This window comes from Geodermatophilus sp. SYSU D01106 (assembly GCF_054049995.1).
Genome location: NZ_JBJGYM010000009.1, coordinates 57,672 through 115,342, shown reverse-complemented (window position 1 = coordinate 115,342; position 57,671 = coordinate 57,672). Strand labels below are relative to the sequence as shown.

Sequence of the window (57,671 nt, the reverse complement as noted above, 5' to 3'; positions counted from 1 at the left end):
CGAAGAACGGCCCGGCGACCGGGTTGGCGCTGCCGAGGACGGCGGCGAGCTTGTCGGTCCACCCGGCGTACCAGACCCAGCGGTCGATGGCGGCGTCCACGACGGCCCGCGCCCGTCCCGAGGACACGCCCTCGCCGGCCGCCACCTCCTCGCAGAACTGCGCGTGCCGCCCCTCCATCACCTCGGCCACCCGGTAGAGCACCTGGCCGCGGTTGTAGGCGGTGGCGCGCGACCACTTCCCGAACGCGCCGCGGGCGGCGACGACGGCGTCGCGGGCGTCCTTGCGGGAGGCCCACGCGGCGTTGGCGAGGAACGCGCCCCGGGCGTCGGCCACCTCGTAGGTGCGGCCGGACTCCGAGCGGGGGAAGGCCCCGTTCACGTAGAGCTTGTAGGTCTTGCGGACGGCGAGCCGGTCCGACATCAGTGCGAGGCCCCCTTCAGGTAGGCGGCCAGCCCGTGCCGGCCGCCCTCCCGGCCGTAGCCGGACTGCTTGTAGCCGCCGAAGGGCGACGTCGGGTCGAACTGGTTGAAGGTGTTGGCCCACACCACGCCGGCGCGCAGCCGGTCGGCGATCGCCAGGATCCGCGAGCCCTTCTCCGTCCAGATGCCGGCCGAGAGCCCGTAGGTGGTGTTGTTGGCCTTGGCCACCGCCTCGTCGGGCGTGCGGAAGGTCATCACGCTGAGCACCGGCCCGAACACCTCGTCGCGGGCGATCCGGTGGGCGGGGGAGACGCCGGTGAACACCGTCGGCGGGAACCAGAAGCCGCGGTCGGGCAGGTCGCAGGCCGGCTGCCAGCGGTGCGCGCCCTCGGCCTCGCCGACGTCGGACAGCTCCCGGATGCGGGCGAGCTGCTCGGCGGAGTTGATCGCGCCGATGTCGGTGTTCTTGTCCAGCGGGTCGCCCACGCGCAGGGTGCCGATCCGCCGCTGCAGCGAGGCGATCACCTCGTCGTGCACCGACTCCTGCACCAGCAGGCGCGAGCCCGCGCAGCAGACGTGGCCCTGGTTGAAGAAGATGCCGCGCACGATGCCCTCGACGGCCTGGTCGATCGGGGCGTCGTCGAAGACGATGTTCGCCGCCTTGCCGCCGAGTTCCAGCGTGAGCACCTTGCGGGTGCCGGCGACGGCGCGGGCGATCGAGCGGCCCACCTCGGTGGAGCCGGTGAAGGCGACCTTGTCGACGTCGTCGTGCTCGACCACCGCGCGGCCGGTGTCGCCGGCGCCGGTGACGACGTTGACCACGCCCGGGGGCAGGTCGGCCTGGCGGCACACCTCGGCGAACAGCAGCGCCGTCAGCGGGGTGGTCTCCGCGGGCTTGAGGACGACGGTGTTGCCGGTGGCCAGCGCCGGCGCGACCTTCCACGCCAGCATCAGCAGCGGGAAGTTCCACGGGATGACCTGGCCGGCCACGCCGTGCGGGCGCGGGTCGGGGCCGAGACCCGCGTGGGCCAGCTTGTCGGCCCAGCCCGCGTGGTAGAAGAAGTGCGCCGCGGCCAGGGGCACGTCGACGTCGCGGGACTCCCGGATCGGCTTGCCGTTGTCCAGCGACTCCAGGACGGCGAACTCCCGCGCGCGCTCCTGCAGGATCCGCGCGATCCGGAACAGGTACTTGCCGCGGTCGGCGGGGCGCATCGGCCCCCACACGCGGGTGAACGCCCGGCGCGCGGCCCGCACGGCGCGGTCGACGTCGGCCTCGGTGCCCACCGCGACCTCGCTGAGCACCTCCTCGGTGGCCGGGTTGACGGTCTTCATCGCCTCGCCGGAGCCGTCGACGAACTCGCCGTCGACGAACAGGCCGTAGGAGGGCCGGACGTCGACGATCGAGCGCGACTCGGGTGCGGGGGCGTACTCGAACAGGGGGCCGGGCTGGGCGGGTGCAGTCATCAGTCGACGCTCACGTGGTCGGGGCCGGAGTAGTGGCCGGTGCGCAGCTTCTGCCGCTGCAGGAGCAGGTCGTTGAGGAGGCTGGAGGCGCCGAAGCGGAACCAGTCGGGGGACAGCCAGTCGGCGCCGACGGTCTCGTTGACCATCACCAGGTGCTTGACGGCGTCCTTGGTGGTGCGGATGCCGCCGGCGGGCTTGACGCCGACCTGGGTGCCGGTGGCGGCGCGGAAGTCGCGGACCGCCTCGAGCATCACCAGGCAGACCGGCAGCGTGGCCGCGGGCGAGATCTTGCCGGTGGAGGTCTTGATGAAGTCGCCGCCGGCGAGCATGGCCAGCCAGGAGGCACGGCGGGCGTTGTCGAGGGTGACCAGCTCGCCGGTCTCGAGGATGACCTTGAGGTGGGCGCTGCCGCACGCCTCCTTGACGGCGACGATCTCCTCGAACACCTCGAGGTAGCGGCCGGCCAGGAACGCGCCGCGGTCGATGACCATGTCGATCTCGTCGGCGCCGTTCGCCACGGCGTCGCGGACGTCGGCGAGCTTCACCTCCCGGCTGGCCCGCCCGCTCGGGAACGCCGTGGCCACGGCGGCGACGTGGATGCCCGTGCCGGCCAGCGCCTCCCGCGCGACGCCGGCGAGGTCGCCGTAGACGCAGACGGCGGCCACCGGCGGGGCGGTGGGGTCGGTCGGGTCGGGCCGGCGGGCCTTCGCGGCGAGGCTGCGCACCTTGCCGGGGGTGTCGGCGCCCTCGAGCGTGGTGAGGTCGACCATCGAGATGGCGGTGTCGATCGCCCACGCCTTGGCGGTGGTCTTGATCGAGCGGGTGCCGAGCGTGGCGGCGCGCTGCTCGGCGCCGACCTGGTCGACGCCGGGCAGCCCGTGCAGGAAGGCGCGGAGGGCGGCGTCGGACCGGGTCACGTCGTCGAGCGCCGCTCCGGACCCGGGGGTGGGCCGGGTCCCGGCCGCGAGCGTCCCGGGGTCGAGCACGTGGGTCATGCGCCCATCCTCCCAGTGCGGCGGGCCGCCCCGGGACCGCGGTTCCCCCGTGCGGGGAGGGGTCCCCGTTCCGCGCCGTCGCCCCCTGGGCGCGACCGTTACGGTGGCGCCCGTGCAGCTGACCGTCGTCGACCACCCGCTCGCCCGGGCCCGGCTCTCGCGCATGCGCGACGAGCGGACCGACAACGCCGCCTTCCGGGCGGCGCTGCGGGAGCTGACCCAGATGCTGGTCTACGAGGCCACCCGTGACCTCGAGGTGGCCGAGGAGCCGATCACCACCCCGGTCACCGAGACCACCGGCTACCGGCTGGCGTCCCCGCCGCTGATCGTGCCGGTGCTGCGCGCGGGCCTCGGGATGGCCGACACCGCGCACGGGATGCTGCCCGAGTCGCAGATGGGCTTCGTGGGCCTGGCCCGCAACGAGCAGACCTTCCAGCCCGAGGCCTACATGGCCTCGCTGCCGGAGACGCTGGTCGGCCGGCACGTGTTCGTCCTCGACCCGATGCTGGCCACCGGCGGCTCGCTGGTGCACTGCTGCACGCTGCTCACCGACCGCGGCGCCACCGAGATCACCGTGCTGTGCACGCTCGCCGCCCCGGCCGGCCTGGAGCGGCTGGAGCAGAGCGGGCTCCCGCTGCGGGTGTTCACCGCCAGCGTCGACGAGGGCCTCAACGACCAGGCCTACATCGTCCCGGGCCTCGGCGACGCCGGCGACCGCCAGTTCGGCGCCGTCTGACCATGCGGTTCGCCGTCCTGGGCACCGGTCACTGGGCCCGCACCGTCCACGCCGCCGCGATCGCGGCGCACCCCACCGCGGAGCTCGCCGGCATCTGGGGCCGCGACGCGGAGAAGGCCGCCGCCGTCGGCGCCGAGTTCGACGTCCCCGGCACCTCCGACCTCGCCGCGCTGCTCGAGCAGGTCGACGCCGTCGCCGTCGCCGTGCCCCCGGACGTCCAGGTGCCGCTGGCCGAGCAGGCCGCCGCCGCGGGCCGGCACCTGCTGCTGGAGAAGCCGATCGGGCTCACCACGGCCGACGCCGACCGGGTGGTGACCGCGGTCCGGTCCGCCGGCGTCGCCTCGGTCGTGTTCTTCACCTTCCGCTTCCAGGCCGCGACGACGACCTGGCTCGGGCAGGCCGCGCGCACCCGGCTCGCCGGCGGCGCCGCGTCGTGGCTGAGCGCCCTGGCCGGCAGCCCCTTCGACTCCGCCTGGCGCCGCGAGCACGGCGCGCTGTGGGACATCGGCCCGCACGCGCTGTCGCTGCTCGTGCCGGCGCTGGGGCCGGTGGCGTCGGTGCAGGCGGGCGCCGGCGCCGGGGACACGGTGCACCTGGTGCTGCAGCACGCGACGCCGGGCGTCGCCTCCACCGTCACGCTGTCGCACACCGTGGCGCCCCTGGCCACCGGCATCGAGTTCTGCGTGCACGGCGACGCCGGCCGGCTGGTGCTGCTGCCCGACACCGAGAGCGCCGTCGAGTCGCTGTCGGCGGCGGTCGACCAGCTGCAGGCCGCGGCGCTCACCGGCGGCGACCACCCGTGCGACGTCGGCTTCGGCCGCGACGTCGTCGTGGTGCTCGAGACCGCCGAGCGGGCACTCGCGTCGGGCTGCCGGGAGCTCGTCCCGACGTCCTGACCTGCGACCGGGACGACGCGGGCACCCCATCGGGGCGGTCCACCGCCCCATACTCCGCGGGGTGACGACGTCGGTGGCCGGTCCCGCCGGCCCGCGTGCCGGGCGGCGGGCGGTCGCCACGCCCGGCGGAGTGCTGACCGGGACGGTCCTCGTCCTGGTGGCGGTGCGCCTGGTCCTGGTGGTCCTGCTCCCGTACGACCGGGCCGTCGGGCTCCTCGACGACGACGCCTGGTACTACCTCGGCGTGGCCCGGCACGTGGCCGACGGTGACGGGTCCACCTTCTCCGGGCTCGACCCGACCAACGGCTACCACCCCCTGTGGTTGCTGGCGCTGGTGCCGGTGGCGGCGATCGCCGAGGGGCGGGGCCTGCTGATCGGGGTCACGCTGCTGTCCGCCGCGGTGGCGGTGGCGCTCGCCGTGCTGCTCGGGTCGCTGGCGGCCCGCCTGGCGCGACCCTGGACGGGCGTGGTCGCCGCGCTGCCGCTGCTGGTCACGGGTGCAGCCGGGCCGGCCTTCCTGTTCTCCGGGATGGAGACCGGTCTCCTGCTGCTCGGCCTGGTGGCGACGGCGGCGGTGCTGGTCCGTGGCGACGCATTGCGCGCCGCCGACCCGGGTGCGCGGACGGCGTGGACCCTCGGGGGGCTGGCAGCGGTCACCTGCCTGGCGCGGCTCGACGCCGTCCTGACGTTCCTCGTCCTCGGCGCCGTGCTGGTCGTGCGGTGGCGACGGCACCCGCGACGGGTCATGGCCTTCGCCGCACCGCCCGCGGTGGCGCTCGCCACCTACCTCGTCGTCAACGAGGCTCTGTTCGGCACCCCCACCCCGGTCTCGGGGCAGGCCAAGGCGCTGGGCGGCGACGGCCTCAACGTCGACGTGGTCGCACAGTTCCTCCGTTCACCGGTGGTGCTGGGCCAGCAGACCTGGCTGGGGATGCTCGCCTGTCTCGTCGTCCCGGCCGCCTTGCTGCTCGGGCGCCGGACCGATCTCGCGGCGCGAGCCGCCGCCGGTGCGGGTGCGACCGTGCTCGTCGGCGGGCTGCTGACCATCGCCTACTACGCGGTGTCGTCGTCGTGGCAGTTGTGGCCGTGGTACTTCTCCGCGGCACCGCTCGCGGTGGCCCTGGCGGCCCCCGCGCTGCTCTCGCAGCTCCCCGTGTCCGACCGGGGCGGGCGCTCGCTCGCGGCCGCCGCGCTGGTGGTGGCCGTTCTCGTCCCGCTGGCGACGGCCGCCCGGACGGCCGCCGGCAGCGTCGAGCGATCCGCCTCCGTCGAGGCAGGTCCCGGTCTGGCGTCGCAGGTCGACGCGCTCGAGCCCAGCGGTGCGCTCGCGATGGGTGACCGCGCCGGCAGCCTCGGCGCGCACCTGGCGCGTCCGATGGTGCACCTCGAGGGGCTGGTCGGGCCGCCGGAGTACCTGACGGCGCTGCAGGAGGGAACCGTGCCGGCCTTCCTCGCCGCCCGCGAGGTCACGCTTCACGCGCGCAGCGGACCGCCCGGTGAGGGGGAGCCCGCCGGGCCGGGGTGCACGCGGCTGGCCGAGCCGGCGCAGGGTGCCGGCCCCAAGGTCGACGCGGTGGTGTGCGACGCCGGCCTGCTCCTCACCGTGCCGCTGTCCGACGGCACCGTCTTCCGCGTCTGGCGGGCGCCGGCCTTCTCCTGAGCCCTTGCAGCGCGGGTGCAGCCGCTCCCAACCGCGGGCCAAGCGGCCACCGCCATCGTCTCCCTCGACGACAGGGAGCCCCGGGTACCGGGGCCGGACAGGGGAGACACCTCCATGAGCGAGTACGCCCACGGCTACGGCCACCAGACCACATACGGCAACGGCTACGGCGCCCGCCCGCCGGCGTACCAGGACCAGGGCAGCTGGTACGTCCGCCGGGGCCGGATCGACCGGCGCACCTACTGGCTGCACTACGCGCTGCCGCTGTGGGCGGCGAGCATTGCCGCGATCGTCGCGGACATCGCGCTCGGCCTGGCCTGGTACTCCACGAGCTACCAGTCCTACGGCTACGACTACTACAGCGCCGACGTCAGCTTCTCCGGCGGGCCGATCACGCTGCTGGTCTCGCTGGCGCTGTTCGCGCCGTCGATCAGCGCGGCGGTCACCCGGCTGCACGACACCGGCCGCTCCGGCTGGTTCCTGTTGTGGGGCCTGGTGCCGATCGCCGGCCCGATCGTGCTGTTCGTGGTGGTCGGCTGCCTGCCCGGCGAGCCGGGTGTCAACCAGTACGGCGGCGCCGGGGGCGCCCGCCCGGCGCGGCGGGAGCCCCTGCTCGCGAACTGGTGAAACCGGTTGACCCCGTCGGCCAGCCTGGAGAGGTGCGACTCACCTTCTCCCGGCTGGCCGACCGGCGTCCGGTGGAGACCGTCGTCGAGCGCGACGACGGCGTCGTGTTCGCCATGCGCGGTGCCGGCGGGGGCGCGGACCTGCCGCACGACCTGGTGCACGCGCTGGTGGAGACCGAGCTCGGGATGGCCGACGGGATCTGGGGCTGCGTGGCCGACGGCGTCGTCTGGGGCAGCATGCGGCACGTGAGCGGCCGCCAGCCGCCGCACGCGGCCGAGCGCTCGGCGCGGCTCAAGCGGGAGCGGGCCGCGGCGATCCAGCGGGCCGAGGGGGTGGCCGACCTGGTGGCCCGCAGCGCCCGCGGCGCGCAGGTGCTGCCCGGCGAGGCCGCGGGCCTGGGCCTGCCGCCGGACCGGCTCGCCGCCGCGGCGGACGCGCTGGCCGACGCCGGGAGGCGCTGGCGCGCGCTGCCGGTGGGGGAGACCTGGACGATGGACTGGCGCCCGCCGATCAGCAGCCGAGGGCGTCCGCCAGCTCCTTCAGCGAGCCGACCGAGAGGTCGGCGGCGGGGTCGGTGACCGGCGGCACCGGGTCGCCACCGAACTCGGCGGGCCGGTGCACGTACGCCGTGCGCAGGCCCCGCTCCCGGGCGGCCGCGAGGTCGTCGACGTGCGCGGCCACCAGGCACACCCGCGACGGCGGCAGCGCCAGGAACCGCGGCGCGGAGTCGTACACCTCCGGGTCGGGCTTGTAGCGGCCGACGACCTCCGCGCCGAGCACCGTGTCCCACGGCAGCCCGCCGTGCCGGGCGAGGTCCACCTGCAGCCGGACGCCGCCGTTGGACAGCGGCGCGAGCAGGTGCCGGCGGCGCAGCCGGGTGAGCCCGGGCACGGAGTCCGGCCACGGGTCGAGCCGGTGCCAGGCCAGCACGAGCTCGCCGGCGACGTCGTCGGCGACCGGGCCCACGCCCACCTCGGCGAGCGCGGCCGCCAGCGACTCCCGGTGCAGCGCGTCCAGCGGCACGAACGGCCGCCGGCCGGAGCGCACCTCCTCCATCGAGGGCTGGTAGCGCGCCCTCCAGGCGTCGGCGAAGGCCGCGGCGTCGACGTCCGGCCCGAGCAGCCGCGCCGCCTCGCGGGCGACGCCGGCGCGCCAGTCGACGACGGTGCCGAAGACGTCGAAGACCAGCGCGCCGGCGTCCACGGCTACAGCCCCAGCGCGTGCGCCATCTCGCCGCGCAGCTGGTCGAGCTCGTCCTCGCCGCGGCCGCGGGCGGCGATGATCCCGGCGTCGTCGTGCACCGGCACCACCGTCTCCAGGTAGGCCTTGAGCTTCGGCTCGGTGCCGCTGGGCCGCACGATCACGCGGACCCCGTCGCCGAGCAGCCGGACGGCGTCGACGGGCGGGTCCTCGGCCAGCAGGTCGGTCGCGGTGACCGGCCGGCCGAGCAGCCGCTGCGGCGGGTCGGCGCGCAGCCGCTCCATCGCGCCGGAGATGAGCGCGAGGTCCTCGACCCGCACCGACAGCTGGCCGGTGGCGAACAGCCCGTGCTCACGGGCCAGCTCGTCGAGCCGGTCGACCAGCGTGCGCCCGGTGGCCTTGAGCTCCGCGGCCAGCAGGGCGACGGCGAGGGCCGCGGAGATGCCGTCCTTGTCGCGGGCGACGTCGGGGGTGACCGCGTAGCCCAGCGCCTCCTCGTAGCCGAACACCAGCGGCTCGGCGTCGGTGCCCGCCCGGATGATCCACTTGAACCCGGTCGGCGTCTCGGCGGACCGGACGCCGTGCGCCTGCGCCAACGCGTGCATCAGCGAGCCGCTGACCAGCGAGGACGCGTACGTCCCCCGCACGCCGCGGCGCAGCAGCCAGTCGGCGAGCAGCGCCCCGACCTCGTCGCCGGTGAGCTGGCGGCCGTCGACCACCACCGAGCAGCGGTCGGCGTCGGGGTCCTCGGCGATGCCGACGGTGGCGCCCACGCGGGAGGACAGGTCCTGCAGCAGGTCGACCGCGCCGGGCTCCTCCGGGTTGGGGAAGGCGACGGTCGGGAACGCCGGGTCCGGCGCGTCCTGCTCGGGCACGCTCACCAGGGGCCCGAACCCGGCGGCGGCGAACACCGCGCGCGTGGTGGCCGCGCCGACGCCGTGCATCGCGGTGTAGGCCACCGTCACGCCCTGCCGCACGATCGCCGGCACCTGCGCCGGGTCGAGCGCCGACACCACCGCGGCCACGTAGCCGGCCTCCACCTCGTCGCCGAGGGTGGTCCAGCCGTCGGCGGTGGGCACCTCGCGGGCCGGCCCGACCGCGGCGATCGCGGCCTCGATCTCCCGGTCGGCCGGCGGCACGAGCTGGGCGCCGTCGGCGAGGTAGACCTTGTAGCCGTTGTCCTGCGGCGGGTTGTGGCTGGCGGTGACCATCACGCCGGCCACGCAGCCCAGGGAGCGGACCGCCGAGGACAGCACCGGGGTGGGCAGCGGCCGGGGCAGCACCGACACGGCGAACCCGGCGGCGGTGAGCACCGCGGCGGTGACCCGGGCGAACTCGTCGGAGCGGCGGCGCGCGTCGAAGCCGACGACGACGCCCCCGCCGGCGTGCCCGTGCGCGGTGAGCCAGGCGCCGAGCCCGGCGGCGGCCCGGGTGACGACGGCCGCGTTCATGCCGGCGGGCCCGGCGCGCAGCGGGCCGCGCAGCCCGGCGGTGCCGAAGGTCAGCGGCCCGGCGAAGCGGCGCTCGAGCTCGGCGGTGTCCCCGGCCGCGACCAGGGACTCGATCTCGGCGCGGTCGCCGTCGTGCGGGTCGGCGGCCGCCCAGGCCCGCGCCTGCTCGAGCAGGGTCACGGCAGCCGGCCGATGAGCTCGACGAGGGTCCGGCCCAGCCGGCCCGCGGCGGCCCGGCCGGCGGCGAGCACCTCGGCGTGGTCGAGCTTCTCGCCGGTGATGCCGGCCGCGGCGTTGGTGACCATCGACAGCCCGAGCACCTCCGCCCCGGCGGCGCGCGCGGCGATCGCCTCCAGCCCGGTGGACATGCCGACGAGGTCGGCGCCGAGCGTGCGCAGCATGCGGATCTCGGCCGGCGTCTCGTAGTGCGGGCCGGGCAGCTGGGCATACACGCCCTCGGTGAGCTCGGGGTCGATCTCGCGGGCCAGCGCGCGCAGGCGGGAGGAGTAGAGGTCGGTGAGGTCGACGAAGTCGGCGCCGACCAGCGGCGAGCGGGCGGTCAGGTTGAGGTGGTCGCTGATCAGCACGGCCTGGCCCACCCGGTGCTGCGGGTCCAGCCCGCCGGCGGCGTTGGTCAGCACGACGGTGCGCACACCGGCCGCGGCCGCGGTGCGCACGCCGTGCACGACGGGCTCGACGCCGCGGCCCTCGTAGAGGTGGGTGCGGCCGAGGAACAGCAGCACCCGCCGCTCGCCGGCGCGCACCGAACGCACCTCGCCGCCGTGGCCGACCGCCGTCGGCGCGGCGAAGCCGGGCAGGTCGCCGATGCGGACGGTGGCCGCCGGCTCGCCGAAGGCGTCGGCCGCCGGGGCCCAGCCCGAGCCCATGACGACGGCGACGTCGTGGCCGCCGCCCAGGGCGTCGGTCAGCGCGGTCGCGGCGGTGGCGGCCAGGGCCGCGGGGTCGGAGGTGCTCTCGCTCACCGGGCGACGCTAACCCAGCCCGCCGGGGCGGTCGCGGGCTCCGGGGCGGCGCACCCGCCCCATCCGTCCCGCGGAGGGCGTGTCGCCGACGGGCCGGGGGAGGCGTCCGCACCATGGCCGCGTGCAGACCTCGCAGATCGACGGCGTGCCGGTCTTCTCCGCCCCCGGGCCGCGGCGCACCACGCTCGTGCTGGTGTTCGGCGTCGGCGTCCAGGACGAGACCTACCAGACCCGGGAGCTCACCCACCTGGTCGAGCACCTGGTCATGGGGTCGCTGCCCAAGCGCAACATCCAGTGCAACGCGACGACGACGGTCGACACCACGTCCTTCTACGCGACCGGCCGTCCCGAGGCGGTCCGCGAGTTCGTCGAGGGCGTGTGCGCGGCGGTGTCGGACCTGTCGCTGCAGCGGGCCGACGCCGAGATCGGCGTGCTGCAGGCCGAGGACTGCTCGAGCTCCGGCGGCGGGCTGGTCGAGAGCCTGTGGGCGGCCCGGTACGGCCTGACCGGCCCGGGCGTCGCGTTCGCCGGCGGGCCCGGCCCGCAGTTCCTGCCCGACGAGGTGATCCGCGCGCACGCGGCGGCGTGGTTCGTCCGCGGCAACGCGGCCCTGGTCTGCCACGGCGAGCTGCCCGAGGGCCTGCGCCTGCCGCTGCCCGACCGGCCGGCCCCGCCGCACCGCCCCGCGCTGCCCCGCCACCAGGCCGCCCCCGCGTGGACCAAGTCGTGGACGCCGGGCGTCGGGCTGCAGCTGTCGGCCACCGGCCCCTGGGACCCGGCGCTGCGCGTGGCCGCCGACGTGCTGCGCGAGCGGGTGCAGGACGTCGCCCGCACCGAGCGCGGCCTGAGCTACTCCGCCGAGGTCGTGACCCACGACGTCGCCCCCGACCGCCGCGAGGTCGCCGTCGTCGTCGACGCCCGGGAGGGCCAGGAGGGCGCGGTCGCCGAGATCCTCTGGACGCAGTTCCAGGACCTCTGCCGCACCGGCCCGGGCGCGGCGGAGCTGGCGCACGCCCGCGAGGGCCTGGAGGAGGCACTCGACGCCGCGGACGAGGACGAGCTCGTCCGCTCCGACCTCATGGACGCCGCCGTCTCGGCCGTCACCGGCATCCCGGCGCTGCCGCTGGCCGCGTGGATGGAGGCGTGCACCGCGGTGACCGCGCCGGAGGCGCAGGCGGCGCTCGAGCGGGTGCGCCGCAGCGCGCTGCTGCAGGTGCCCGAGTGGTCGGACTTCGCCGGCCTGCCGGGTCTGCAGCGCTGGCTGATCTGCGGCCTGACCCGCGAGGCGGTGCCCGGCCGCACCATCCGGCCGTCGCTCGCCCAGCGGGTGCTCGGCCGCGCCGGCAACCGCGCGATCGTCCTGGGCGACCAGGGCATCGCCCACCGCGACCCCGACGGCGACGTGCACGCCATCGCCTGGTCGCAGGTGGAGAACGTCTTCCCGATCCTCGACGACGGCGGCGTCGTGGTCGTCGGCGGCAACATGTGCCTGGTGCCGGTGGAGAGGGCGGTCTTCGGGCAGCGCGCCGTCGACCAGGTCAGCGCGCGGCTCCGCGAGGTCGTGCACCCGCAGCGCTGGTCGGCGCCGCGGCCGGGGACCGTCGTCCCCGTCGCCTGACACCGGGCGGCCGGTCACCCGGGGCACGCCGGGCGGTCACCCGGCGGCCACCGGCGCGTCACCGGGGGCGGCTTGGGTCGGCGGGACCCCTCCGCCGGACCCCGAGGACCCCCGTGACGCGCTCGTCCCTCCGCCTGCTCCGCACCGCCGCCCCGCTGGCGCTGCTCGCCCTCGCCGCCACGGCCGCGCCGGCCGCCGCCGCGCCCGCCCGGCCCGCGCCGGTGTTCGCCGAGCTGGCCACCTTCGACGTCGCCGGCGAGGTGGCCGAGATCCTCTCGGTCACCCCCGACGGCCGCACCGTGCTCTACACCGACTCCGCGACCGGCCAGGTCGGCGTGGTCGACCTGAGCCGCCCCGAGCAGCCCCGCCAGGCCGGCGCCGTCGACGTCGGCGGGGAGCCCACCTCGGTGGCCGTCACCCGCGACGGCCGCTTCGCGCTCGCCGTCGTCGACGACACCGACGGTGCGTTCACCGCCCCGTCGGGCCGCCTCGTCGTCATCGACCTGCGCACCCTCGCCGTCGTCACCGAGCGGCCGCTCGGCGGCCAGCCGGACTCCATCGGGCTGAGCCCCGACGGCCGCTACGCCGCGATCGCGATCGAGAACCAGCGCGACGAGGAGCTCGAGGTCGGCGGCGTCGAGGGCGGGCTGCCGCAGCCGCCGGCCGGCTTCCTGTCGGTCGTGGAGCTGCAGGGCCAGCCGGCCCGCTGGACGGTCGACCGGGTGGAGCTCGCGGGCCTGCCCGGCCTGGCCTTCCCGGAGGACCCGGAGCCGGAGTACGTCGACGTCAGCCAGCGGGACGTGGCCGCGGTGACGCTGCAGGAGAACAACGCCGTCGCGCTGGTCGACCTGCGGCAGCGGCGGGTGGTCGGCTCCTTCTCGGCCGGCACGGTGTCGCAGCAGGCCGACACCGCCGACGACGGCACGGTCGCCTTCGACGACGCCTTCACCGCCCCGCGCGAGCCCGACGCCGTGCAGTGGACGCCGGACGGGAACCTGCTGACCGCCGACGAGGGCGACCTCGCCGCGGAGCCCAGCGGCGGCCGCGGCTGGACGGTGTTCTCGCCGTCGGGCGCGGTCGTGTCCTCGTCGGGCACCTCGGCCGAGCAGGCCCTGGCCGACGCCGGGCGGTACCCGGACGGGCGCAGCGACGACAAGGGCGCGGAGTTCGAGGGCGCGGAGGTGGCCGGCATCCGCGGCACGACGTACGCCTTCGTCGGCTCCGAGCGCGGCGACGCCGTCCTCGTGTACGACCTGGGCGACGAGCGCCGGCCGCGGCTGCTGCAGGTGCTGCCGACCGGCGACGCCCCCGAGGGCCTGCTCGCCGTGCCGAACCGGCAGCTGTTCCTCACCAGCAACGAGGACGACGGCACGATCTCGGTGTTCGGCCTGACCCGCTGACCCACCCGTCCCAGCCGTCCCCGGCCGCGTGTCGGCCGGGGACGGCGGGACGCCGGGCCCCGACGATGGCCGTGTGCAGCGGACGGTGGTCGACGGGGTGCCCGTGTTCAGCGCGGGCGGACGGGAGCGGACCACCGCCGCGCTGGTGTTCGGCGTGGGCCTGCGCGACGAGACCTTCGCGACCATCGAGGTCACCCACCTCGTCGAGCACCTGGCCATGGCCGCGCTGCCCCGCACGCACCTGCGCTGCAACGCCGTCACCGACGTCGACAGCACCTCGTTCTTCGCCACCGGCCGCCCCGAGGCGGTGCGGGCCTTCCTCGAGGCCGTGTGCCGGGCGCTGGCCGACCTGCCCACCGACCGGATCGCCGCCGAGGCCGGCGTGCTCCAGGCGGAGGGCTGCGGCTCGGCGTCCACGACGGTGAGCGCCCTGTGGGCCGCCCGTTACGGGCTGACCGGCCCCGGGCTCACCGTCTCCGCGGGGCCGGGGCCGGAGTACCTCGACGAGGACACCGTCCGCGCGCACGCCGCCCGCTGGTTCGTCCGCGGCAACGCCGCGCTGTGGTGCCACGGCCCGCTGCCGGCCGGGCTCCGGCTGCCGCTGCCCGAGGGGCCGCGTCCGGTGCGGCGCCTGCCTGCGCCCCGCCCGCAGGACGGGCCGGTGTGGACCCGCACCGACGTCCCCGGCGTCGGGCTGCTGCTGGCCACCGACCGGCCCGCCGACGCCGCGCTGGCGGTGGGCGTGCAGGTGGCGGGGGAGCGGCTGCGCGAGCGCGCGCGGCACGGCCGCGGCCTGTCCTACGCCGTCGACTCGCTCACCCTCGACCTCGCGCCCGACCGCCGGGAGGTCGCCCTCGTGGTCGACGCCCGCTCCGGCCGCGACGCCGAGGTCGCCGACCTGCTGTGGGCCACCTTCGCGGAGCTGTGCGCCGACGGCCCGTCCGACGCCGAGGTCGCGCACGCCGTCGCGGGGCTCGAGGCCGAGCTCGACGAGGAGGACGCCGCCGGCGCCGAGCTCGCCGACGCCGCCTACTGCGCCGCCACGGGGCTGCCGTTCCGCACGGCCGCGCAGACGCTCGCCACCTGGCGCGCGGTGACGCCGGCCGCCGTGCGGGAGGCGCTGCGCCGCGCCGAGCCGACCGCCGTCCTGGCCGTGCCCGACACCGTCGCCTGGGAGGGGCCGGCCGGGGTGCCCCGCCGGCCGCTGTGCGGGACGCTGCCGGAGCTGCCCATGGGCACCCTGTTCCGCCCGCCGTGGCGCCGGCGGCTGCTCGACCCGGCGGCGCGGGTGGCGCTGGTCCTCTCCGACGAGGGCCTGGCCCACCGCGACGCCGACGGCGACGTGCACGGGATCCCGTGGTCGCGGGTGGAGGCGCTGGTCCCCACCGCCGACGGCCGCGGCGTGACCGTGGTCGGCCGGGACCTGTGCTGCGTGCTCGTCCACCCCGACCTCTACGGCCGCCGCGCGCTCGCCGCCGTGGTCGAGCGGGTGCCCGCGGCGCTGCTGCGGCTGCCCGAGGCGGCGGGCGCGGAGCTGGTCCCCGTCCCGTAGCCCGCGCCGTTCGGGGGGTGGACGGGGCCGGTCGTCCCTATCCTCATCGCGTGCAGATCCCCTTCTCCTCCTCCGAGCGCGCCAGCCTGGGCGTCGAGTGGGAGCTGCAGCTCGTCGACCGCGGGACCCGCGAGCTCACCGCCGGCGCGAACGAGATCCTCGAGGAGCTCCGCCCCGACGGCGCCGAGGAGCACCCGAAGGCCAAGCACGAGCTGCTGCAGTCGACCGTCGAGGTCATCACCGGCGTCTGCACCACCGTGGAGGAGGCCGTCGCCGACCTCGCCGGCACCGTCGCCGAGGTCGCCGCGGCCGCCGACCGCCGCGGGCTGGGCCTGATGTGCGCCGGCACGCACCCGTTCACCGACTGGCAGACCCAGCTCATCTCGCCGAAGGAGCGCTACCTGCAGCTCGTCGAGCGGATGCAGTGGCTGGCCCGCCGGCTGCAGATCTTCGGCGTCCACGTGCACGTCGGCGTCCGCTCGCCGGACAAGGCGATGCCGATCGTCAACGCGCTCACCCAGTACGTGCCGCACTTCCTGGCGCTGTCGGCGTCCTCGCCGTTCTGGGTCGGCTGCGACACCGGCCTCGCCTCGGCGCGCAGCAAGGTGTTCGAGGGCATGCCCACCGCGGGGCTGCCCACCCAGCTGCCGGACTGGGCCGGCTTCGAGACCTACATGGAGACGCTCATCTCCACCGGGTCGATCGAGAGCGTCCGCGAGGTGTGGTGGGACATCCGCCCGCACCCCGGCTTCGGCACCGTGGAGCTGCGCATCTGCGACGGGCTGCCCACGCTCGAGGAGATCGGGGTGGTGGCGGCGCTGTCGCAGTGCCTGGTCGAGCAGTTCGACAGCCAGCTCGACCGCGGCTACACGCTGCCGACCCCGCCGAGCTGGGTGCTCCGGGAGAACAAGTGGCGGGCTGCCCGCTGGGGCCTGGACGCCGACGTCGTCGTCGACGAGAAGGGCACCGTGCGGCCGGTCCGGCAGGCGCTGCTCGACCTCGCCGAGGACCTCGAGCCGACCGCCCGCCGGCTGGGCTGCGAGGCCGAGCTCGCCGGCGTCGAGCGGGTGCTCGCGGTGGGCGCCTCCTACCAGCGGCAGCGGGCCGCGGCGCTCGCCGCCGACGGCGACCTGCGCGCCGTCGTCGACCTGCTGCTGGCCGAGCGCGAGAACGGGCTGCCCACCTCGGGCCCCGCCACCGACGGCCCCGCCACCGACGGCCCCGTCCCCGGCCCGGCGGCGTGCGCCGGCGGGCACGCCGCATGACCCGCGGACCCGAGGAGCTGGCCGCCGGACTCGACGCCTGGGTGGCCGGGCGCGCCGACTCGCTGGTCGGCGTCCGCCGCCACCTGCACATGCACCCCGAGCTCGCCTTCGCCGAGGTCGAGACGACGGCGTTCCTGGAGCAGCGGCTCACCGAGGCCGGCCTCGCCCCGCGGCGGCTGCCCACCGGCACTGGTCTCGTCGTCGAGGTCGGGTCGGGGCCGCCCACGGTGGTGCTGCGCGCCGACATCGACGCGCTGCCGCTGGCCGACCTCAAGGACGTGCCGTACGCCTCCACCCGCGAGGGCATGTGCCACGCCTGCGGGCACGACGTGCACACCACCGCCGTCCTCGGCGCGGCCCTGGCCCTGGCCGACCTCGACGACCTCCCCGGCACGGTGCGCTGCGTGTTCCAGCCCGCCGAGGAGACCGTGCCCGGCGGCGCGACGCACGTGGTCGCGGCCGGGGCGCTCGAGGGCGCCTCGCGGGCGTTCGCGCTGCACTGCGACCCCGCGATCCCCGTGGGCACGGTGGGCCTGCGGACCGGCTCAATCACGGCGGCCTGCGACCGGGTCGACGTCACCCTGACCGGCCCCGGCGGGCACACCGCCCGGCCGCAGCTGACCGTCGACCTCGTCGACGCGCTCGGCCGGCTGATCACCGACCTGCCCGGGCTGCTGTCCCGCCAGGTCGACCCGCGGGCCGGCTTCTCGCTGGTGTGGGGCGCGGTGAACGCCGGCGTCGCGGCCAACGCGATCCCGCAGCGCGGCACGCTGCGCGGCACCGTGCGGGTGCTCGACCGCGACGAGTGGAAGGGCGCCGAGGCGCTGCTGCGCCGCCTGGTCGAGCAGGTCGCCGCGCCCACCGGCGCGCAGGTCGACGTCGACTACGTGCCCGGGGTGCCGCCGGTGGTCAACGACCCCCGCGCGGTCGCGCTGCTGCGGGCCGCGGCGCTGCAGACCGTCGGCGCGGAGAACCTGCGCCAGTCGCCGCAGAGCATGGGCGGCGAGGACTTCGGCTGGTACGCCGACGTGCTGCCGATCGCCCTCGCCCGGCTCGGCACGCACGGCGGCGGGGCGCCGCTGGACCTGCACCGCGGCACCTTCGACGTCGACGAGCGGGCGATCGGGGTGGGCGTGCGGCTGCTCGTGCGCACCGCGCTGCAGGCCCTCACGGCCGACGCCGGCACGTCGGGCCCGTCGGCCGGGGCGCCGCCCGCGGCCCACCCCGCGCGTCCGCGGTCGGGGGAGCGCCGGTAGAACACTCCTCGACTGGGAGGAGTTCGACGATGAGCGCCACCGACACCGCGACGCCGGGCGAGGACGAGGTCCCCGCCGAGCACGCGGTCCCCGACGAGCTCTCCCTCGCCGGCGGCTTCGCCCCCGCCGACCGCGGCGCCTGGCGCGACCTGGTGGCCGGCGTCCTGCGCAAGGCCGGCCGCGAGGAGCTGCCCGACCCGGTCGAGGACGCGCTGCGCCGCACGGTGGCCACCGGCGTGCAGGTCGCGCCGCTCTACGACGCCGACGACGCCGGCGACCTCCCGACGGCGGTCGGCGTGCCCGGCCTGCCCCCGTTCGTCCGCGGCGCCCGCGCGGGGTCGCACCCGGACAGCGGGGTGCCCGCCGGCTGGGACGTCCGGCAGCGGCACGCGCACCCCGACGTCGCCACGACCCGCGAGGCCATCGCCGCCGACCTGGAGAACGGCGTCACCTCGCTGTGGCTGCAGCTCGGCGAGGGCGCGGTGCCCGTGGACGCCCTCGGCGACGCGCTCGCCGACGTCTACCTCGACCTCGCGCCGGTCGCCGTCTCCGGCGGGGCGCCGGCCGCCGAGGCGCTGCTGGCGCTGGTCGGCGACCGCACCGACCTCGCGCCCGGCGGCTCGCTCGGCCTCGACCCGCTCGGCGTGCACGCCGCCTCGGGGGAGGAGCAGGACCTCTCCGGCCTGGCCGCGCTCGCGCGCCGCGCGCCCGCCGGCTGGCGCACCGTCGTCGTCGACGCCACCGTCTTCGCCGACGCCGGGGCCACCGCGGTCGAGGAGCTCGGCTGCTCGCTGGCCGCGGGCGTCGCCTACCTGCGGGCGCTCACCGACGGCGGGCTGTCGGTCGACGAGGCGTTCGGCGCCCTGGAGTTCCGCTACTCCGCGTCGGCCGACCAGTTCACGACCATCGCCGCGCTGCGCGCCGCCCGCCGGCTGTGGGACCGGGTCGGCGAGGTGAGCGGCGCGTCGGAGGGTGCCCGGGCGCAGCGCCAGCACGCGGTGACGTCGTCGGTGATGACGACGCGGCGCGACCCGTGGGTGAACATGCTGCGCACCACGGTCGCCTGCTTCGCCGCGGGCGTGGGCGGCGCCGACGTCGTCACCGTGCAGCCCTTCGACGCCGCGCTCGGCCTGCCCGACGCGTTCTCCCGGCGGATCGCGCGCAACACCCAGAGCCTGCTGGTGGAGGAGGGGCACCTCGCGCGCGTGCTCGACCCGGCCGGCGGCTCCTGGTACGTCGAGTCGCTCACCGAGGACCTCGCGCAGGCCGCGTGGGCCTGGTTCACCGAGATCGAGCGGGCCGGTGGGCTGGCCGCGGCGCTGGACTCCGGTCTGGTGCGCGACCGGCTGGCCGCCGCCTGGGACGCCCGCGCGACGCGGCTGGCGACGCGCGCCGACGCGATCACCGGCGTCAGCGAGTTCCCCAACCTGGCGGAGGAGCTGCCCCGGCGGCAGCCCGCGGCCGACCTGCACCCCACCGGCGGGCTGCCCCGGGTGCGCGCGGCGCAGGAGTACGAGGAGCTGCGCGACCGCGCCGACGCCGCGCCGTCCCGCCCGAGGGTGTACCTGGCCACGCTCGGCCCGATCGCCCGGCACACCGCCCGGGCCACCTTCGCGGCCAACCTGTTCCAGGCCGGCGGCGTCGAGACCCCGGCGGCCGACGGCGCCTCGGGGCTGGCCGGGTCCGGGACGACCGTGGCCTGCATCTGCGGCACCGACGCCGACTACGCGGAGTCCGCCGCGGCGCTGGCCGCCGAGCTCCGGGCCGCCGGCGCGACGTCGGTCTGGCTGGCGGGGAAGCCCTCGCTCGCGGTGGACGGCGTCGACGGGTACGTGTACGCCGGGTGTGACGCGCTGGCCGCCCTGCGGACGGTCCACGAGCAGCTGGGAGTCACGGCATGAGCGGCATCCCCGACTTCGGCGGCGTCGAGCTGGGCCGCCCGGCGGCGCCGGCCGGCGCCGACGACTGGGCCAAGGCGTTCGAGGAGGCGACCGGGCGCGGCGTGGCGGAGGCGAGCTGGGAGACCCCCGAGGGCATCGCCGTCCCGCCGCTGGCCACCCCGGCCGACCTCGCCGGGCTGGACTTCCTCCGCACCTACCCCGGCCTGCCGCCCTACCTGCGCGGGCCCTACCCGACGATGTACACGACCCAGCCGTGGACGGTCCGCCAGTACGCGGGCTTCTCCACCGCGGCGGAGTCCAACGCGTTCTACCGCCGCAACCTCGCCGCCGGGCAGAAGGGCCTGTCGGTCGCGTTCGACCTGCCCACCCACCGGGGCTACGACTCCGACCACCCGCGCGTGGTCGGCGACGTCGGCATGGCCGGGGTGGCGATCGACTCGATCCTGGACATGCGGCAGCTGTTCGACGGCATCCCGCTGGACCGGATGAGCGTCTCGATGACGATGAACGGCGCCGTCCTGCCCGTCCTGGCGCTCTACGTCCTCGCCGCCGAGGAGCAGGGGGTGGCGCCGGACCAGCTCACGGGGACCATCCAGAACGACATCCTCAAGGAGTTCATGGTCCGCAACACCTACATCTACCCGCCGAAGCCGTCGATGCAGATCATCAGCGACATCTTCGCCTTCACGTCGGCGGAGATGCCCCGCTTCAACTCGATCTCCATCTCCGGCTACCACATCCAGGAGGCCGGGGCGACGGCCGACCTGGAGCTGGCCTACACCCTCGCCGACGGCGTCGAGTACCTGAGCGCCGGCAAGGCCGCGGGCCTGGACATCGACGCGTTCGCGCCGCGGTTGAGCTTCTTCTGGGCCATCGGCATGAACTTCTTCATGGAGGTCGCCAAGCTGCGCGCCGGGCGGCTGCTGTGGGCGCGGCTGGTGAAGGAGGCCGGCGCGCGGAAGGACAAGTCGCTGTCGCTGCGCACCCACTCGCAGACGTCGGGCTGGTCGCTGACCGCGCAGGACGTCTACAACAACGTCGTCCGCACCTGCCTGGAGGCGATGGCCGCCACCCAGGGGCACACGCAGTCGCTGCACACCAACGCCCTCGACGAGGCGCTGGCGCTGCCCACCGACTTCTCCGCGCGGATCGCCCGCAACACCCAGCTCCTGCTGCAGCAGGAGTCGGGGACGACGCGGGTCATCGACCCGTGGGGCGGCTCGGCGTACGTGGAGAAGCTGACCTACGACCTGGCCCGCCGCGCCTGGGCGCACATCCAGGAGGTCGCCGAGCACGGCGGCATGGCCCAGGCCATCGACGACGGCATCCCGAAGCTGCGCATCGAGGAGGCCGCCGCCCGCACGCAGGCGCGCATCGACTCCGGCCGGCAGCCGGTGATCGGCGTCAACAAGTACCGGGTCGAGGCCGACGAGGCGATCGAGGTGCTGCGCGTCGACAACGCCGACGTCCTGGCTCAGCAGAAGGCCAAGCTCGCGGAGCTGCGCGCCTCCCGGGACGACTCGGCGGTGGCCGACGCGCTGCGCCGGCTCACCGACGCCGCCCGCGCCGCCGCCGAGGGACGGCGGGGCCGCGACCTCGGCGACAACCTGCTCAAGCTGGCCGTCGACGCCGCGCGGGCCAAGGCGACGGTCGGGGAGATCTCCGACGCGCTCGAGGAGGTCCACGGGCGGCACGCCGGCCAGGTGCGCACCATCTCCGGTGTGTACCGCGACGAGGCCGGCAGCTCGGGCCCGGTGGAGGAGACCCGCCGGATGACCGGGGCGTTCGCCGACGCCGAGGGGCGCCGCCCCCGCATCCTGGTCGCCAAGATGGGCCAGGACGGCCACGACCGCGGGCAGAAGGTCATCGCCACCGCGTTCGCCGACCTCGGCTTCGACGTCGACGTCGGCCCGCTGTTCCAGACGCCGGAGGAGGTCGCGCGGCAGGCGGTCGAGGCCGACGTGCACGTCGTCGGCGTCTCGTCGCTGGCCGCCGGGCACCTGACGCTGGTGCCGGCGCTGCGCGACGCGCTGGCCGAGCTCGGGGCCGACGACGTCCTGGTCGTGGTCGGCGGGGTCATCCCGCCCGACGACGTCCCGCGGCTGCGTGAGATGGGCGCGGCCGCGGTGTTCCCGCCGGGCACGGTCATCGCCGAGGCGGCGCAGGAGCTGCTGCGGACGCTGTCGCAGCGACTCGGGCACGGCTGAGCGGACAGGGGAGTGAGCATCGCAGCGAGCGCCAGCGAGCGAGGAGCGGAGCGACCCGCGGGAGCGAACGACTAGTGGCGCCGGCACCCGACGTCCCCGCGCTGGTCGAGGGGGTGCTCGGCGGCGACCGCCGGTCGCTGGCGCGGGCGATCACGCTGGTCGAGTCACGCCGCGCCGACCACCGCGAGCGGGCGCAGGAGCTGCTGGTCGAGCTGCTGCCGCACGTGGGCAACGCGCGACGGGTGGGCATCTCCGGGGTGCCGGGGGTGGGGAAGTCGACGTTCATCGACCAGCTCGGCGTCGACCTCACCGCGGCCGGCTCGCGGGTGGCGGTGCTGGCGGTCGACCCGTCGTCGGCGCGGTCGGGCGGGTCGATCCTCGGCGACAAGACCCGCATGGCCCGCCTCGCCGTCGACCGCAACGCCTTCATCCGGCCCGCGCCGACCGCCGGGACGCTCGGCGGGGTCGCGCAGGCGACGCGGGAGTCGATGGTCGTCGTCGAGGCGGCCGGGTATGACGTCGTGCTGGTGGAGACCGTCGGCGTCGGGCAGTCCGAGGTCACCGTCGCGGAGATGGTCGACTCGTTCCTCTTCCTCACGCTGGCCCGCACCGGCGACCAGTTGCAGGGCATCAAGCGCGGCATCCTGGAGATCGCCGACGTCATCGCGGTGAACAAGGCCGACGGGCCCGCCGCCGGCGACGCCCGGAAGGCCGCCCGCGAGCTGGCCGGGGCGATCCGGATGCTGCGCGGGCACTCCGAGTGGGACGTGCCGGTGCTGACCTGCGCCGGGCTGACCGGCGAGGGGCTCGCCGAGGTGTGGGCGAAGCTGGTCGAGCACCAGGACCGCGCGAAGGCATCGGGTGCCTTCGACGAGCGGCGCCGGGCGCAGCAGGTGCGCTGGACCTGGCAGATGGTGCGCGACGGGCTGGAGCACCGGCTGCGCGCGCACCCGGCGGTGCGGGCGCAGGCGCCGGGGCTGGAGGAGGCGGTGCTGGCCGGCGAGCTCACCCCCGCACTGGCCGCACGCCGGCTCCTGGAGACCTTCCTCGGGGACGCCGGGGCCGCTGACTAGCCTCGCCGGGTGCGTTCTCCTGCCTCCCCGCTCCGTCCCCTGCTCGCCGCGACCGCCGGCGTCCTGCTGCTCGCCGGGTGCGGGTCCTCCGGAGCGGACATGCCCTCGGCCTCCCCGTCCGGCTCCTCGGCTGCCTCCTCGACCGCCGGGGAGGAGCCCGTGCTGGAGGGTGACACCTGCGCGCAGCTGCGGGAGGCGGGAGCGAACGGGGCGAGCTTCGGTCCGGTGCAGGCGGCCCTGCCGAAGGTGGACCTGATCGCCGCGATCGAGGAGAAGCTGACGCCGCTGCAGCAGTCCGACCCCGCGGCCGACGTCGCCGCCGAGTGGTCGACCGCGCAGAGCTACCTCGAGCAGTACCTGGCCGCGGCGCAGGCGGCACCGGACGGTGGCACGGTCACCGACGCGACGCTGTTCAACCCGGGCTCCGAGGTCACCGACGCGCAGGACGCGCTGACCGACTGGTGGTTCGCCACCTGCGCCTGAGCGCCCGGCCGCCCCTCCTCGCGATCATGGAGCGCGGGTGGCGACGCACCGCCGTCGGTCGGGATGTCGCCACCGCAGCTCCATGATCACGGCGGGTCCACAGGCCGGCCGCACTCCACAGACGGCGTACGGGACCCTCGGGTGTCGGGCCCGGGACCGAGCGTCCCGGCATGGACTTCGCGCTGTACCGGACCATCGCCCGCCAGGGCGGCGTCTTCACCACCGAGCAGGCCCGTGAGCGCCTCAGCGCCTGGGAGGTCCGGCGCCTGGTCGCCTCCGGGAGGTGGCGGCGGACCCGCTGGCGCGGTGTGCTGGCCGACGCCGAGCTGCCGGACTCCCTCGGGCAGCAGGTGCGCGCCGCGGCGCTCGCCGTCGGGCCCGACCTCGTCGCCTGCCACTCCACCGCGGCGGCGCTGTGGGGTTTCGACGTCCTCGGCGGCGACACGGTGCACTTCCTCGGCCCGCCGTCCGTGGCGAACCGGGCCCGGCCGGGCATCCGGGTGCACCCGTCGGTCCTCGGCACGGACGACGCCGAGCTGGTCGACGGCGTGTGGTGCACCCCGCCGCCGCGGACGGCGTGCGACGTCGTCCGCGGCACCGCGCCGATCGACGGGCTGGCCACGCTCGACGCCGCCCTGGCCACGAGGGAGTGCACCAGGTCGGAGCTCGCCGCTGAGGTCGAGCGGCAGCGCGGGCTCCGGGAGGTCGTCCGGTTGCGACGTCTGGCGCCACACGCGAACGGGCGGGCCGAGTCCCCGATGGAGTCGCGGATGCGCTGGCGGTTCATCGACGGCGGGCTGCCGGCCCCCGACGTCCAGGTGCGCGTCCTCGGCGACGGGCGCAGCTGGTACCTCGACACCGGCTGGCGCGAGCAACGGGTGGCGGCGGAGTTCGACGGCCACGAGGCGCACATGACGCCGGAGCAGCTGCGCGACGACCGGCGGCGGCACAACTGGCTCACCGAGCACCGGTGGACGCTGCTGCACGTCACCGCCGCCGACGTCTACCGAGACCACCGGCGGATGGTCGCCGAGGTGGCGCGGGCCCTGCGGCTGCCCACCCCGCGGTGATCATGGAGTCGCGGTGGGGACCCGCCGATCTCGGCCGGCGTGTCGGCACCCCAGCTCCATGATCGCGGGGGAGAACGCGCTCAGAACGCGGAGCGGCACTCCCGGGCGCGGAGCTCGGCGAGGTAGTCGGCCGGGGCGCCCGCGGCCTCGGCGGCGTCGGCGATCGCGCCCAGGTGCCGGGCCGAGGGCAGCCCGCCCTCGAAGGCGTCCAGCGCGTAGACGTAGGCGACGACGTCGCCGCCCAGGGTGTGCACCCGCAGGTTCAGCTTGCGGTAGAGGCCGCGGTCGGCGCCCTCCCACGCGTCGAGCTCGCGCTCGTCGGCGGGGGTGAGGTCGTAGAGCGCGACGAAGACGCCGGGCGCCTCGCGGTCCTCGGCGGGGACGAGGGTGGCCAGGGCGCCCTCCCAGCCGTACTCCTCGCCGCCGAAGGCCAGCCGCCAGCCGCGGATCCACCCGGTGCCGACGTGGGGGGAGGACGGGCAGCGGCGCAGCATCTGCTCGGGGTCCATGTTGGACCCGTACGCGGCATAGAGACCCATCGCCGCCCGAGCCTACGGGCGGTGTGGCCAGTCCGACCGGGGAGGCGGCCGACACGGACGGCCCCGGCTGGGAGGATGGGGTCGCACTGCCCGCTTCCGACGCAGGAGATCCCGCATGACCCGCATCGTCATCATCGGCGGCGGCCCGGCCGGCTACGAGGCCGCGCTGGTGGCCGCCTCGCTCGGCGCGCAGGTCACCGTCGTCGAACGCGACGGCCTCGGCGGGGCCAGCGTGCTCACCGACTGCGTGCCGTCGAAGACGCTGATCGCCGCCGCCGGCACGATGACGTCGGTCCGCGAGGCGTCGGTCCTGGGCCTGCGGGGCAGCGACCTGGCCACCGTCGGTCTCGACCTCGCCGCCGTCAACGCCCGCGTGAAGGGCCTGGCCGTCGCGCAGTCCGCCGACATCCACGCGCGCCTCGAGGGCGAGGGCGTGCGCCTGGTCTCCGGGCAGGGCCGGCTGGCCGACGAGGCCCGCGGCCTGATCGAGCACCGCGTCGAGGTCGTCGGCGCCGACGGCGCAGTGCGCGAGACCCTGGAGTGCGACGTCGTCCTCATCGCCACCGGCGCCGACCCGCGCGTGCTGCCCGGCAGCGAGCCCGACGGCGAGCGGATCCTCGACTGGCGCCAGCTCTACGACCTCCCCGAGCTGCCCGAGCACCTCGTCGTCGTCGGCTCCGGCGTCACCGGCGCGGAGTTCGCCTCGGGCTACCTCGAGGCGGGCGTGCCGGTCACCCTCGTCTCCTCCCGCGACCAGGTGCTGCCCGGCGAGGACGCCGACGCCGCCGACGTCATCGCCGAGGTGTTCGAGGCCCGCGGCGGGCAGATCGCCCGGCGCGGCCGGGCGGCGAGCGTCACCCGCACCGAGAAGGGCGTGCTCGTGGAGCTCACCGACGGGCGCACCGTCGAGGGCTCGCACGCGCTGATGACCGTCGGGACGGTGCCCAACACCGCCGGGGTCAACCTGGAGGCGTGCGGCGTCGAGCTGCGCGACTCCGGCCACGTCGTCGTCGACCGGGTGTCGCGCACCAACGTGCCCGGCATCTACGCCGCCGGCGACGTCACCGGCGTCTTCCAGCTCGCCAGCGTCGCGGCCATGCAGGGCCGCATCGCCATGTGGCACGCGCTCGGCGAGGCGGTGCAGCCGATCCGCCTCAAGACCGTGTCGGCCAACGTCTTCACCCACCCGGAGATCGCCACCGTCGGCGTCCAGGAGAAGACGCTGCCCGAGGGCCACGACCTCGACGTCGTGCGCCTGCCGCTGGCCACCAACGCGCGCGCCAAGATGAGCGACCTGCACGCCGGGTTCGTGAAGCTGTTCGCCCGCAAGGCCACCGGCGTCGTCGTCGGCGGCGTGGTCGTGTCGCCGGGCGCCAGCGAGCTGGTCCTGCCGATCGCGCTCGCCGTCACCAAGGGCCTGACCGTCAGCGACCTGGCGCAGACCTTCGCCATCTACCCGTCGCTGTCGGGCTCGATCACCGAGGCCGGCCGGAGGCTCATGGGGGCCGACGCGCTGGCGTGACCGGTGTGACGCCCGGGCCCCGTGGGGCGGGGCGTCCGGGACCGGTGTGACGGACGGGTCCCCGATGGTGCGGCTGGGACGCCGGACCGCCGATGCCGGGAGGGATGCACGCCTCCCGAGCACTGCGGACCCTGGCCCTCGCCGGCATGGCGGTCGCCGTCTGCGCCGGCCCCGCCGCCGTCGCGCGGGCCGATGCCGGGACCACCGTGGTCGGCGAGCTGGTGCAGGCCTGGCCGGAGACGTCGCTGGAGGGCCAGCACGCGGGGGAGTCGCACGAGCAGCCGCTGACCTTCGTCGAGGGCGCCGACGGCACCTCCGTCCGGATCCCGACCGAGGCCGCCGCGGGCCTTGACGTGGGCGCGACGGTCGAGGTGACCGTCGGCGGCACCACCGACGACGAGGCCGGCGAGTCCGGCTACGCGCCGGCCCGCGAGGTCCTCGGCACCGAGGTCCTGCGGGCGCCCCGGCCGGCCGCCACCGTGCCGGCCGGCTCGGTCACCAACCAGGTCACCGTCGTCCTGGTCGCCCCCGCGGGCGGCACCCCCGACGGCACCGCGCTCGCCGACGTCGTCGACACCGTGAACACCGGCGTCGCGTCGTTCTGGGCGGAGCAGACCGGCGGCGCGGTGAGCGTCGGCGTCACCGCCGCACACGACTGGATCACCACCGCTGCCGGCTGCGCCGACCCGACGGCGCTGTGGGACGAGGCCGCCGCCCGCGTCGGGTTCGTCCCCGGCCCCGGGAAGCACCTGCTGCTCTACGTCACCAGCCGGCCGCAGGACCTGCCCGGCTGCTCCTACGCGCTGGGCCAGGTCGGCACCGGTACGACGTCGGGCGGGCGGCTCTACGTCCGCGACGACCTCGCCTCGCTCGTCGCCCACGAGCTCGGCCACAACTTCGGCCTCGGCCACTCCAGCGGCCTGCAGTGCGACGGCGCGGTGGAGGCGGCCGGGACCGGCGCCTGCCGCACCGCCGCCTACCGCGACTTCTACGACGTCATGGGCGTCTCCTGGGACCGCGTCGGCAGCCTCACCGCCGCCCAGGCCCAGCGCCTCGGCGTGCTGCCCGCCGCGGCCACCCTGACCGCGGGCAGCGGCACGACGACGGCCGCGCTCGCCCCGCTCGGCACCGGCGCCGGCACCCGCGTGCTGCGCATGCCCACCGCCGCCGGTCCGGACTACTGGCTGGAGTACCGCACCGCCACCGGCCGGGACGAGTGGCTGGCCACCGACAACCGCTACCGCCTCGACAGCGGCGTGCTGCTGCACCGCTCCGGCGCGCTGCCCGACACCTCGCTGCTGCTCGACGGCAGCCCCTCGGCCGCCGCCGGCTGGGAGGCCGACCTGCAGACGGCGCTGCGCCCGGGCGTGCCCGTCGTCGTCGCCGGCGGGGAGCTCACCGTCACCGTCGACGCGGTCACCCCGGCCGGCGCGACCGTCACCGTCGTCCGCACCCCCGGGGCCGCCGCGGTCCCGCCGCCCGCGCCCGCCCCGGCGCCGGCGGTCCTGCCCGGCAGCCGCACCGCGGCGTCGGCCCCGGCCGCCGCCGCGACCGCCCCGTCCGCCGTCGCCCCCGTCCCGGCCGAGGTCCCCGCCGCGGCCCCGGCCGCCCCGGCGGAGGGCCCGGCGGGAGCCCCCGACGTGACCGCCGCCGCCCCGGTCGAGGCCGCCGCCACCGAGCCGGCCGGCTCCTCCTGGACCACCCCGGCGCTCGCCGCCGGCGCGCTGGCGGGCCTCGGCGGCACGGCGCTGGCCACCCGGCGGGTGCTGCCCCGCCTGCGCGCCCGCGGCTGACCGCGCCTTCCCCCCGCGGAGGGGTCCAGTCCGGGGCCCGACACGCCGATGAAGAGGCGGGGAGGGCCGACCCGCGGCCTCCCGACCTGGAGAGACACGTGCACCTCGCAGTCCGGCCGCGCTCCCCGCGGCTGCTCGTGCCGGCGGTCCTGGCCGCCGTGCTGTCGCCGCTGGCCCTCGCCCTGCCCCCGGCCGGCGCCGCGCCGCAGGAGACGGTCGTCGGCGAGCTGGTGCAGGGGTACGCCGACCCCGGGCCGCACGAGGCCCTCGACGCGGCCCACGACGAGGACGCCGGCGGCGGCCTGCTGAGCTGGGTGCAGACCGGCGACGGCGAGGCCGTGCGCGTGCCCACCGAGGACGTCGCCGCCGTGGACAACGGCGCGACGGTCGAGGTGACCCTCGGCGGCACCGTCCGCGACGAGGCCTCCGCCGACGGGCTCCAGCCCGCCCGCGATGTGCTGGCCGCCGAGCAGGTGGCCGCGGCCGAGGCGCCGGCGACCGCGCCCGCCGTCGGGCCGGTCAACCACCGGGTCACCGTCGTGATGCTGCAGCCGCGGGGCGTCGCCCGGGACGCCCGCACGCTCGACGACGTGGTGCGCGCGGTGAACGGCCCGGTGGCCGACTTCTGGGAGCAGCAGACCCGCGGCCAGGTGACCTTCGGCGTCGTCAAGGGCGTCGACTGGGGCGCCGAGGCCACCGTCGGCTGCGACAAGCCCTTCGAGCTGTGGCAGCAGGCCGCGCAGCGGGCCGGCTGGAGCGGCGCCGCGGGGGACCACCTGCTCGTCTACGTGCCCGCCAGCTCGCCCGGGTGCGCCTACGGCCTCGGCACGGTGGGCCGCAGCCTGCACGGCGGCGGCCTGGCCTACGTGCGCGCCACCGCCACCTCGGTCATCGCCCACGAGTTCGGCCACAACCTGGGGCTCGGCCACAGCTCCGAGGTGCAGTGCGACGGCGCCGTCGACTCCGGCACCTGCGAGACCGCGCCCTACATGGACCTCTACGACGTCATGGGCATCTCGTGGGAGGAGGTCGGCACCCTCAACACGGTGCAGGCCGCCGAACTCGGCGTCCTCGGGCCCGACGACGCCGCCGTCGTCTCCACCGCCACCGGCGCGGCCGACGTGACCCTCGTGCCCGTCTCGGCCGGCGTCCTGCCGCCGGGCACCCGGCGCGCCGTCGACCTGGCCGACGCCGACGGGGTCACCCACTACTGGCTGGAGTACCGGCAGGCCAGCGGCCAGGACGCCTGGCTGGGCAGCGGCCGCAACCGCTACGGCCTGCAGCAGGGCGTCGTCCTGCGCCGCTCCGTGGAGTCCGACTCCGACAGCTCCCTGCTGCTCGACGCCACCCCGTCGGCGCGCGCCAACTGGGGCCGCGACGTCGCCGTGGTCCTGCCGGTGGACACGCCGGTGCGCTTCGCCGGCGGCCGGTTCACCGTGACCGTCACCGGCGTGACCGCCGGGCAGGCCGTGCTCCGCGTCGTCCCGGCCACCCCGACCGTCGCCGTCCACTCGCTGGCCGGCGGCGACAGCGGCCCGCAGGGCACGCTGGTGGAGGCCGAGACCTGCGACGCCGCCAGGCGCTGCACCGCCCGCTACCAGAACGCCCGCGTCTTCTGGTCGCCGACGACCGGCGGCCACTCGGTGGCCGCGCCGGAGCTCGCCGCGTGGGAGCGCGAGTCCGCCGCGCTGGGTTTCCCGACCGGCGACCGCACCTGCGGCCTGCGCGACGCGGGTTGTCTGCAGGGCTTCGAGGGAGGTGGTGTCTACACCACCCCGGCGACCGGCACGCGCATCCTGACGGGCGAGGTCTACGGCCGGTGGGCGGCGCAGGGCTGGGAGAACGGCCCGCTGGGCTACCCGACGACCGACGTGACGGTGCTGTCCCGCGACGGCGGCCGGTTCGCGCACTTCCAGGGCGGGTCGATCTACTGGTCGGCCGGCACGGGTGCGCGGATCCTGTCCGGTCCGGTGCGTGACCGGTGGGCCGCGCAGGGCTGGGAGAACGGCCCGCTGGGCTACCCGACGACCGACGTGACGGTGCTGTCCCGCGACGGCGGCCGCCTCGCGCACTTCCAGGGCGGGTCGATCTACTGGTCGGCCGGCACGGGTGCGCGGATCCTGACGGGCGAGGTCTACGGCCGGTGGGCGGCGCAGGGCTGGGAGAACGGCCCGCTGGGCTACCCGACGACCGACGTGACGGTGCTGTCCCGCGACGGCGGCCGGTTCGCGCACTTCCAGGGCGGGTCGATCTACTGGTCGGCCGGCACGGGGGCGCGGATCCTGTCCGGTCCGGTGCGTGACCGGTGGGCCGCGCAGGGCTGGGAGAACGGCCCGCTGGGCTACCCGACGACCGACGTGACGGCGCTGTCCCGCGACGGCGGCCGCCTCGCGCACTTCCAGGGCGGGTCGATCTACTGGTCGGCCGGCACGGGTGCGCGCATCCTGACGGGCGAGGTCTACGGCCGGTGGGCGGCGCAGGGCTGGGAGTGGGGCGGTCTCGCCTACCCGAGCACGGACGTCATCTGTGGGCTGCGGGACGGTGGCTGCTTCGCGCACTTCCAGGGCGGGTCGATTTACTGGTCGCCGGCCACCGGCGCGCGCCTGCTCACCCCGAGGATCCGCGACGCGTGGGCGGCCGGAGGGTGGGAGCGGGGCGCCCTCGGCTACCCGGTCACCGATGCCGTGGCCCAGCCCCGCGGCAGCGAGCGCGCCGACTTCCAGAACGGCTCGATCACCGTCGACACCGGCGGCCGGGTGACCGTCGTCCGCAACGCCTGACCCCCTGCATGCACGAGGACCCGCCACCGGACCTCGGTGGCGGGTCCTCGTGGACTCAGCGGGACTACTCGGCGGCGTCGGTGATCGTGCAGATGACCGCGCCGCTGGTGACGGTGGCGCCGACCTCGGCCGACAGGCCGGTCACGGTGCCCGCCTTGTGGGCGGTCAGCGGCTGCTCCATCTTCATCGCCTCGAGGACGACGACGAGGTCGCCGGCGGCGACGGTCGCGCCCTCCTCGACGGCGACCTTCACGATCGTGCCCTGCATCGGCGAGGTGAGGGAGTCGCCCGAGGCGCCCGAGCCGCCGTGGCCGGAGCCCCGCTTGCGCGGCTTGGCGCCCCCGGTGCCGGCCGGCGCCGCCGTGCCGCCGCCGAGCGCGAGGCCCGCGGGCAGCGAGACCTCCAGGCGGCGGCCGCCGACCTCGACGACGACGGTCTGCCGCGGCGCCTCCTCCTCGGCGTCGGCCGGGGCGGCGGAGTACGGCGGGACCTGGTTGTCCCACTCGGTCTCGATCCAGCGGGTGTGCACCGTGAACGGCTCGCTGGTGAACGCCTCGTCGCGCACGACCGCGCGGTGGAACGGGATCACCGTGGGCATGCCCTCGACGACGAGCTCGTCGAGCGCGCGCCGGGCCCGCTGCAGCGCCTCGGTGCGGGTGGCGCCGGTGACGATCAGCTTGGCCAGCATCGAGTCGAACGCGCCGGCCACCTCGCCGCCGGTCTCGACACCGGAGTCCCAGCGCACGCCGGGGCCCTGCGGGATCTCCAGCCGGGTGACCGGGCCAGGGGCGGGCATGAAGTTGCGCCCGGCGTCCTCGGCGTTGATGCGGAACTCGATGCTGTGCCCGCGCGGGGCGGGGTCCTCGGTGACCTCCAGCGGGAGACCCTCGGCGATGCGGAACTGCTGGCGCACCAGGTCGATGCCGGAGGTCTCCTCCGAGACCGGGTGCTCCACCTGCAGCCGGGTGTTGACCTCGAGGAAGGAGATCGACCCGTCGGTGCCCACGAGGTACTCGACGGTGCCGGCGCCGTGGTAGCCGGCCTCGCGGCAGATCGCCTTGGCCGACTCGTGGATGCGGGCCCGCTGCTCGTCGGTGAGGAACGGCGCCGGGGCCTCCTCGACCAGCTTCTGGTTGCGCCGCTGCAGCGAGCAGTCGCGGGTGCCGACGACGACCACGTTGCCGTGCGTATCGGCGAGCACCTGGGCCTCGACGTGCCGCGGCTTGTCGAGGAACCGCTCGACGAAGCACTCGCCGCGGCCGAAGGCGGCGACCGCCTCGCGGACGGCAGAGTCGAACAGCTCCGGGATCTCCTCCTCGGTGCGGGCCACCTTCAGGCCGCGCCCGCCGCCGCCGAACGCGGCCTTGATGGCCACCGGCAGGCCGTGCTCCCGGGCGAAGGCGAGCACCTCGTCGGCGCCGCCGACCGGGTCCTTCGTGCCGGGGACCAGGGGCGCGCCGGCCTTGGTCGCGATGTGGCGGGCGGCCACCTTGTCGCCGAGGTCGATGATCGCCTGCGGCGAGGGGCCGATCCAGGTGAGCCCGGCGTCGAGGACGGCCTGGGCGAAGTCGGCGTTCTCCGACAGGAAGCCGTAGCCGGGGTGAATCGCGTCGGCGCCGGACCGCTTCGCGGCGTCGAGGATCTTGTCGATGACGAGGTAGGAGTCACCGGGCGTCGTGCCGCCGAGCGCGAAGGCCTCGTCGGCGGCGCGCACGTGCAGGGCATCGCGGTCGGGCTCGGCGTAGACGGCGACGCTGGTCAGCCCGGCGTCCCTGCAGGCGCGCGCCACACGGACCGCGATCTCCCCGCGGTTGGCGATGAGGACCTTCTGCACCGGGCGACTCCCTCGTTCGTGGACCGGTCGGACTGTAGTCAGGACGCCCGGAACGCCGTCCGGACGGTCGGATGGGTCAGCGGCGCCAGAGGTCGGTGATCGTCAGCCCGCGCCGGCGCAGCTGCTCGCGCAGTGCCGCGAGCGACAGCCCGACCACCGACGCGGGGTCGCCCTCGACGCGGCGGACAAACGGCGCCCCGAGCCCGTCGAGGGTGAACGCGCCTGCCACCGCGAGCGGCTCGCCGGTGGCCAGGTACGCCTCCACCTCGGCGGGGGTGGGGCTGGCGAAGTGCACGACCGTGGACGTGACGACGACGTCGCGCGACTCCACTGCGCCTCCGCGCACGTCGAACAGCGCCTGGCCGGTGTGCAGCGTGCCGCTGCGGCCGGCCATCCGCCGCCAGCGCTCGCGGGCATCCTGCGCGTCGGCGGGCTTGCCCATCGCCTGGCCGCGGAACTCCAGCAGCGAGTCGGCGCCGATCACCAGCGCGTCGTCCTCCCGCCCGGCGACGGCGGTGGCCTTCGCGGCGGCCAGCAGGGCCACCTTCTCCGAGACGCGCGCCGCGGTCACCGTCGTCTCGTCGACGTCGCTCACCACGACCTCGGGGGCGAGGCCCGCCTGGCGCAGCAGAGCGAGGCGCGCCGGCGAGGCCGAGGCGAGCACCAGCCGCCGGCTCACGCGAACCGTCCCGCCGCGCGCCAGCCGCCGGAGCCCGGGCGCAGCGGCTGCCGGTGGGCGTCGCCGTACGCGGCCCACGCGCCGACCGGGACCGGGCGCTTCCGCGGACGGCCCTGCGACGACAGCGCGGCGACGACGACGGTGAGCGCGGCGAGCTCCTCGGCCGTCGGCTCGCCCTTGACCACCCGCAGCAGCGGGCGCTGCTGCTCGGTCACAGCGGGATGTTCCCGTGCTTCTTCGGCGGCAGCGTCTGGCGCTTGTTGGCCAGCAGCCGCAGCGCCTTGGTGATCTCGATGCGGGTCTCCGAGGGGCGGATCACCTGGTCGACGTACCCGCGGTCGGCCGCGATGTACGGCGAGAGCAGCGTGTCCTCGTACTCGGTGACGAGCTCCGCGCGGCGGGCGTCGGCGTCGGGCGAGTCGGCCAGCTCGCGCCGGTAGAGGATGTTCACCGCGCCCTGGGCGCCCATGACGGCGACCTGCGCCGTCGGCCAGGCGAGGTTCAGGTCGGCGCCGAGGTGCTTGGAGCCCATGACGTCGTAGGCGCCGCCGTAGGCCTTACGCGTGATGACGGTGATCTTCGGGACCGTGGCCTCGGCGTAGGCGTAGATCAGCTTCGCGCCGCGGCGGATGATCCCCTCCCACTCCTGCGACGTCCCGGGGAGGAAGCCCGGGACGTCGACGAAGGTGAGCACCGGGACGTTGAAGGCGTCGCAGGTGCGCACGAAGCGGGCGGCCTTCTCGCTGGCGTCGATGTCCAGCGTGCCCGCGAACTGGGTGGGCTGGTTGGCCACGACGCCGACCGGCCGGCCCTCGACCCGGCCGAAGCCGACCACGATGTTCGGCGCGAACAGCGCCTGCACCTCGAGGAACTCGCCGTCGTCGAGCACGTGCTCGATGACCGTGTGCATGTCGTAGGGGGTGTTCGCCGAGTCGGGGACGACCGTGTCGAGCTCGTGGTCCTCCTCGGTCACCCCGTCCGGTGTGGTGTCGGCGGGGGCAACCTCGACGGCCGGCAGCGGGTCGAGGTTGTTGCTCGGCAGGTAGGACAGCAGCGCCTTGACGTAGTCGAGGGCGTCGGTCTCGTCCTCGGCCAGGTAGTGGGCCACGCCGGACTTGGTGTTGTGCGTGCGGGCGCCGCCCAGCTCCTCGAGCGTGACGTCCTCGCCGGTCACCGTCTTCACCACGTCGGGGCCGGTGATGAACATCTGCGAGGTCCCGTCGACCATGACGATGAAGTCGGTGAGCGCGGGGGAGTAGACGTGCCCGCCGGCCGCGGCGCCCATCACCAGGGAGATCTGCGGGATGACGCCGGAGGCGTGCACGTTGCGCTGGAAGATCTCGCCGTAGAGGCCGAGGGAGACCACGCCCTCCTGGATGCGCGCGCCGCCGCCCTCGTTGATGCCGATGACCGGGCAGCCGTTGCGGATGGCCAGGTCGAGCACCTTGACGATCTTCTCGCCGTAGACCTCGCCGAGGCTGCCGCCGAAGACGGTGACGTCCTGGGAGAAGACGCACACCGGGCGGCCGTCGACGGTCCCGTACCCGGTGACGACGCCGTCGCCGAAGGGCCGGCGCGAGTCCATCCCGAAGTTGCTCGAGCGGTGGCGGGCGAACTCGTCGAGCTCGGTGAACGAGCCCGGGTCCAGCAGGGCCTCGATCCGCTCGCGGGCGGTCATCTTGCCCGCCGCGTGCTGCTTCTCGACGGCGCGCTCGGAGCCGGCGTGGACGGCCTCCTGCACCCGCCGCTCGAAGTCCGCCAGCTTGCCGGCGGTCGTGTGGATGTCGACGTCGGCCGGGACGGAGTCGCCCGCGCTCTCGAGTTCGGCAGCGCTCACGGGGCCGTAGCGTAGGGGAGTGCCCGACGCGTCCTCCGCCCGCTGGTCGGAGCTGGACCGACCGCCGCTCGACGCCGCCGCGCTGCAGGCGGCGCTGGTCCGCGACAGCCGGTTGTGGCGCTCGCTGGAGGTGGTGCCGGAGGTCGGCTCCACCAACGCCGACCTCGCCGCACGGGCCGCCGACGACGCCCCCGAGGGCACCGTCCTGGTCGCCGAGCACCAGGTCTCCGGCCGCGGCCGGCTCGACCGCACCTGGACCTCCCCGCCGCGCGCCGGGCTGACCGTCTCGGTGCTGCTGCGCCCCGACGTGCCCGCCGCCCGCCGCGGCTGGCTGCCGCTGCTCACCGGGATCGCGCTCGGCGAGGCCGTCGGCGAGGTCTCCGGCGTCCGCAGCTCGCTCAAGTGGCCCAACGACCTGCTGGCCGCCGACGGGACGAAGCTCGCCGGGATCCTCGCCGAGGTCACCGGCACCGCCGTCGTGGTCGGCACCGGGCTGAACGTGAACACCCGCCGCGAGGAGCTGCCGCCCACCGGGACGTCGCTGGCGCTGGTCGCCGGCGCGCCAGTCGACCGGGGGCCGCTGCTGATGGCGTTCCTGCGCGCGCTCGAGGGCCGCTACCTCGCGTGGACCGCGGCGCTCGGCGACCCGGTGTCCACGGGGCTGGCCGCCGACTACCTGGCCTGGTGCTCGACCGTCGGCGCCGAGGTCACCGTCACCATGCCCGACGGGTCGGAGCTCGCGGGCACCGCCACCGCCGTCGACTGGGACGGCCGGCTCGTGCTCGACACCGGCGGCGGCACGGTCGAGCTCGCCAGCGGCGACGTGCGCCACGTGCGGACACGCCCGCGCGGAGCCTGACCACCCGCCTCCGCTCGGTCATCCTGGCGGGGTGGCCTTCCCCGACAAGCTGCTCGCCGACGACGAGGAGGTCGTCGCGCACCTGCACCCGCACGGGCTGACGCTGTTCTGGCCGGTGGTCCGGCTGCTCGCCGTCGTCGGCGGGGCGTCCTACCTCGCGGCGCTGGTGCCCGACGGCCGCCAGCAGGGCGTCCTGCGCATGGCGCTGCTGGGGGTGGTGCTCGTCGTCCTGGCGGTCACGGTCGTGCGGCCGGTGGTCCGCTGGCGCACCACGCACTACGTCCTCACCACGCACCGGCTGCTGGTGCGCATGGGCGTGCTGACCCGCCGCGGCCGCGACGTCGCGTTGTCGCGGATCACCGACGTCTCCAGCCGGCAGACGCTGTGGCAGCGGGTCGTGCGGGCGGGGACGGTCACCGTCGAGTCGGCCGGCGACGCCGGCCCGCTGGTGCTTGCCCGCGTGCCCGACAGCGACGGGGTGCAGGCGCTCGTCGCGCAGCTGGTCGAGGACGACGCGGAGCGGGGATACGGGGAGCCGGCGTACGAGGGGCCCGCGGGGACCTGGGCCGACGACGACCGGCCGGCCCCCGGTTCCCGCACGGCCCGGTTGCGCTGACGCCCAAGGCGCGGTCGCACAACGCGCCCCGACCTGTCGTCATCTGCCAATCACCACCGGAGACATTGGGGTCCTTGGACTCAATTCCTGCCTTCTGCCGTCGATAGCGTCGGCGCCGATCGACCGGTACGGACCGGTCCCCTGGCACGTGAGGCAGGAACCGTGGACGACGCCCGCCGCAGCGGACACCCGCAACCACTCCCCCGTGGGGAGATCCGCGCTCTCACCGGCCTGCGCATCGTGGCCGCCCTGTGGGTCGTCCTACTGCACTTCGACCGCTTCACCGGCCCGTACCTGGACCAGGTGCCGGCGTTCCGGTCCGTCGTCAACGCGGGGGCCATCGGCGTCGAGCTGTTCTTCGTGCTCAGCGGGTTCCTGATCTGCCTCGCGTACGTGGACAAGCTCGGCACGCGCCCCGCCCCGGGGGCCGCGGCGCGCTTCGTGTGGAACCGGGTCGCGCGGATCTGGCCGGCCTGGGCGGTCGTCACCTTGGCGATGGGGGCCTGGGTGTGGGGCCTGCGCCGGTTCGGCTGGGACGCCGACCTCGTCGTCCCGCATCCGCCGGCCGACCTCGGCCACCTGGCCGAGCAGCTCACCATGACGCAGATGTGGGGTGCCCCGGGGTTCCTCGGGGCGAGCTACGTCCTGCCCGGCTGGTCCATCTCGGCGGAGTGGGCCGCCTACCTCGCGTTCCCGCTGCTCGCCCTCCTGGTCCGTCCGTTGCGGCGCCTGCACCCGGCCGTCCTCATGGCGCTCTCGGTGCTCGCCATGGCTCCGCTGAGCGTGGAGTCCTTCCTGCACGGCACCCCGGACGGGGCCACGCCGTGGAGCCTGCGCATCGCCTGCGGGTTCACCGCCGGCGTGCTGGCCGCGCTCGCCGTCCGGGGCATGTCGCGGACGCGCGTCGTCGAGGCCGGCGCCCGTGCGGCATCGATCCTGGCCCTCGTGGGGATCGTCCTGATCGCCCTGTGGGCGAGCTGGCGCCGGGCCGGCGACCCGATGGTCAACTACTGCGCCACCGCCGTCTGGCTGTTCCCGGTGCTCATCGCCTCCCTGTCGCTCACCGACCGCGGCCCCGCGCGCCTGCTGGCGTCGGCCCCGATGGTCTACGGCGGGCGCATCTCCTACTGCGTCTACCTCGTGCACTACGTCGTCCTGGACGTCGCGCTGACCGTGGCCTGGCAGGCGCCGGAGGGCCGGTGGGTCCTCAGCCCCGGCCTCGCGCTGGCGATGCCCGCGCTGGTCCTGCTGAGCGTCGCGCTCGCGGCGGTGCTCTACCACCTCGTCGAGGAGCCGGGTCGGCGGCTGCTGATGCGTGCGGTCCCGCAGCGCCGTGCCGCGGCCACGCCCGCCGCGTCCCCGGCCCCGGACGGCCCGGCCATGGCCCGGCCGCCGGCCACGGTCCTGACTCCGACAGGCCGTCCGGCCACCCACCCGGGCCTGCGTGCCGCGGTCCTGCGGCGGGAAGCGGACCCGGAGCCCGGCGCGGGCACCGAGCGGCTGCATCCGGTGGTGGTGCCGGCCGGCTGGTCCGGTCCGCCCGCCCCGGCAGGCGCGGACCGGATGCCGGCGCCGCGACCCCGCGCCGCGGGCGCCTGACCGGCCCTACCGGGGACGCCGGGCCGGGTCTCAGCCGGCCGGCGGTCCCCAGGCGACGGCGTTGACCAGCACGCCCTCCTCGGCGGGCACCTGGCGCGGGTCGAGCCCGTCGGGGTCGGTGACCCAGAGCTGGTCCCCGGGCGGCGCGGCGTCGCCGGCCCGGTTGCTCTTGTAGGCGAGCGCGTCGCCCCGCGGTGACCAGACGGGGTCCTGGTCGAACGAGCCCGACGTGACGAATCGCGGGCCGGACCCGTCGGCACCCATGGTGACGATGCCGCGCTGCCCGCCGACGATCTCCCGCCGGAACGCCAGCGTGCGCCCGTCGGGGGAGAAGGAGGGGTCGGCGTCGCTGCCGTCCTCCTCGTCGGTCAGCGGCTCGGGGTCCCCGCCGGCCGCGGGGACGGCGAACAGCGAGCCGCCGTCGCGCTCCGGGTCCTGCCCGGCCCAGTAGACGACGGTCGTGCCGTCGGGGGAGAACGCCGGGTCGCCGAGCGCGGGCGCGGTGGCCAGCGCGGGGCCGACCGCGCCGTCGAGCGTGACGAGGTGCAGCGAGACGCCGTCGCCGCCGGCGCACGTCAGGGCCAGCCGCGTCGGGTCGGCGGGGTCCCACGCCGGCCGGCCGGGGTCGGCGCAGCCCTCCAGCGGCGCCGTGAACAGCGGCCGGTCCCCGCTGCCGTCGGCGCCGACGGCGCGCAGCTCCCCGCCGGCCTCGGTGACGTTGCCGTAGACCACGGTGCGCCGGTCGGGGGAGACGACGGCGCCGACGTCGGCCCCCGCCGCGGTGGTGAGCGGGACCGTCGTGCCGGTGGCGGTGTCGACGGCCAGCAGGTCCACCTCGCCGTCGAGCTCCCGGGAGACGAGCACGGCCCCGTCGGGCAGGGGCGCGGACCGGGGCAGGGCGGCCAGCGCGGCGACGGGGCCGTCGGTGCCCCCCGCCGTCGTCCCGTCCGTCGTCCCGTCCGTCGTCCCGTCCGAGGTGCCCGCCGCCCCGGTCGTCGTGTCGGGAGACGCGGCGCCGTCGCCGCCCGCCGGGTCGTCGCGCCCGAGGAGCCACACCGTGCCACCGGCCCCGGCGAACACGAGGGCGGCCACCCCCGCGACGGCCCACCGGGCGGCCCGCCCGCGCGCGGGGAGCCGGGCGGCCGGCGTCGGTCTCGGTGCCGGGACCGGCGTCGGGACCGGCGGGGCGTGCTCCGGCGGCCGGACGGCCGGGGTCGTGACGGTGGTCGGCGCGGCCGGGCGGGGCCGGGACGGGGGCGGCGGCGGAGGGGCGGGGCGCACGCGGGGCCGGGTGGCGGCGACCGTCGCGGCCAGCTCCTCGAACTCCGGCGGGCGGCGCGCGTCGGCGAGGTCGGCGGTCACCCGCCGGGTCGTCGTCGCGGTGGCGATCTCGACGGTCACCGGGCGGGCCGGACCCCGGGGGAGGGCCGTCGCGGTCCGCGGCTCGGGCAGGTCCCCGGGCAGCACGGGCGGCAGGTCGAAGAAGCGGGTGCGCCGGAGCAGCCCGGACAGGTGCTCGGTCTCGGCCGCGGACAGGTCGGCGGTGGACACGGCCTGCCCCGACGGGAGCGTGAGCCGGTAGGGCGGCGACGGGGCCGGCGGGAGGTCGGCCAGCGCGGCGGAGGCGGCTGCCGCGAGCGCCCGGCAGGTGGGGAACCGCCCGGCGGGGTCCTTGGCCATCGCCCGGGCGACGACGTCGTCGAGGCCCGGGGGCAGCCAGGGTGCGAGCGCGGTCGGCCGGGGCGGCGGCGCGGTGAGGTGGCCGTGCAGCGAGGCCAGGACCGAGGCGCCGGGGAAGGGCACCTGCCCGGTCAGCAGACGGTGCAGCAGGCAGCCGAGCGAGTAGACGTCGGAGCGCGCGTCCAGCGGCCGGGACTCGATCTGCTCGGGCGAGGCGTACTCGAACGTCGCCAGCACCATCCCGGTGCGGGTGAGCGCGGTCCCGCCGTCGAGGGCCTTGGCGATGCCGAAGTCGGTGAGGAACACCTGCTCGGGCTCGCCCTCCTCGCCCGGCGCGAGCAGCACGTTGGCCGGTTTCACGTCGCGGTGCAGCAGGCCGGCGCGGTGCGCGGCGTCGAGGGCCGCCGCCACCTCGCCGACGATCCGCACCGCGCGGCCGGCGGGCAGCAGCCCGCCCGCGGCGGCCAGGGCGCCCTCGGCGTCGGTGCCCTCGACGTAGCGCATGGTCAGCCACAGCCGCCCGTCGGCCTCGCCGCGGTCGAGCACGGGGACGACGTTGCGGTGCGAGAGGCGGGCCACCAGGTCGGCCTCGCGCCGGAACCGGGCGGCGAAGTGCGGGTCGGCGGAGTGCTCGGGGCGCAGCACCTTCAGCGCGTCGTGCCGGGGCAGCCGGGGGTGGCGGGCCAGGTGGACCTCGCCCATGCCGCCGGCGCCGAGCGTGCGGACGACGGTGTAGCCGGCGAACACGTCCCCGGGCGCGAGCGGCACGCCGCGCAGCCTCCCGCACGCGGCGGAGGGCGGGAAGGCGTCGGGACGCGGCGGTGTGTGACCGATCGGTCACGGCGAGCCTGGCCGGTTCTGTCGGTACCCCGACCTACCTTCCGCACCCATGCGCCTCCTGCACACCTCCGACTGGCACATCGGCCGGTCGCTGCACGGTGCCGACCTGCTCGCCGAGCAGGAGGCGGTGCTCTCCGGCCTGGCCGAGGTCGTGGCCGCCGAGCGGGTCGACGCCGTGCTGGTGGCCGGCGACGTCTACGACCGGGCGGTGCCCTCGGCCGACGCGACGGCGGTGCTCGACCGGGTGCTCACCCGGCTGCGCGCGGCCGGCGCCACGGTGGTGCTCACCCCCGGCAACCACGACTCCGCCCGCCGGCTGAACTTCGCCGCGGGCCTGCTCGCCGTCTCCGGCGTGCACGTGCGCGCCACCGTCGCGGGGCTCGACGAGCCGGTGCTGCTGTCCGACGCGCACGGCGACGTCGCGCTGTACGGGCTGCCGTACCTGGAGCCGGAGATCGCGCGGCACGAGCTGGGGCTGCTGGACGCGCGGAGTCACGAGGCGGTGCTGCGGGCGGCGATGGACCGGGTGCGCGCCGACCTGTTCCTGCGCCCGGGCACCCGCTCGGTGGTGCTGGCGCACGCCTTCGTCGGCGGCGGCCTGGCCAGCGAGAGCGAGCGCGACATCTGCGTGGGCGGCGTCGACATCGTCCCCGCGTCGGTCTTCGACGGCGTCGACTACGTGGCACTGGGCCACCTGCACCGGCCGCAGTCGCTGAGCGACCGGCTGCGCTACAGCGGCTCGCCCCTGCCGTACTCCTTCGGCGAGGCGGGCCAGGACAAGCAGGCGTGGCTGGTCGACCTCGACGGCGGCGGGCTGGCCGGCGTGCGCGAGGTCCCGCTGCCCCTGCCGCGCGCGCTCACCGTGCTCACCGGCACCCTGGAGGAGCTGCTGGCCGATCCCGCGCACGCTCATGTCCAGGAGGCGTTCGTGTCCGCCCGGCTCACCGACGACGTCCGGCCCTCCGACCCGATGCGCCGGCTGCGCACCCGCTTCCCACACTGCGTGCACCTGGAGTGGTCCGGCGGCGGCACCTCCGACGGGCGCAGCTACCAGGAGCGGCTGCGCGGCCGCGGCGACCTCGACGTCGCCGGGGAGTTCGTCGCCCACGTGCGCGGCGGGGTGGGGGCCAGCGCGCCCGAGCGCGACCTGCTGGGGCGGGCGCTCGGCGCGGCCGCCCGCGAGGAGCTGTCCCGGTGAGGCTGCACACCCTGACGCTCACCGCCTTCGGGCCCTTCGCGGGCACCGAGACCGTCGACGTCGACGACGTCGCCCGCGACGGGCTGTTCCTGCTCTGGGGCCCCACCGGCGCCGGCAAGACCACCCTGCTCGACGCCGTCGTGTTCGCCCTCTACGGCGTCGTGCCCGGGGCCCGCGGCGAGGCGCGGCGGCTGCGCAGCGACCACGCCGACGCCGCCACCCGTACCGAGGTCGGCTGCGAGCTGACCCTCGCCGGCGAGCGGCTGCTGGTCACCCGCCGGCCGGAGCAGACCCGGCCGAAGAAGCGCGGCGCCGGCGAGACCACCGAGCAGGCCAAGCTCACCGTGCAGCGCTGGGCCGGCGGCACCTGGGAGCCGGTGAGCACCCGCATCGACGAGGGCTCGGAGTACCTGCGGGTGCGGCTGGGCCTGTCGGCCGAGCAGTTCTGCCAGGTCGTGCTGCTGCCCCAGGGGGACTTCGCCCGCTTCCTGCGCGCCGAGCCCGAGGACCGCGCCAAGCTGCTGCGCACGCTGTTCGACGTCGACCGGTTCGCCCGCGCCGAGGAGTGGCTGGCCGGCGAGCGGCGAGCCGCCGAGGAGGCGCTGCGGTCCGACCGGCACCGGGTGAGCACGCTGCTGCACCGGGTCGCGCAGATCGCCGACGTCGAGGTGCCCGAGGAGCTCGCGCCCGAGCTGGTCGGCGCGCGGCCGGGCGCCTCGGTCGGCGCGTGGGTGCGCAGCGTGCGGGCCGGCGCGGCGCAGCGGCTCACCGCCGCCGAGGCCGGCGCCGCGGCCGCCGCGGAGGAGAGCGCCCGGGTCGACGCCGAGCTCGCCGCCGCCCGCGCGCTGGCCGACCGGCACGCCCGCCGCGCCCGCGCCCGCGCCCGGCTGGAGGAGCTCACCGCCCGCGAGCCGGAGCTGGCGCCGCTGCGCGCCCGCGCCGATGGCGGGCGCCGCGCCGAGGTGCTGCGCGACGCGCTCGAGGCCGCCGGCCGCGCCGCCCTCGCCGCCGAGCGAGCCACCGCCGCCCGCGCGGCCGCCGACCGCGCGTGGGCCGCCGTGGCCGACGGCCGCCCCGCCGACGCCACCACCGCGCGGGAACTGCGCGACGCCGCCGCGCACGCCCGCGCCCTGCTGCCCGACGCGGCCCGCGCCCGTGAGCTCGCCGCCGAGGCCGCCCGGCTGGCCGGGGAGGTCACCCGGCTGACCGCCGCCTGCACCGACGGCGCGCGCGCCGTCGAGGAGGAGCCGGCCCGGGTGGCGGCAGCGCAGGCCCGCCTCGACGCCGCGGCGGCCGCCGCGGCCCGGCTGCCCGGTCTGGTCGCCGCCGAGGAGGCCGCCCGCACGGCGCTCGACGCCGCCACCCGCGCCGAGGCGCTCACCGGCCGGCTGGCCGCCGCCCGCGCCGGGGCCGAGGCCGCCCGGGTCGCCTGGGTCGACGCCCGCGAGCGCCTCGTCGAGGTGCGCACCGCCCGGCTCGACGGGATGGCCGCCGAGCTCGCCGCCGGGCTCACCGACGGCGCCGACTGCCCGGTCTGCGGCGCCACGGAGCACCCGCGCCCGGCCGCGGCGGCCGGTGCCCGGGTCACCGCCGACGACGAGGAGCGCGCCCGCGCGGCCGTCGACGCCGCCGACGAGCGGCGCACCGCCGCGGGCCGGGTCGTCGAGGAGCGGGAGCGGGAGCTCGCGGTGCTGCGCGCCCGCGCCGGCGAGGTGCCTCCCGCCGAGCTGGCCGACCGGGCCGCGGCCGCGCGGGCCGAGCGCGACGAGGTGGCCGCCCTCGCCCGCGGGGCCGACGCCGCCCGCGCCGCCCTGGCCGCGGCCGAGCGGCGCCGCGACGCCACCGCCGCCGCGCTGGCTGCCGACCGGGAGGCGCTGCAGCGGCGCACCGCCGAGCAGGCCGCCGCCGGGCAGGGCGCCGCCGAGGCCGCGGCCCGCGTCGACGCCGCCCGCGGCGAGGACCCGGACCTGCGCACCCGCACCACCCGGCTGACCGCCGCGGCCGAGCGCTGCGAGGCGGCCGTGGCCGCGGCCGCCGAGGAGGTCCGCGCCGCCGAGTCCGCCGCCGCCGCGCAGGCCACGGCCGAGGAGCGGTCGGCCGCGGCCGGCTTCGCCGACGTCCTCGACGCCGCCGCCGCGCTGCTGCCCCCGGGCGACCTGGCCGCCCTCGACGCGCGGCTGCGGGCGCACGACGAGGCCCGGTCGGTCGCCGCGGCCACGCTGGCCGACCCCGACCTCGCCGACCTCGGCGAGCGGCCCGACGTCGGCGCGCTGCAGGAGCGCTGCGCCGCGCTGACCGCCCGCCGCGAGGACGCCGTCACCGCCCTCGACCAGGCCCGCCGGTGCGCCGGGGCGCTCGACGGGCTGGCCGGCGACGTCGTGGCCGCGGAGGAGGAGCTCGCCGACCGCACCGCGCGCGCCGGGCAGGTCGCGGCACTGGCCGACCTCGTGGGCGGGCGCGGCGCCAACACGCTGCGGATGCGGCTGCAGTCCTTCGTGCTCGCCGCGCGGCTGGAGCAGGTGGCGGAGGTGGCCAGCCGGCGGCTGCAGGAGATGTCGCGCGGGCGCTACACGTTCCTGCACAGCGACGCGCTGGGCCGCCACGGCGCCCGCGGCGGCCTGGGCCTCGACGTGCTCGACGAGTACACCGGCACCCGGCGGCCCACCAAGACGCTGTCGGGCGGCGAGAGCTTCATGGCCTCGCTCGCGCTGGCCCTCGGGCTGGCCGACGTCGTCACCGCGGAGGCCGGCGGCGTGCAGATGGACACGCTGTTCGTCGACGAGGGCTTCGGCACGCTCGACGCGCACGCCCTCGACGCGGTGATGACCGTGCTCGACGAGCTGCGCCGCGGCGGGCGCACGGTCGGGGTGATCAGCCACCTGGAGGAGCTGCGCACCCGCGTGCCCACCCGGCTGGAGGTCGTGGCCGGCCGGTCGGGGTCGCGCCTGGCGGGGTGAACCCCGGCGGGGGAGGTCAGGCGCCGCTGCGGGCCGGCTCCGCGCCGCCCACCCGCCGCCCGACGGCGGCAGCGCCGACGGCCGGGACCGCCGCGCGCGGGTCGGCCGGGCGCGGAGAGGCGGGGGACACCGCGGGAGGCGACGCCGCGGAGGGCGACGCCGTGGAGGGAGACCCCGCGCCGGGCGGCTCGGCCACGGCGCGGAAGACCCACCGCCGGTAGGCGAACCAGCGGATCACCGTGCCCAGCCCGATCGAGGCGACGTTGGCCGCCTGCAGCACCAGCGCGTGCTCCTGGCCCAGCGGGTGCCGCACGAAGGCCACCAGCGCCAGGCCGATGAGCAGCGTGAGCCCGTTGACCAGCACGAAGACGACGTACTCGCGCCGGTAGCCCGAGCGCTCGCGGTGCGCGAACGACCAGAACCGGTGCCCGAGGTAGGCCGCGGTCGTGGACACGACCGTCGCCACGAGCTTCGCCGTCACCGCGCCGCTGCCCGAGGTGTAGAGCAGCTGGAACAGGCCGACGTCGAGCACGAAGCAGGCCGCGCCCACCGCGCCGAAGGCGCTCAGCTCCTTGAGCAGCAGGTGCCAGGTGCTGCCGACGCGACGGCGGAGGGCGGGCAGCAGCGGCACGCCTGCCGACTGTACGGACCCGGGGGCCTCCTCCGGTGGCACCGACGCCGGACGGGCCGCTCGCTACGGTGGTCAACCGTGCCTGCCCCGACCGACCCGCGGACCGGTCTGCCCGTCGTCGCCATGGTGGGCGGGGGCCAGCTGGCCCGCATGACCCACCAGGCCGCCATCGCCCTCGGCCAGTCGCTGCGCGTGCTGTCCACCGGGCCCGACGAGTCGGCGGCGCTGGTCGCCGCCGACGTCCGGATCGGCGACCACCGCGACCTCGACGCCCTGCGCGCCGCGGCCGACGGCGCCACCGTGCTCACCTTCGACCACGAGCACGTGCCGACCGAGCACCTGCACTCCCTGGTCGCCGAGGGGGTGCGCGTCGCGCCCGGCCCGGACGCCCTGGTGCACGCGCAGGACAAGCTGGTGCTGCGCCGCGCCCTGGCCGCGGCCGGTGAGCCGCAGCCGCAGTGGGCCGAGGTGCAGACGCTGCAGGGCATCACCGACCTCGGCGAGGCGGTCGGCTGGCCGGTGGTCGTGAAGACCCCGCGCGGCGGCTACGACGGCCGGGGCGTGTTCGTCGTCGGCGCCGCGGAGGAGGCCGCCGAGCTGCTCGCCGCGCACGGCACCCTGCTCGTCGAGCAGCGGGTGGAGCTGGTCCGCGAGCTCGCGGTGCTGGTGGCCCGCTCGCCGTTCGGGCAGGGCGCCGTCTGGCCGGTCGTGGAGACCGTGCAGCGCGACGGCATCAACACCGAGGTGCTCGCGCCCGCGCCGGGCCTCGACGAGGAGACCGCCGGCGCCGCCCAGGAGCTCGCCGTGCGCATCGCCGACCGGGTCGGCGTCGTCGGCGTCATGGCCGTCGAGCTGTTCCAGACCCCCGGCGGTGTGCTGGTCAACGAGCTGGCCATGCGCCCGCACAACTCCGGGCACTGGACCATCGAGGGCGCCCGCACCAGCCAGTTCGAGCAGCACCTGCGCGCCGTCCTCGACTACCCGCTGGGGTCGACGGCGATGGCCGCGCCCGCCGTCGTCATGGCCAACGTGCTCGGCGGGCGCGCCTCGGAGGAGGGCTGGGACGGGCCGGGCCTCGACGAGCGCGTCCACCACCTCATGGCGCACTGGCCCGACGTGAAGCTGCACTGGTACGGCAAGGGTCAGCGCCCCGGCCGCAAGCTCGGCCACGTCACCGCGCTCGGCGAGGACCTCGAGCGGGTCCGCGCCCGCGCCGTCGCCGCCGCCCGCTACCTCGCCGACGGCGAGGTCGACCCGGCCTTCGCCTTCCCCGAGGAGCACTGAGATGACCGAGCCGCTCGTCGGGATCGTCATGGGCAGCGACTCCGACTGGCCCACCATGGAGCCGGCCGCCGTCGCGCTCGGGGAGTTCGGCGTCCCGTACGAGGTGCACGTCCTGTCGGCGCACCGCACGCCGCAGCGGATGCTCGACTACGCCACGTCGGCGGCCGGGCGCGGCCTGCGGGTGCTGGTCGCCGGTGCCGGGGGAGCGGCTCACCTGCCCGGCATGCTCGCCGCGGCCACGCCGCTGCCGGTGATCGGCGTGCCGCGACCGCTCGACCGGCTCGACGGCCTCGACAGCCTGCTCTCGATCGTCCAGATGCCCGCGGGCGTGCCGGTGGCCACCGTCTCCATCGGCGGCGGGCGCAACGCCGGCCTGCTCGCCGTGCGGGTGCTGGCGGCCGGCGACCCGGAGCTGCGGGCCGCCGTCGAGCGGTTCCAGGCCGACCTCGCCGACTCCGTCGTCGCCCGCGACGACGCGCTGCGGGCCCGCCTCGCCGCGGAGGGTGGGAGCAGCTCCCGGGGAACTGCTGGGACGTCCTAACATCTGGTCGTGAGCACGAGCGGGCTGTACCAGCTGACCGAGGAGCACGACGCGATCCGGGCCGCCGTCCGGGACATCGCCGAGCGGGAGATCGCGCCGTACGCGGCCGAGGTCGACGCGGACTCCCGCTACCCGATCGAGGCGCAGAAGGCGCTGACCGCGGCCGGGTTCCACGCCACGCACATCCCGGAGAGCTACGGCGGGGAGGGTGCCGACGCCGTCGCCACCTGCATCGTGATCGAGGAGGTCGCCCGGGTCGACGTCTCGGCGTCGCTGATCCCGGCGGTCAACAAGCTGGGCTCGATGCCGATCATCCTGTCGGCGTCGGAGGACCTGAAGCAGAGGGTGCTGCCGTCGATCGCCGCGGGCGACGCGATGATCAGCTACGGCCTGTCCGAGCGGGAGGCCGGCTCCGACGCCGCCGCGATGAGGACCCGGGCCCGCCGCGAGGGCGACACCTGGGTGCTCAACGGCACCAAGGCCTGGATCACCAACTCCGGCGTGTCGGAGTGGTACACGGTCATGGCCGTCACCGACCCGGAGAAGCGGGCCAACGGCATCTCCGCCTTCGTCGTGCACCGCGACGACCCGGGCTTCGCCGTGGGCCCGAAGGAGCGGAAGATGGGCATCAAGGGCTCGCCCACCTGCGAGCTCTACTTCACCGACTGCACCATCCCGGCCGACCGGATCATCGGCGCGGAGGGCACCGGCTTCAAGACCGCGCTGCGGACGCTGGACTTCACCCGCCCGACCATCGGCGCGCAGGCGGTCGGCATCGCGCAGGGCGCGCTGGACGCCGCGGTCGACTACACCCGCGAGCGCACGCAGTTCGGCAAGGCGGTCTCGGACTTCCAGGGCGTGCAGTTCATGCTCGCCGACATGGCCATGCAGATCGAGGCCGCCCGGCACCTGGTCTACGTCGCCGCCGCGCGCGGGGAGGCCGCCCACGACGGCGGCAAGGTCGACCCCGACCTCGGCCGGCTGTGCGCCGCGGCCAAGGCGTTCGCCTCCGACGTCGCCATGAAGGTCACCACCGACGCCGTCCAGCTGTTCGGCGGCGCCGGCTACACGCAGGACTTCCCGGTCGAGCGCATGATGCGCGACGCCAAGATCACCCAGATCTACGAGGGCACCAACCAGATCCAGCGGATGGTCATCGCCCGCAGCCTCCTGCGCTAGGCCGGCGCCTCCCGGGGCGACGGGCCGGTCGCCCCGGGAGGACGGTCACCGCCGCCGCTGCACGGCCACGAGGGACGCCGTCAGCACGGCGGTGGCCGCCAGGGCCAGGACGAGCGGGGAGCCGCCGGAGAGCAGGCGGTCGACCAGCTCGTCCTCCGAGTTCGAGGCGTTGGAGCTCGCGTGCAGGACCGCGACGGCGAGGACGCTGCCGCCCGTCCCGGTGAGCACGGCGCCGGCCAGCGCCCGGACGAGCACCCCGGCGCCGAGCAGGACCCCGACGCCGGCCAGCGCGGACCCCGCCGTGACGCCGTCGGTGAACTGCAGCGGGACGTGGATCCCGGCGAACGCGACCCCGGTGAGCAGCGCCGCCCGCCAGGGCCCCGAGCGCTGCTGCAGCCGGGTCTGCAGGAAGCCGGCCCAGACCGTCTCCTCCCACAGGTTCACCAGCAGGAGCGCACCGACGGCCGACAGCACCGCGCCGGCGAGGACCGCGCCGGCGTCGTCGAGGACCAGGACCCGGCCGGTGACCAGCCCGGCGGCCAGCGTGACGGCGGGCAGACCGAGGCCCACCGCGGCCCACCACCCCGCGCCGAACCGCCACCGCACGGTCCGCGCCAGCAGGGCGCGGACCCCGGCCCGGCCGTCGAGGACCGCGGTCACGCCGACCGCCGCCGGCAGCATCACCAGCAGCAGCGTGGCCAGGACGAACGGCTCGACCGGCAGCGCGCCACCGGGGAGCAGCCCGTGCGCGGTCAGCGCCGGCACCGACATCACCGGCCACCCCGCGCCGAACACGACCGCGGTGAACGCGGTGAGCGGCCGCCTGGCCACCCACCGCCGGACGGGTCCGGCGGCAGGCCCGGCAGCGGGCCCGGCCGGGACCGGTGCAGACGTCCGCGCGGTCACGACTCCTCCTGCCACGTGCCGCGGGCCGGGAGGGCGACGGCGTTGCCGGTGACGCGGACGCCGGCGTCCGGGTGAGCCGGCACGTCCACGGTCAGCCGGCTCGGCCGTCCCATGTCGGCGCCCTGCAGCACGGTCAGCCGGGCCGGCAGGGGGACGAGGCCCTGCTCGCGCAGGTACCCGCCGAACGCCGCGGCGGCCGCGCCGGTCGCCGGGTCCTCCACGACCCCGCCGGGCGGGAACGGGTTGCGGGCGTGGAACGTCGTCGCGTCCTCGCGCCACACGAGCGCCACGGTCGTCCAGTCGCGGCGCGCCATCAGCTCCCCGAGGGCGGCCGGGTCGTACTCGAGGTCGGCGAGCCGCTGCCGGGTGGCGGCGGCGAGGACCGGGTGCCAGGCGCCGGCGTAGGCCACGCGGGCCGGCAGGTCCGGGTCGAGGTCCGCCTCGGACCAGCCCAGGGCGGTGAGCAGGTCCCCGCGGTCGGCGGCGTCGAGGGGGACCGTCCGGGGCGGGACGCTGGTCAGCGTCGCCTGCCAGGCACCGTCGGTCCGGCTCGTCACGACCTCCACGGGGCCGGCCGGCGTCTCGTAGAGCAGGCGGCCGGGTCCGGAGCGCTCGGCGTGCGCCACCGCCGAGGCGATCGTGGCGTGCCCGCAGAAGCTGACCTCGGCCCGCGGGCTGAAGTAGCGGACGGCGAACCGCCCGTCGCCGCGCGGCACGAGGAACGCGGTCTCGGAGAACCCCACGTCGGCCGCGGTGGCGAGCATCTCGCCCGCGGTCATCCCGCCGGCGTCGAGCACCACGCCCGCGGGATTGCCGCCGCGCGGGTCGGCGCTGAACGCGGCGTAGCGCAGCACCTCGGGCGCCGGTGGCGCCGTCCGCTCGTGCACCGTCTCCTCGCGGACGTCGATCCAATACCCGGTGATGCGCCCGTCCCGGACGGTGTAGCCCGCGCGGCCGTGCTCGACGACCCGCCGTCCCCGGTCCGGGCCGGCGGCGACCGTCCCCGCCTGCCGCCAGGTGGCCTCCACCTCGGGGCCGGTGTCGACGACGCCGGTCACCTCGAAGTCCCACGGGCCGACCGCCCACAGCATCTCCCGCACGTGGTCGGCGTACTGCCCGGGCGTCCGCCGCACGACGGCACGGACGGCCCCGGGTGGTCCCTGGCGGGCCTCGACCCGCGGCGCGAGGTACCGGTCGGCCCGGTCGGGACGGGCACCGGAGCGGACGTCGTCGAGGAACCCCCGGACGACGTCGGCGGGCAGGGGGACGGACGGGCTGGGCACGGCGGACCTCCGGGACGGCTGGGGTGGGCGGCGGTGTCAGAACTTCGCCGCGACGCGGCGGGCGTCCTCGTGGGCGCGATCCCGGGCCGCCGCGGCGTCGGCGGTGGCCAGGTCCGGGCGGAAGTGGACCTCCTCGACCTCGGTGATGCCTGCCCAGGCGAGCCAGTCGCGCAGGTAGGGGGCCTGGAAGTCCGAGCCGAAGGCGGGGCCGCGGCCGGGCCCGTAGACGGCGCTGGTGAGGACGAGCGCGGCCTTCTTGCCGGTGAGCAGGCCCGTGTAGCCCGCGACCGGGTCGAAGGAGAAGACCATGCCCGGCTGGCTGACCACGTCGATGAACTGCTTGAGGACGTAGGGGATCCCGGCGTTCCACATCGGCACGCTGAACAGGTAGCGGTCGTGGGAGTCGAACCGCCGGAAGGTCTCGACCGCGCGGGCCCACGCCTCCGCCGCGGCGCCCTGGGGCTCCTCGCCGGCGAAGACGGCCATCTTCGCCGCGGCGGCCGCCGGCCCGAAGTCCGGCAGCGTGCCGTCCCACAGGTCGAGGGTGTCGACGTCGTCGAGCGGGTTGGCCTCGCGGTAGGTGTCGAGGAAGGTCGCCGCGAGGGCGAGCGACTCGGACCGGGCCCCGCGGGGGGAGGCGGAGACGTGCAGCAGACGGGACATCGGTGCTCCTGGGGGGCGGCGGCGCGGCCCTGTGCCGCGTCGGGTCCGACCCTGCGGCGGCGTCCTGTCACGGCGCTGTCGGACGGGTGTCACGGGGCGCCGCGGGCGGGGTAGCTTCCCCGCCGCTGCCGTCCCGTCCGTCCCGGAGGAGTGCCGATCGTGGACCTCCTGGTGCTCGGCCCGCTCGAGGTCCGTCGGGACGGCCGCCCCGTGGAGGTGCGCCGGGGCCGGCCGCGCCGGCTGCTGCTGTCGCTGCTGCTGCGCCGCGGGGACCCGGTGCCGCAGGACACCCTGATCGACCAGCTGTGGGGCGATGCGCCGCCGGTCAACGCGGACAACGCCCTGCACCTGCTGGTCTCCTACCTGCGCCGGACCGTCGCGGGGGAGCGGCTGCGCATCGACCGCGGGCCGGCCGGCTACCGGCTCGTCGTCGACCCCGGGAGCGTGGACGCCGCCCGGTTCGAGGAGCTCGTCCGGCGGGCGGCGGCCGCGCAGGAGCCGGGAGTCCGGCTGCGCGCGGCGTCGGAGGCGCTGGCGCTGTGGCGTGGACCGGCGTTCGCCGAGGCGGCCGACGACGCGTTCGCCCAGGCCGACATCGCCCGGCTCGACGAGCTGCGGGTGCAGGCCTGCGAGTCCCGGGCCGACGCCCTGCTGGTCCTCGGCCGCCACGACGAGGCGCTGCCCGACCTCGCGCAGCTCGCGCGGGAGCACCCCTTCCGGGAGCGCCTGCAGGGCCAGCTGGCGCTCGCCCTCTACCGGGCCGGGCGGCAGGCCGAGGCGCTGGCCGCCCTGCACCGCGCGCGGACCGTGCTCGCCGAGGACCTCGGTCTCGACCCCGGGCCGGGGCTGGCGGAGCTCGAGCGGCAGGTCCTCCGGCAGGACCGGCGGCTCGACCCGCCGCTCGACACCGTCCCGGCCGCCCGGCGGGCGCCGGTACCGGACCCCGCGCCCGACTCCGAGCCCGACTCCGAGCCCGACTCCGAGCCCGCCCCGCGCCCGCCGGCCCCGGCGGAGGTGCCCGGCGTCCCGGTCGCCCTCACCTCGCTGGTCGGCCGCGACGAGCAGGTCGCCGCCGTGCGGGAGGCCCTCGCCGGCTCCCACGTCGTCACGCTGACCGGGCCCGGGGGAGCGGGGAAGAGCCGGCTCGCGGCGGAGGCGGTCCGCGCGCCGGCCGGGACGGTGTGGTGGGCCGACCTCGCCGCCGTCGCCGCCGGGCACGGCGTCGGCGCCGCGGTCGCCGCCGCCACCGGCACCGGCCTCGCCACGGACGACGCCGCGCACGAGCTGCGCCGCTGGATCGGCGGCCGGGAGGCGGTACTCGTCCTGGACAGCTGCGAGCACGTGGTCGCCGACGTCGGGCGCCTGGTCGCCGTCCTGGCCGCCGGCTGCCCGGGGCTGCGCGTGCTCGCCACGAGCCGCCGGCCGCTCGGCGTCCCCGGCGAGCTGGTCCGGCCGGTCCCGACGCTGCCCGTCCCCGCCGCCGAGGAGGACGACGTCGAGGTGGTCGGTGCCTCGCCGGCGGTGCGGCTGTACTGCGAGCGCGCCGCCGCCGTCCGGCCCGGGTTCGTCCTCGACGCGGCCAACGCGGGCGACGTGGCGGCGGTGTGCCGCCTGCTCGACGGGCTGCCCCTGGCCATCGAGCTCGCGGCCGGCCACGCGGCGGCGCTGAGCCCCCGCAAGACGGCCGCGTTGCTCGAGGACCGCCTGCGGCTGCTCGGCGACGGTGCGCTGCGCGCGGCGATCGACGGGAGCTACGGCCTCCTGACCGAGGACGAGGCCGCCTTCCTGGACCGGCTCGCGGTCTTCGCGGGCCCCTTCCCGCTGGAGGCGGCCGCCGAGGTGGCCGGGGCGGGGCTGGCGGCCGACGGGCTGCAGCTGCTGCTCAGCCTCGTCCGCCAGTCGCTGGTCGCGGTGGGCGACGCCGACCACTTCCGGCTGCTCGACACCGTCCGGGCCTTCGCCGGCGCCCGCCTGGCGACCCGTCCGGACGAGGCGTCGGCGGCCGCGGACCGGCACGCGGACTGGTACGCCGCGTTCGCCGAGGATGCCGACCGCTCCATCCGCGGCGCGGACCAGGCGGGCTGGCTCGCCGAGCTCCGCGCGTCACGCGCCGACCTGCGGGCGGCGCTGGCCCACTGCCTGCGCGGCCCGGGGCGCCGGGCGGACCTGGGCGCGCGGATGGTGTGCGCGCTGTCGTGGTTCTGGTCCCACGAGGGCTCCTTCGCGGAGGCGCGGGCCTGGATCGCCGAGGCGCGGGCCGCGGGGCCGCACGGGCCGCGCCTCGACGCCGAGCTGCACCTGGCCGCCGGCATGCACGCCGAGTCCGTCGGCGAGCTGGCGGTGACCGAGGAGGAGTGCACCCGGGCCGCCGCGGGCTTCGCCGCCATCGGGGACTCCCGCGGCGAGGCCCGTGCGCTGCTGCACCTGGGCACCGCCCGCTGGGCACTGGGCCGCCTCGACGACGCCGCCACCGCGCAGGACCGCTCCATCGGGCTGTACCGGTCGGTGCGGGACGACAGCGGCGCGGGCCTCGGCCTGGTGCTGCGTGCCCGCACCGCGCTCGACGGGGACGACGCCCGGCTCGCCCGCGAGCTGCTGGTGGAGGCCCGGCACCTCCTGCGCCGCGCCGGTGACCCGCACCTCGGCGCCCTGTGCCTGGACCAGCTCGCCCGCACCTGCCTGGCCGACGGGGCGGTGGCGGAGGCCGAGCGGCTCGCCCAGGAGTCCCTCGCGGTGTTCGAGGCGGTCGGCTACCGGGAGGGCGTCACCGCGTCCCTGCAGACGCTGGCGCAGGCGTCGCTCGCGCTGGGCGAGCCGGCCGCGGCCACGGCGCTGCTGCGGCGCGCCGGCGCGAACGCGCTCGAGCTGGGCCAGCCCGCCGCGCTCGCGGAGACCCTCGAGCTGCTCGGTGAGGCCGTCGGCGACGGCGACCCGCGGGCCGCCGCGCGGCTCGTCGGTGCCGCCGGCCGGCTCCGCGAGGAGGGCCCGCTCCCGCGGACGCCGTCCCAGGAGCGCCGGGTCGCGGCGTGGCTGCCCCGGTTGCGCGCGGCGCTCGGCGAGCGGTACGCGGCCGCCGTGGCGGAGGGGCGCCCGGAGTCGCCCGCCGACCTGCTGGCCGCCCTGCCTGACGGCGCCCCGCGGGCGTAGCCCGGGTCAGGCCGCCGCGGCCCGGGCAGGGGCCTCCATCCCGACAGCAGGGACGCGGACGGGGCCCGGGCGTGTCCGACCTGTACTGCGGGTGACCGGTCCGTAACATCGGGGCATCGTCGTCCCGTCCCGCGCGCGAACACCGGGACCTCCGGGGACGGCCCCGACCCCTCCGGAGCCATGCCGCCACGCAGTCTCTGGCCGTCCGCGGACGGCCTGGCCTACGAGTCCGCCGACGTCGCCGGGCGCGTCCTCGACGTGCTGCTCGACGACCGGCGCGTCTGGTCGTTCCGCGACCGGCCCGACGGCGTCGCCCCCGAGCGGCCGCCCGGCGTCGACGAGGGGACCCGCGTCGGCTTCGAGCCGTGGCCGCCGGCCCTCCTCCCGCACCTGCGGGGCACCTTCCGCGTGGCGCTGCGGACCGTGGGCGAGGACGCGGGGGCCTGGGCGGAGGCGGAGACCTCGCTCGACGGCGACCCGGGCCCGCTGCGGCTGGCCGACCGGCACGGCCGCCCGCTCGTGGTCAACAAGTGGGGGCGGCTCGGGCACGCGCTCGGCGACGCCGGCCCCGCCATGGTCGAGCGGATGCTCGACTCGATGGACGAGATCCGGGCCCTCGTGCAGGCGCACCTCGGCGACCGGGTCTACGTGACCGGCGGCAGCCTGCTCGGTCCGGTCCGCGAGGACGGGCACGTCCTCCCGCACGACGACGACGCCGACCTCGCCTACCTCAGCCGGCTCTCGGTCCCGGTGGACGTGGTGCTCGAGGCGTTCGAGCTCGGCCGGGTGCTGGCCGGCGCCGGACACCGGGTGCTGCGCCTGTCGGCCGGGCACCTCCAGGTCCTCGTCGAGCACGAGGGCCGGCCCGACCACTACGTCGACGTCTTCACCGGTTTCCTGCTCGAGGGGCGCTGGTTCCAGCACTTCCCGATCCGCACCGAGGCGACCGAGGAGGACCTCCTCCCGCCGGTGACCGTGCTGGTCGAGGGCCGCCCGGAGCCGGCGCCGCGGGACCCCGAGCGGATGCTCGTCGAGCTGTTCGGACCCGGGTGGCGCGTGCCGGACCCGGCCTACCAGTTCGACATCCCGCCGGAGACGGCCGACCGCTTCTACGGCTGGTTCGCCGACTACAACGTCGAGCGCGAGGGCTGGGAGGACGAGGTCGTCCTCGCCACCGGGGAGCCCCGCCCCGCCCGCGCCATGAGCGGCCTCGCCCGGGCGCTGCACGCGACGGCCCCGGACGGCGCGCCGGTGCTCGACCTCGGCTGCGGCCTGGGCTCGGACGCGCTGGCCCTGGCCGCCGCGGGCCGGACCGTGCGCGCCGTCGACTTCTCCCGGTACGCCCTGGAGACCGCGCGCCGGGCGGCGGGGGAGCGGGACCTCGACGTCGCCTTCGACGTCCTCAACCTCCTCGACACCCGCCTCGTCCTCCGGCTGGGCGCCGAGCTCGCCGCCGGGCACCCCGGCGCCTGGACGGTGCTCGGCCGCCGGCTGCTCAACGCGCTGGAGGACCGCGGCCGGGACAACGTGTTCCGGCTCTGCGGGATGCTGCTGCGCCGCGGCGGGACCGCCCACCTCGACGTCGTCGCCGACCACGCCCACCCGGGGATCGCCCCCCACCGCCACCTGCGCCTCGACGACGTCCTCGCCGAGGCGGCGCGGCACCGGCTCGTCGCCGACGAGGTGGTCCCGTGCACCGAGCCGGTCTCCTGGGCCGGCGCCCCCGAGGAGCGCCTCACCGACCTGTGGCGCATCACCCTGCGACGGAGGAACAGTTGACCCCCGACGACGCGGCGCCCCGGCGCCCCCTGGCCCGGCCGGCGCACCTGGTGCGCCGGGTCCTGGCACCCGCCGGCCTCGAGCTGGCCGGGCAGCTGTCCGCCCTGCAGCAGGAGTTCGCCGACCTCCGCGCCGCCGACGACCGGCTGCGCGAGGAGCTCGACGAGGCGCGCGGCCGCACCCGCGAGCTCGAGGCGGAGGTGGCCCGGCTGCGCGGCCTCGGCGACGAGGTGGGCGCGCTCCGCGAGGAGGTGGCGCGGCTGCGGGACGGCCTGCACGAGGAGCGGCGGCTGCACCTGCGCGTCGCCGAGCTGACCGACCTGGTCACCGAGCTGGTCCTGCCCCTGCACGACCGGGAGATCGACCCGGCCGTCCTGCGCTCGCTCCGGCCGGAGACCCTGTGAGCCTGGCGCCGGTGCCCGGCCCCACGCGCGTGGTCACCTTCGGCACCTTCGACGTGTTCCACGCCGGCCACCTCCGGTTGCTCGAGCGGGCCGCGGCGCTCGGGGACCGGCTCGTCGTGGGCGTCAGCTCCGACGAGCTCAACCGCGGCAAGAAGGGGCGCTCGCCGGTCTACCCGCTCGCGGCGCGCATGGCGATCGTCGGCGCGCTGCGGTGCGTCGACGAGGTGTTCGTCGAGCACAGCCTGGAGGCCAAGCGGCGGTACCTCGTCGAGCAGCGGGCCGACGTCCTCGTCATGGGCGACGACTGGGCCGGCCGCTTCGACGGCCTCGGCGACGTCTGCCGGGTCGTCTACCTGGAGCGCACCCCGGCGGTGTCCACGACCGCGATCATCGAGCAGATCCGCGGGGTTCCGGCGGAGGTCGGCGAGAGCGCCTGAGCGCCGTCAGCGGCGGAAGACGACCGTCCGCAGGACGACGAAGTTGACGGCGGTGCCGACGCCCTGCGAGACGGCCCAGGCCAGCGTCGGCGCCCACCACCGCCCGGGCAGCCACAGCAGGGCCAGCGCGTTCACGGCCAGCACCACCCCGAACGTGGTGCCGTAGAGCAGCACGAACCCGGCCACCCGCCGCGACCCGCCCTCGACCCCGAACGCCCAGCGCCGGTTGAGCACGTAGGCCGTCGTCGTGCCGCAGACGAAGCTGATCGCCCGGGCGAGCCAGGTGGCCAGCCCCAGGTGCAGGCCGAGGGTGTAGACGCCGAGGTCGACGACCGCCGACAGCGCGCCGACGGCGACGAAGCGGGTCAGCTGGCGCAGCAGCCCGTCGCGGGCGGGCTCGCGGGCGGGTCCGTCGGCCGGGATGCCG

General features: G+C 76.8%; 47 protein-coding genes (2 of these 47 cut by a window edge). 30 read left to right on the top strand and 17 right to left on the bottom strand.

What is annotated here, in order from left to right:
- The 3 genes in view from ACI78R_RS11895 to deoC are tightly spaced (each overlapping or abutting the next) and all read right to left on the bottom strand, a layout consistent with a single transcriptional unit that may run on beyond the window.
- On the bottom strand, positions 1–421 hold the start of the coding sequence (locus tag ACI78R_RS11895; protein WP_457040878.1) for an aldehyde dehydrogenase family protein. It extends 446 nt beyond the left edge of the window; the window shows 421 of its 867 coding nt (coding positions 1–421); the start codon lies at positions 419–421; its stop codon lies beyond the left edge, outside the window.
- Positions 421–1,884 carry an aldehyde dehydrogenase family protein gene (locus ACI78R_RS11890; protein WP_457040877.1) on the bottom strand — a complete coding sequence of 488 codons (1,464 nt, stop codon included), beginning with the start codon at positions 1,882–1,884 and terminating at the stop codon, positions 421–423. The genes ACI78R_RS11895 and ACI78R_RS11890 overlap by 1 nt, the downstream gene beginning before the upstream one ends.
- Positions 1,884–2,879 carry a deoxyribose-phosphate aldolase gene (gene deoC, locus ACI78R_RS11885; RefSeq protein WP_457040876.1) on the bottom strand — a complete coding sequence of 332 codons (996 nt, stop codon included), beginning with the start codon at positions 2,877–2,879 and terminating at the stop codon, positions 1,884–1,886. The genes ACI78R_RS11890 and deoC overlap by 1 nt, the downstream gene beginning before the upstream one ends.
- A gap of 112 nt (positions 2,880–2,991) precedes the next feature.
- Here deoC and upp point away from each other — a divergent pair, with 112 nt between their 5' ends.
- From upp to ACI78R_RS11860, 5 genes are all read left to right on the top strand, one after another.
- Positions 2,992–3,615, top strand: a complete 624-nt coding sequence (upp, locus tag ACI78R_RS11880) for a uracil phosphoribosyltransferase (RefSeq protein ID WP_457040875.1) — start codon at positions 2,992–2,994, stop codon at positions 3,613–3,615.
- Positions 3,616–3,617: 2 nt separating this feature from the next.
- Positions 3,618–4,511 carry a Gfo/Idh/MocA family protein gene (locus tag ACI78R_RS11875; protein WP_457040874.1) on the top strand — a complete coding sequence of 298 codons (894 nt, stop codon included), beginning with the start codon at positions 3,618–3,620 and terminating at the stop codon, positions 4,509–4,511.
- Between the two features lie 61 nt (positions 4,512–4,572).
- Positions 4,573–6,171 carry a hypothetical protein gene (locus tag ACI78R_RS11870; protein ID WP_457040873.1) on the top strand — a complete coding sequence of 533 codons (1,599 nt, stop codon included), beginning with the start codon at positions 4,573–4,575 and terminating at the stop codon, positions 6,169–6,171.
- A gap of 114 nt (positions 6,172–6,285) precedes the next feature.
- A complete protein-coding gene (locus tag ACI78R_RS11865) occupies positions 6,286–6,798 on the top strand; it encodes a DUF805 domain-containing protein (protein WP_457040872.1) in 513 nt (170 codons plus the stop codon).
- Between the two features lie 32 nt (positions 6,799–6,830).
- Positions 6,831–7,376: a hypothetical protein gene (locus ACI78R_RS11860; protein ID WP_457040871.1), complete on the top strand. Its 546-nt coding sequence runs from the start codon at positions 6,831–6,833 to the stop codon at positions 7,374–7,376.
- Here ACI78R_RS11860 and ACI78R_RS11855 read toward each other — a convergent pair.
- The 3 genes from ACI78R_RS11855 to ACI78R_RS11845 are packed head-to-tail and all read right to left on the bottom strand — an operon-like array spanning position 7,309 to position 10,432.
- On the bottom strand, positions 7,309–8,001 hold the full coding sequence (locus ACI78R_RS11855) for a haloacid dehalogenase type II (RefSeq protein WP_457040870.1): 693 nt from the start codon (positions 7,999–8,001) through the stop codon (positions 7,309–7,311). The genes ACI78R_RS11860 and ACI78R_RS11855 overlap by 68 nt on opposite strands.
- 2 nt (positions 8,002–8,003) lie before the next feature.
- A complete protein-coding gene (locus tag ACI78R_RS11850; protein WP_457040869.1) occupies positions 8,004–9,629 on the bottom strand; it encodes a phospho-sugar mutase in 1,626 nt (541 codons plus the stop codon).
- A complete protein-coding gene (locus ACI78R_RS11845) occupies positions 9,626–10,432 on the bottom strand; it encodes a purine-nucleoside phosphorylase (RefSeq protein WP_073421491.1) in 807 nt (268 codons plus the stop codon). The genes ACI78R_RS11850 and ACI78R_RS11845 overlap by 4 nt, the downstream gene beginning before the upstream one ends.
- A 121-nt stretch (positions 10,433–10,553) precedes the next feature.
- Here ACI78R_RS11845 and ACI78R_RS11840 point away from each other — a divergent pair, with 121 nt between their 5' ends.
- The 10 genes from ACI78R_RS11840 (at position 10,554) to ACI78R_RS11795 (ending at position 24,257) form a co-directional block, all read left to right on the top strand.
- Positions 10,554–12,050, top strand: coding sequence for a peptidase M16 family protein (locus ACI78R_RS11840; protein WP_073421492.1), 1,497 nt, complete (start codon positions 10,554–10,556; stop codon positions 12,048–12,050).
- A gap of 113 nt (positions 12,051–12,163) precedes the next feature.
- On the top strand, positions 12,164–13,450 hold the full coding sequence (locus tag ACI78R_RS11835; RefSeq protein WP_457040868.1) for a hypothetical protein: 1,287 nt from the start codon (positions 12,164–12,166) through the stop codon (positions 13,448–13,450).
- A gap of 73 nt (positions 13,451–13,523) precedes the next feature.
- Positions 13,524–15,002, top strand: coding sequence for a hypothetical protein (locus ACI78R_RS11830; protein ID WP_457040867.1), 1,479 nt, complete (start codon positions 13,524–13,526; stop codon positions 15,000–15,002).
- A gap of 50 nt (positions 15,003–15,052) precedes the next feature.
- Positions 15,053–16,267: a glutamate--cysteine ligase gene (locus ACI78R_RS11825; RefSeq protein ID WP_457040866.1), complete on the top strand. Its 1,215-nt coding sequence runs from the start codon at positions 15,053–15,055 to the stop codon at positions 16,265–16,267.
- Positions 16,264–17,523 (top strand): amidohydrolase, encoded by a 1,260-nt coding sequence (locus tag ACI78R_RS11820; protein WP_073421963.1) that lies wholly within the window; start codon positions 16,264–16,266, stop codon positions 17,521–17,523. The genes ACI78R_RS11825 and ACI78R_RS11820 overlap by 4 nt, the downstream gene beginning before the upstream one ends.
- A gap of 29 nt (positions 17,524–17,552) precedes the next feature.
- Positions 17,553–19,424 carry a methylmalonyl-CoA mutase family protein gene (locus ACI78R_RS11815; protein ID WP_457040865.1) on the top strand — a complete coding sequence of 624 codons (1,872 nt, stop codon included), beginning with the start codon at positions 17,553–17,555 and terminating at the stop codon, positions 19,422–19,424.
- Positions 19,421–21,631, top strand: a complete 2,211-nt coding sequence (scpA, locus tag ACI78R_RS11810; RefSeq protein ID WP_457040864.1) for a methylmalonyl-CoA mutase — start codon at positions 19,421–19,423, stop codon at positions 21,629–21,631. The genes ACI78R_RS11815 and scpA overlap by 4 nt, the downstream gene beginning before the upstream one ends.
- A gap of 74 nt (positions 21,632–21,705) precedes the next feature.
- On the top strand, positions 21,706–22,704 hold the full coding sequence (meaB, locus tag ACI78R_RS11805) for a methylmalonyl Co-A mutase-associated GTPase MeaB (protein ID WP_457040863.1): 999 nt from the start codon (positions 21,706–21,708) through the stop codon (positions 22,702–22,704).
- 9 nt (positions 22,705–22,713) lie between these two features.
- A complete protein-coding gene (locus ACI78R_RS11800) occupies positions 22,714–23,187 on the top strand; it encodes a hypothetical protein (protein ID WP_457040862.1) in 474 nt (157 codons plus the stop codon).
- 170 nt (positions 23,188–23,357) lie between these two features.
- A complete protein-coding gene (locus ACI78R_RS11795; protein ID WP_457040861.1) occupies positions 23,358–24,257 on the top strand; it encodes a hypothetical protein in 900 nt (299 codons plus the stop codon).
- Between the two features lie 80 nt (positions 24,258–24,337).
- Here the strand turns inward: ACI78R_RS11795 and ACI78R_RS11790 are convergent, their stop codons facing one another.
- On the bottom strand, positions 24,338–24,796 hold the full coding sequence (locus ACI78R_RS11790; RefSeq protein WP_073421500.1) for a gamma-glutamylcyclotransferase family protein: 459 nt from the start codon (positions 24,794–24,796) through the stop codon (positions 24,338–24,340).
- 115 nt (positions 24,797–24,911) lie between these two features.
- Between ACI78R_RS11790 and ACI78R_RS11785 the strand changes: the two genes are divergently transcribed.
- The 3 genes from ACI78R_RS11785 to ACI78R_RS11775 all read left to right on the top strand — a co-directional run bounded on the left by ACI78R_RS11785 (position 24,912) and on the right by ACI78R_RS11775 (position 30,891).
- Positions 24,912–26,318: an NAD(P)H-quinone dehydrogenase gene (locus ACI78R_RS11785; RefSeq protein ID WP_457040860.1), complete on the top strand. Its 1,407-nt coding sequence runs from the start codon at positions 24,912–24,914 to the stop codon at positions 26,316–26,318.
- Between the two features lie 104 nt (positions 26,319–26,422).
- Positions 26,423–28,111, top strand: a complete 1,689-nt coding sequence (locus tag ACI78R_RS11780; protein WP_457040859.1) for a reprolysin-like metallopeptidase — start codon at positions 26,423–26,425, stop codon at positions 28,109–28,111.
- Positions 28,112–28,209: 98 nt separating this feature from the next.
- Complete coding sequence (locus tag ACI78R_RS11775) at positions 28,210–30,891, top strand: reprolysin-like metallopeptidase (protein WP_457040858.1); 2,682 nt, start codon at positions 28,210–28,212, stop codon at positions 30,889–30,891.
- A gap of 64 nt (positions 30,892–30,955) precedes the next feature.
- Here the strand turns inward: ACI78R_RS11775 and ACI78R_RS11770 are convergent, their stop codons facing one another.
- The 4 genes from ACI78R_RS11770 to ACI78R_RS11755 all read right to left on the bottom strand — a co-directional run bounded on the left by ACI78R_RS11770 (position 30,956) and on the right by ACI78R_RS11755 (position 35,241).
- On the bottom strand, positions 30,956–32,725 hold the full coding sequence (locus ACI78R_RS11770) for an acetyl/propionyl/methylcrotonyl-CoA carboxylase subunit alpha (RefSeq protein ID WP_457040857.1): 1,770 nt from the start codon (positions 32,723–32,725) through the stop codon (positions 30,956–30,958).
- A gap of 76 nt (positions 32,726–32,801) precedes the next feature.
- Entirely contained in the window at positions 32,802–33,404 is a 603-nt protein-coding gene (locus ACI78R_RS11765) for a Maf family protein (protein WP_457040856.1), read from the bottom strand.
- Positions 33,401–33,619 carry an acyl-CoA carboxylase subunit epsilon gene (locus ACI78R_RS11760; protein ID WP_457040855.1) on the bottom strand — a complete coding sequence of 73 codons (219 nt, stop codon included), beginning with the start codon at positions 33,617–33,619 and terminating at the stop codon, positions 33,401–33,403. The genes ACI78R_RS11765 and ACI78R_RS11760 overlap by 4 nt, the downstream gene beginning before the upstream one ends.
- Positions 33,616–35,241, bottom strand: coding sequence for an acyl-CoA carboxylase subunit beta (locus tag ACI78R_RS11755; RefSeq protein ID WP_336027952.1), 1,626 nt, complete (start codon positions 35,239–35,241; stop codon positions 33,616–33,618). The genes ACI78R_RS11760 and ACI78R_RS11755 overlap by 4 nt, the downstream gene beginning before the upstream one ends.
- A gap of 19 nt (positions 35,242–35,260) precedes the next feature.
- Between ACI78R_RS11755 and ACI78R_RS11750 the strand changes: the two genes are divergently transcribed.
- From ACI78R_RS11750 to ACI78R_RS11740, 3 genes are all read left to right on the top strand, one after another.
- The gene (locus ACI78R_RS11750) at positions 35,261–36,100 is read left to right on the top strand and encodes a biotin--[acetyl-CoA-carboxylase] ligase (RefSeq protein WP_457040854.1); all 840 of its coding nucleotides are present in this window, start codon (positions 35,261–35,263) and stop codon (positions 36,098–36,100) included.
- A 31-nt stretch (positions 36,101–36,131) separates the two neighbouring features.
- A complete protein-coding gene (locus ACI78R_RS11745; RefSeq protein ID WP_457040853.1) occupies positions 36,132–36,716 on the top strand; it encodes a PH domain-containing protein in 585 nt (194 codons plus the stop codon).
- Positions 36,717–36,878: 162 nt separating this feature from the next.
- Positions 36,879–38,315, top strand: coding sequence for an acyltransferase family protein (locus ACI78R_RS11740; protein WP_457040852.1), 1,437 nt, complete (start codon positions 36,879–36,881; stop codon positions 38,313–38,315).
- 30 nt (positions 38,316–38,345) lie between these two features.
- Here the strand turns inward: ACI78R_RS11740 and ACI78R_RS11735 are convergent, their stop codons facing one another.
- Positions 38,346–40,763 (bottom strand): protein kinase domain-containing protein, encoded by a 2,418-nt coding sequence (locus ACI78R_RS11735; protein ID WP_457040851.1) that lies wholly within the window; start codon positions 40,761–40,763, stop codon positions 38,346–38,348.
- 121 nt (positions 40,764–40,884) lie between these two features.
- Between ACI78R_RS11735 and ACI78R_RS11730 the strand changes: the two genes are divergently transcribed.
- Together ACI78R_RS11730 and ACI78R_RS11725 are read left to right on the top strand one after the other, a co-directional pair.
- Positions 40,885–42,033 (top strand): exonuclease SbcCD subunit D, encoded by a 1,149-nt coding sequence (locus ACI78R_RS11730; protein ID WP_457040850.1) that lies wholly within the window; start codon positions 40,885–40,887, stop codon positions 42,031–42,033.
- A complete protein-coding gene (locus ACI78R_RS11725) occupies positions 42,030–44,990 on the top strand; it encodes an AAA family ATPase (RefSeq protein WP_457040849.1) in 2,961 nt (986 codons plus the stop codon). The genes ACI78R_RS11730 and ACI78R_RS11725 overlap by 4 nt, the downstream gene beginning before the upstream one ends.
- 16 nt (positions 44,991–45,006) lie before the next feature.
- Here ACI78R_RS11725 and ACI78R_RS11720 read toward each other — a convergent pair whose 3' ends face one another.
- Positions 45,007–45,621, bottom strand: a complete 615-nt coding sequence (locus ACI78R_RS11720) for a GtrA family protein (RefSeq protein ID WP_457040848.1) — start codon at positions 45,619–45,621, stop codon at positions 45,007–45,009.
- 78 nt (positions 45,622–45,699) lie between these two features.
- Between ACI78R_RS11720 and ACI78R_RS11715 the strand changes: the two genes are divergently transcribed.
- From ACI78R_RS11715 to ACI78R_RS11705, 3 genes are read left to right on the top strand one after another with little or no spacing between them, the layout of a single operon-like run.
- Positions 45,700–46,905: a 5-(carboxyamino)imidazole ribonucleotide synthase gene (locus ACI78R_RS11715; protein WP_457040847.1), complete on the top strand. Its 1,206-nt coding sequence runs from the start codon at positions 45,700–45,702 to the stop codon at positions 46,903–46,905.
- Between the two features lies 1 nt (position 46,906).
- Positions 46,907–47,446, top strand: a complete 540-nt coding sequence (gene purE / locus ACI78R_RS11710) for a 5-(carboxyamino)imidazole ribonucleotide mutase (RefSeq protein WP_457040846.1) — start codon at positions 46,907–46,909, stop codon at positions 47,444–47,446.
- Positions 47,447–47,455: 9 nt separating this feature from the next.
- Positions 47,456–48,625, top strand: coding sequence for an acyl-CoA dehydrogenase family protein (locus ACI78R_RS11705; RefSeq protein WP_457040845.1), 1,170 nt, complete (start codon positions 47,456–47,458; stop codon positions 48,623–48,625).
- Positions 48,626–48,670: 45 nt separating this feature from the next.
- Here ACI78R_RS11705 and ACI78R_RS11700 read toward each other — a convergent pair whose 3' ends face one another.
- From ACI78R_RS11700 to ACI78R_RS11690, 3 genes are read right to left on the bottom strand one after another with little or no spacing between them, the layout of a single operon-like run.
- On the bottom strand, positions 48,671–49,531 hold the full coding sequence (locus ACI78R_RS11700) for a CPBP family intramembrane glutamic endopeptidase (RefSeq protein WP_457040844.1): 861 nt from the start codon (positions 49,529–49,531) through the stop codon (positions 48,671–48,673).
- Positions 49,528–50,814: a PhzF family phenazine biosynthesis isomerase gene (locus ACI78R_RS11695; protein ID WP_457040843.1), complete on the bottom strand. Its 1,287-nt coding sequence runs from the start codon at positions 50,812–50,814 to the stop codon at positions 49,528–49,530. Before ACI78R_RS11695 ends, ACI78R_RS11700 begins: the two co-directional genes overlap by 4 nt.
- Before the next feature lie 36 nt (positions 50,815–50,850).
- A complete protein-coding gene (locus ACI78R_RS11690) occupies positions 50,851–51,477 on the bottom strand; it encodes an FMN-dependent NADH-azoreductase (RefSeq protein WP_457040842.1) in 627 nt (208 codons plus the stop codon).
- A 159-nt stretch (positions 51,478–51,636) separates the two neighbouring features.
- Here ACI78R_RS11690 and ACI78R_RS11685 point away from each other — a divergent pair, with 159 nt between their 5' ends.
- From ACI78R_RS11685 to ACI78R_RS11670, 4 genes are all read left to right on the top strand, one after another.
- Positions 51,637–54,624, top strand: coding sequence for a BTAD domain-containing putative transcriptional regulator (locus ACI78R_RS11685; protein WP_457040841.1), 2,988 nt, complete (start codon positions 51,637–51,639; stop codon positions 54,622–54,624).
- Positions 54,625–54,804: 180 nt separating this feature from the next.
- The gene (locus ACI78R_RS11680) at positions 54,805–56,403 is read left to right on the top strand and encodes a class I SAM-dependent methyltransferase (RefSeq protein ID WP_457040840.1); all 1,599 of its coding nucleotides are present in this window, start codon (positions 54,805–54,807) and stop codon (positions 56,401–56,403) included.
- On the top strand, positions 56,400–56,807 hold the full coding sequence (locus tag ACI78R_RS11675; protein WP_073421521.1) for a DUF6752 domain-containing protein: 408 nt from the start codon (positions 56,400–56,402) through the stop codon (positions 56,805–56,807). The genes ACI78R_RS11680 and ACI78R_RS11675 overlap by 4 nt, the downstream gene beginning before the upstream one ends.
- Before the next feature lie 11 nt (positions 56,808–56,818).
- A complete protein-coding gene (locus ACI78R_RS11670) occupies positions 56,819–57,244 on the top strand; it encodes an adenylyltransferase/cytidyltransferase family protein (RefSeq protein WP_336027928.1) in 426 nt (141 codons plus the stop codon).
- Positions 57,245–57,250: 6 nt separating this feature from the next.
- Here the strand turns inward: ACI78R_RS11670 and ACI78R_RS11665 are convergent, their stop codons facing one another.
- Positions 57,251–57,671 carry the 3' portion of a GtrA family protein gene (locus ACI78R_RS11665; protein WP_073421522.1) on the bottom strand. It continues 23 nt past the right edge of the window, so only the last 421 of its 444 coding nucleotides appear in the window; its start codon lies off the right edge, out of view — the gene reads right to left on this strand; it ends in the stop codon at positions 57,251–57,253.

Coding starts and splice junctions, on each gene's coding strand:
- ACI78R_RS11785 (WP_457040860.1), top strand. CDS start 24,912: ATGACCCGCATCGTCATCATCGGCGGCGGCCCGGCCGGCTACGAGGCC.
- ACI78R_RS11815 (WP_457040865.1), top strand. CDS start 17,553: ATGAGCGCCACCGACACCGCGACGCCGGGCGAGGACGAGGTCCCCGCC.
- ACI78R_RS11780 (WP_457040859.1), top strand. CDS start 26,423: ATGCACGCCTCCCGAGCACTGCGGACCCTGGCCCTCGCCGGCATGGCG.
- ACI78R_RS11820 (WP_073421963.1), top strand. CDS start 16,264: ATGACCCGCGGACCCGAGGAGCTGGCCGCCGGACTCGACGCCTGGGTG.
- ACI78R_RS11795 (WP_457040861.1), top strand. CDS start 23,358: ATGGACTTCGCGCTGTACCGGACCATCGCCCGCCAGGGCGGCGTCTTC.
- ACI78R_RS11790 (WP_073421500.1), bottom strand. CDS start 24,796: ATGGGTCTCTATGCCGCGTACGGGTCCAACATGGACCCCGAGCAGATG.
- ACI78R_RS11680 (WP_457040840.1), top strand. CDS start 54,805: ATGCCGCCACGCAGTCTCTGGCCGTCCGCGGACGGCCTGGCCTACGAG.
- purE (WP_457040846.1), top strand. CDS start 46,907: ATGACCGAGCCGCTCGTCGGGATCGTCATGGGCAGCGACTCCGACTGG.
- ACI78R_RS11690 (WP_457040842.1), bottom strand. CDS start 51,477: ATGTCCCGTCTGCTGCACGTCTCCGCCTCCCCCCGCGGGGCCCGGTCC.
- ACI78R_RS11875 (WP_457040874.1), top strand. CDS start 3,618: ATGCGGTTCGCCGTCCTGGGCACCGGTCACTGGGCCCGCACCGTCCAC.
- ACI78R_RS11890 (WP_457040877.1), bottom strand. CDS start 1,884: ATGACTGCACCCGCCCAGCCCGGCCCCCTGTTCGAGTACGCCCCCGCA.
- deoC (WP_457040876.1), bottom strand. CDS start 2,879: ATGACCCACGTGCTCGACCCCGGGACGCTCGCGGCCGGGACCCGGCCC.
- ACI78R_RS11865 (WP_457040872.1), top strand. CDS start 6,286: ATGAGCGAGTACGCCCACGGCTACGGCCACCAGACCACATACGGCAAC.
- ACI78R_RS11730 (WP_457040850.1), top strand. CDS start 40,885: ATGCGCCTCCTGCACACCTCCGACTGGCACATCGGCCGGTCGCTGCAC.
- scpA (WP_457040864.1), top strand. CDS start 19,421: ATGAGCGGCATCCCCGACTTCGGCGGCGTCGAGCTGGGCCGCCCGGCG.